Genomic DNA, 54,678 nt, shown 5'->3' on the forward strand with positions numbered 1-54,678 from the left:
CTCCGCGCCGGTACGCCCCCCGGCCCCGGTGGCCCGGGCGCGTCCCCGGCCGGGCCCGGCCCCTGGTTCGGGCCCCGTTCCACCGGTGCCGTCCTGCTCTGCGCGCTCGCGTGCGGCGGGCTCGCCGCGACCACCGGGGCGCGGCCCGAACTGGCCGTGTGGCTGCTGCTGGTGCCGTTCGCGCTCGTCCTCGGCTATGTCGACGTGGCCGTACGCCGGCTGCCGGACGTGCTGACGCTCACCCTGCCCGCCGCGACCACCGCCCTGCTCGGCGTGGCCGCGCTGCTGCCCGGGCCCGGCGGCTCCTGGGGCGGTGCGCTGCTGGGGGGCGCGGCGCTCGGTGCCGCGTATCTGGTGCTGTACCGGATCCACCCGGCCGGCATGGGCTTCGGCGACGTCAAGCTGGCGCTGACCGTGGGGGTCGCTCTCGGGTGGTACGGCTGGGGTGTGCTGTTCACCGGGGCGTTCGCCGGATTCCTGTTCGGGGCGGTCTACGGAGTGGGCCTGGTGGTGCTGCGACGCGCCGGGCGCAAGACAGCTCTTCCCTTCGGCCCGTTTATGATGCTCGGCACATTTCTGGGGCTGCTGCTGGGCGGCCTGGCCCCGTCCTGACCGGCCTGAACACCGATTTCACGGGGGTTCGCGGCTCTTGGCCGGGTAACGGCGCGACTGTCCTCCGATGCGCCGCGCGCCCCTTCGGTGCGCGGATCACCCCGTTCCACGGGCTATGGTGGAAACCCCCCCTCGGGCCGGTCCGTATCCCCCCACGGACCGGCCCGCTTCTCGTTTTCCCGCACGGCGCCCGCCACCGGTTCGTAGACTCTTCCCCGTCGGCGACCGGGGGTGCGGCAAGCGCCGTGGACAAGACGGGGGAAGCGTGTCGAACGGGCAATGGGGGCCGCCGCCCGCGCCCGGGCAGGGCAATCCATACGCCCCGGGGCAGGGCAATCCGTACGGGCCGGGGCAGGGGCATCCCTGGCCGACTCCGCCCGCCGGTGGCCCGATGCCGGGGGCGGGCCCGTACGCTCCGCCGCCGGGCCGTCCGTACGCCCCCGGTCACCCCGGCACCGGCTTCGGCCCCGGTCTGCCGGTGCCCCCGCCGCCCGCACCGCTCCCGCCGCCCAGGGTCCGCTTCCGGCCGCTGGGGGCGCTGCGCACGGGGCGTGCCACGGCGGACGCGCTGTTCAACCGGCCGGGCCCCGGCCGCGTCGAGGACCCGGCCGTGCGCCGGGCCCAGCTGTGGCGCGCCGTGACGGGCGCCCTCTCGACGATCGCCCTGGTCCATGCCTACGGGACCGACGGCGGCTGGAGCGATGTCGTCGACGACGGGGTGTTCCGGCTCGTGATGGCGCCCGTACTGCTCGTGCTGCTCGGGCCGGTGGTGGTCACCCTGTTCATCCGGCAGGCCCCGCCGCGGTACCGGCCGACGCTGCGGTCCCGGCTGTGGCTGCCGGTGAAGACCGTCGGGTGGTTCTTCGGCTCGTACCTGGTCTGTGTCCCCACTCTCGCCGGCCTCTTCTGGCTGATGGAGCGGGCGCCGTCGCCCTGGAACCTCCTCGTCGGCCTGGCGGGGCTCGCGGCGCTCTTCTGGATGCTGCCGTTCCTGCTCTTCTCGCTGCTCAACACGGCCCGCTACGCCTTCAACGCCGCGACCGTGCATGCCTACCTGCCGGCGGTCCTGACGGTGTCCCTGGTGTGGGCGTTCGCGGGTGTCGGCTTCCTCGCCGACGGCATGCCGCACAACGGGCCGCCCGAGGCCCAGCTCGCCGCGCTGCTGGGCGGTCCGCTCACCGTGAGCCTCATCGCGGTGTGGGAGCTGCACCGGCTGCGCACCCGCTTCGGGGTGCGTCTGCGCACCTGAGACCGCGGCGGGGCCGGCCCCCGCGGCCGGAGGCGGTACCGGGCGGCGGAGCGGCGGCAGGACGGCGCGGAGCCTGTGCGGGGAGCTCCGGCACGAAGCCCCGTACGCGGCCGGAGCGGTCAGCTCCGGAGCGCCCAGATGTTGACCCCCGGCGTGGTCACCGCGAAGGTGTCGATCTCCGCCAGCTCCTCCCCGGTCAGCCGCGGCCCGCGCAGCGCCGCCACATTGGCCTCCAGCTGCCGCACGCTCGACGCCCCGGTCAGCGCGGACGTCATCCGCTCGTCCCGCAGCACCCAGGCCAGGGCGAGCTGGGCCAGCGACTGCCCGCGCCGCCGCGCGATGGCGTCGAGCCCGCGCAGCCGCCGCAGGACGTCGTCCGTGAGCAGGCCCGGGTCGAGGGACGTGCCCCGGGCGGCGCGCGAACCCTCGGGGATGCCGTTCAGGTACTTGTCGGTGAGCAGGCCCTGCGCGAGCGGCGCGAAGGAGATGCAGCCCATGCCCTCCGCCTCCAGGGTGTCCAGCAGTGCGTCGTCCTCGATCCAGCGGTTGATCATGGAGTAGGACGGCTGGTGGATCAGCGCCGGGACGCCCATGGAGCGCAGGATCCGGGCGGCCTCCCGCGTCTGCTCCGCGGTGTACGAGGAGATGCCGGCGTACAGCGCCTTGCCCTGCCGCACGGCGGTGGCGAGGGCGCCCATCGTCTCCTCCAGCGGGGTGGCGGCGTCGAAGCGGTGCGAGTAGAAGATGTCGACGTAGTCGACGCCCATCCGGCGCAGCGAGGCGTCCAGCGAGGAGAGCAGGTACTTCCGCGAGCCCCACTCTCCGTACGGGCCGGGGTGCATGCGGTAGCCGGCCTTGGTGGAGAGCACCAGTTCGTCGCGGTACGGGCGGAAGTCGCGGGCGAGAATCCTGCCGAAGTTGACTTCGGCCGAGCCGGGCGGCGGACCGTAGTTGTTGGCCAGGTCGAAGTGGGTGATGCCCAGGTCGAAGGCGCGGCGCAGGATCGCCCGCTGGGAGTCGAGGCTCCGGTCGTCGCCGAAGTTGTGCCACAGGCCCAGGGAGATCTCGGGGAGCTTGAGACCGCTGCGGCCGGTGCGGCGGTACGTCATGGAGTCGTAGCGGTCGGTGGCGGCGCGGTGGGGGGAACCGGGGAGGGATGGCGTCACGTCCTCCTCCCTATCACGGCCGTCGCGGGACACGGTTGGCCCGCTCGGCGGTGAGCACAGTAATGTGCTGGCTTCGGTGCTGACACTGCTCGGAGAGGCTGAAGAAGGCGATGCTGCGTAATGCCGGGGGGCAGAGCGAAACCGAGCGGCGGCGCCGCGGACCCTACGCGGCAGTGCGTGAACTGGTGTACGGGCTCTACGCGCGCCGTGTCGAACGGCGGCTCGACACCACCCAGAGCCCCAAGCACATCGGCGTGATCCTCGACGGCAATCGCCGCTGGGCCCGCGCCTCGGGTGGCACCGCCGAGCAGGGCCACCGTGCCGGCGCCGGGAAGATCCGGGAACTGCTGGGCTGGTGCACCGAGACGGATGTCGAGGTGGTCACGCTCTGGCTGCTGTCCACGGACAACTTCGACCGTCCGGAGAAGGAGCTCGTCCCGCTGCTCGGCATCATCGAGGACGCGGTGCGCGACCTCGCCGCCGACGGCCGCTGGCGGGTGCACCACGTGGGCACGATGGACCTGCTGCCGGACCGGACGCAGACGGTGATCAAGGAGGCCGAGGAGGCCACCGCCCACATCGAGGGCATACTCGTCAACGTCGCCGTCGGCTACGGCGGCCGCCAGGAGATCACCGACGCCGTCCGCTCCCTGCTCACCGCGGAGGCCGAGCGCGGCACCTCGCTCCCGGAGCTGGCGGAGAAGCTCGACATCGAGCACATCTCCCAGCACCTCTACACCCGCGGCCAGCCCGACCCCGATCTGGTGATCCGCACCAGCGGCGAGCAGCGGCTCTCCGGCTTCATGCTCTGGCAGAGCGCCCACTCGGAGTACTACTTCTGCGAGGTCTTCTGGCCCGCGTTCCGCAAGGTGGACTTCCTGCGCGCGCTGCGCGACTACGCGGCACGCCACCGGCGGTACGGCGGCTGACCCGCCCCGCCGCCTCCCGGCCGGGCGGCGAAGGGGCGGCACCGGCGCCCGCGCACCGGTGCCGCCCCTTCGCGCTGCCGGGGCGGGCGTCCCGTCAGAACACCCGCTGCCGCACCTGCCGCACCCGCCGTGCCGCCGTCTCCGTGTGCTCCCCCTCCTCCGTCTCCACCGGCTCGCCCAGCCGGTTGCCCAGCCGGGCCAGCAGGAAGCCGGCCGGGATGCTGAGGATCCCCGGGGTCCGCAGCGGGAACAACTGCCAGTCCGCGTGCGGGAAGAGCGCGTCGGGAGCGCCCGACACGGCCGGGGAGAAGAGGAGCAGCAGCACGGTCACGGCCGTCCCGCCGTAGACCGCCCAGCGCAGCCCCGCGACGGTGCACCGCTTCCAGAGCAGGCCGACGCAGAGCGCGGGGAGGACCGCGGAGGCGGCCACCGTGTAGCTGAGGACGAGCCAGAACTGCGGATTGGCCTCCCGCCCCAGGACGGCCAGCGCGATGCTCACCGACCCGGCGCCGAACAGCGCCAGCCGCGCCCGGACCCCGCCCGGCAGCCGGCTCGGCCGCCACGTGCCGTCCGGCCGGGTGCGTCCCGTGTCGTGGACGAGGGCGGCGGAGCTGGTGAGCAGCAGCACCGACGCGGACGCCATCACGGTGAGGAAGGCGGACGAGGAGATGAAGGTGAGCAGGGCACCGGGTCCGGCGGTCCCGCCGCCGTCCAGGGCGTCCGCGAGCAGCAGCAGGTTGTTCCCGCCGCGCGGGCCGGCGGCGTTGAGGCCGTCCGCGCCGATCAGTGCCTGGATGCCGTAGCCGAGGAAGACGGCGGAGACGCACAGCAGGGCGACGGTGCCGGCCGTCCAGCGGGCGGCCTGCCGCGCCTCGGCGGGCCCGGGGCTGGAGGCCAGCCGGGTCACGGCGTGCGGGATGAAGGCCGCGCCCAGCGCGATGGTGAGGACCAGGCTCACCGTGTCGAGCCCGCCCGTGGCGCCACCGCCGTAGAGGTGCCCGAAGGAGAAGTACGCGTCGCCGGCCTGGCTGCCCTTCGAGGCGGCCTCGGTCAGCTTCCCGAAGCCCCAGTCGAAGTGGGCCATGACGAGGGCGGCCAGCAGCGGCGCCAGCACGACGAAGGCCACGGCCTTGCCGATCTGCAGCACGGTGGCACCGCGCGCGCCGCCGATGGCGGCACAGGTGAGCATGAGCAGCCCGAGCAGCACGGTGCAGGCCGTCTCGCCGAGCTCGCCGGGCAGGCCCAGCAGGGCGGCGGTGATCTCGCCGACCGGCCCCAACTGCGCGACGAGCAGCGGTACGGAGGCCACGAGCGCGGCGAAGGCGGCGGCGCGGCGCGCGGGTACGGACGGGAGTCGGTGGGCGAAGACGTCGCCGAGGGACCGGCCGCCGGCGGCGGGGAGCCGCGCGGCGAGCAGCCGCCCGAAGAGCAGCGGGGACAGGGCGGTGGCCAGGATGACGGCGATCCCGTCGAATCCGGCGACCGCCACCGTGCCGGTGATGTAGAGGACACCGGCGGCCGAGATGAAGTCGCCGGTGAGGGCGAGACTCTGCCGCTTCGGGTCGTGGACGGTGCCGTTGGTGTGGAACTCGTCGGCGCCCTCGCCGAGATCCTGGCTGGTCCACATGGACAGCAGCAGGCAGCCGAGGACGAAGAGCAGGAAGAAGAGGACCGTGGCGAAGCGGTCCTGGGCCAGGTTCCCGATCATGCGGCGGACCGCCCCTCACGGCCGCGCCGGGTCGCCGGCCGCGCGGGGCGCCCCGCGGGCGGCGGATGCGCGGGGGAGAGGAAGGCGGTGGGGGGAGGGAACACGGGTACTCCAGTGCGAGGGAGGCGCGGACGGTGACGCCGGGGGCCCGGTGCCGCCATCCGGGGCGCAGGCGTCACCCGAGGGGCGAAGGCCGGGAGTTACCGGCGGTACGGGGAGTGTAGGAGTGCGACCGGCAAGCGGACGGAAACCCCGCACACCCCCGCCGGGGCCGACCGGTATCTCCACGTCCGCGCCACCGGCTCCACAGGACCGGCACCAACTCTCCCGCGATGCGGGGGAAGTGTTCGTCCCGGTGACGCGCGCATCGGGGCATGGCGTCGCTCCTTCGAGGGAATATCACCTCCAGATCGACGCCCGGGCCACGGGTGTCGAACGCAGCGGGCGGCTCGGAGGCCGTCCGCCCGGGAGGCCCTTTGCACACGGACGACCGCGCGGAACGACCGGCTCCGGCCGGGCCTTTCGCGGACGGGAGCCGCGGAGGGCCGGTCTCCGGCCCGTGCAGCGCGGCCGGCACCGGCCCAGTCCCCCGCGACGCCGTCGCACCCCGACCTCATCCGAGGGGGTTCGTCCACCCGTGGTGACCAGCACGAAGCGCCGCCTGAACGACCGGCGCACCTATGTCATCGACACCAGCGTCCTGCTGGCCGACCCGTCCGCCATGACCCGTTTCGAGGAGCACGAAGTCGTGCTCCCGGTGGTCGTGGTGACGGAACTCGAAGCCAAGCGGCACCACCCGGAACTCGGTTACTTCGCCCGGCAGGCCCTGCGCCTGCTGGACGAGTACCGGGTCCGCCACGGCCGTCTGGACGCGCCCATTCCGATCGGAGAGCTGGGCGGGACCCTGCGGGTCGAGCTGAACCACTCCGACCCCTCCGTACTGCCGCCGTCCTTCCTCACCCCGGGCGGCGGACTCGGGTCCAACGACACCCGCATCCTGGCGGTGGCCAGGAACCTCCAGGCCGAGGGGTACGACGTCACGGTCGTCTCCAAGGACCTGCCGCTGCGGATCAAGGCGTCCTCGGTCGGTCTGCTGGCCGAGGAGTACCGCGCCGAACTCGCCATCACCGACTCCGGCTGGACCGGTATGGCGGAGCTGGCCGTCGCTCCGGAGGAGGTGGACGAGCTCTTCGCCGCCGAGAGCGCGTATGTGGCCGAAGCGGAGAAACTACCCGTCCATACCGGCCTGGTGCTCCAGTCCGAGCGCGGCAAGGCGCTCGGCCGGGTCACCGCGGACGGACGGGTCCGGCTGGTCCGCGGCGACCGGGAGGCCTTCGGCATCCACGGCCGCAGCGCCGAACAGCGCATCGCGCTCGACATCCTGCTGGACCCGGAGGTCGGCATCGTCTCGATGGGCGGCCGGGCCGGTACGGGCAAGTCGGCGCTGGCGCTCTGCGCGGGCCTGGAGGCCGTACTGGAGCGCCGGCAGCACCGCAAGGTGATGGTCTTCCGGCCGCTGTACGCGGTGGGCGGGCAGGAGTTGGGCTATCTGCCCGGCACCGAGGCCGAGAAGATGGGGCCCTGGGCGCAGGCCGTCTTCGACACCCTGTCCGCGGTGGCCTCGGCCGACGTGATCGAGGAGGTGGTCGGGCGCGGGATGCTGGAGGTCCTGCCGCTCACGCACATCCGCGGCCGCTCGCTGCACGACGCCTTCGTGATCGTCGACGAGGCGCAGTCGCTGGAGCGCAATGTCCTGCTGACCGTGCTGTCCCGGGTGGGCGCCAACTCCCGGGTGGTGCTGACCCATGACGTGGCCCAGCGCGACAATCTGCGGGTCGGCCGGTACGACGGTGTGGTCGCCGTCGTCGAGAAGCTGAAGGGGCACCCGCTCTTCGCCCATATCACCCTGAACCGGTCGGAACGCTCGCCGATTGCTGCCCTGGTGACCGAAATGCTCGAAGAAAGCCACATCTGACGGCAGTTCAGGGTGCTTGCACCCTCTGCGCCACGGCGCCGCGCGCGAAGCCAAGGAGCTTAGCGCCGCGGCGTCGTGGCGCACCTCCTTTTCCGATAAAAAGAGAGCGCAAACACGATGTGAGCTTTCCCACGCAACGGGGAATTGCCTCAACGCGTCGGCTTCCGGCAGGGTGTGGGTTCTGTCAGGCCCCGCGTACGGCACCACGAGCACCATCCCCCGGGAACGCCTTCGGGCCGGGACCGGGAAGCGGAGCACACCGGACCCGGTGCGCGCCGCCAGAATTGAAGAGCGCCGCCGTACGCCGCCCGAGCACCACGCGGAACTCCCCCAGGGGAGGACGCACCGGGTCCGCGCCCCCCGTGACCAGCCGGCCCCCCGCACTTCGGGGGAGCCGGATGATGGGGGCCAGTGCCAGGGGCACGATTGCGTCCGCGAGGTCACCTAAGCGGGCGATGCTGGAAGGAAACCGTGTGAGCCGGATTTCGGTCCGGGGATTCGCCGTGGCGTCCGCCACCGCGGTCACCACCGTCGGCGCTGTCGTCGGTGTGGCCTCGGGCGGCACTCAGACTTCGACCGAACCGGTCGAGGCCACCGCTGCCGACGCGACGCTCCTCGCAGACATACCCGCCGGGAATCACGCCCAGGCGCAGACCGCTTCCCTGACGCAGCAGGCGGACGCCCAGTCCCTCGCTGCTGAGACGGAGGCGCAGAAGTCCGCTGAGGAAGCCGCACGCAAGCAGGCGGCGAAGGACGCGGCGGCCAAGAAGGCCGAGGCCGAGAAGGCTGCCGCGGAGAAGCGCGCCAAGGAGCGCGACGAGGCGGAGGCCAAGGCCGCCCGCTCCGAGGAGCGCGCCGACGCCTCCTCCTTCGGGGTCCAGAGCTCGTACACCGTCGCCGAGGTCCAGGCCATGGCGCGGCAGATGGTTCCCGCGGACCAGTTCCAGTGCTTCAGCAACATCGTGGACCACGAGAGCAGCTGGAACTACAAGGCGACGAACCCCTCCTCGGGCGCCTACGGTCTCGTCCAGGCGCTGCCGGCCGGCAAGATGGCCTCCGCCGGTGCCGACTGGCAGACCAATCCGGCCACCCAGATCAAGTGGGGCCTCGGCTACATGAACGACCGCTACGGCAGCCCGTGCGGCGCCTGGGAGTTCTGGCAGGCCAACAACTGGTACTAGCCCTCACGGGCGCGTACCCGCCCAACTCACCACGTGTGGCCTCCGGTCCCCGTTCCCGCGGGCCGGGGGCCACACGCGTGTAACGTCATTCCGACTGCCTCGGGGGAACCGGGGGAAGTGGGAGTGATATGTCGAGACTGCCTGACTGGCTCGGGGACGCGGGTTCCGGGCTGACGAAGATCGCCGCCCGGATGAAGGAACGCCGGGCCCGCGCGGAGGAGCGCGCCGCCGAGGCTGGGGAGGCCGAGGCCGCCGCGCACGCCGACGGCGGTGATCCCGTCGGTACTCCCGCGCCGGTGCCGGCCGGAGCCGGGCGGGCCGCGGGGGGCGAGGACGCCGCGGGGCAGGGCGTTCTGGTGCCACCCCCGCCCCCGTACGCGCCCGCCGTCGCCGCACACCGCGATCCGGCGGCCGCCGTGCCCTGGAGCATGCGGGTGGCGGCCGAGGTCGGCTGGCGGCTGCTGGTGCTGGCCGGCACGCTCTGGGTGCTGATGCGGGTCATCAGCACCGTGCGGCTGGTGGTGCTCGCCTTCGTCGTCGCCCTGCTGATCACCGCGCTGCTCCAGCCGACGGTGGCCCGGCTCCGCAAACGCGGCCTGCCGCGCGGCCTCGCCACGGCCGTCACCTTCATCACCGGCTTCGTCGTCATGGGCCTGGTGGGCTGGTTCGTGGTCTGGCAGGTCATGGAGAACATCGACAATCTCTCCGGACAACTCCAGGACGGCATCCAGGAGTTGAAGAAGTGGCTGCTCAACAGCCCCTTCCATGTGACCGAGGCGCAGATCAACGACATCGCCCAGAACCTCAGTGACGCGGTCGGCACCAACACCGAGGCCATCACCTCCGCCGGCCTGGAGGGCGTCACCGTCGTCATCGAGGTGGTCTCCGGGCTGCTGCTCGCCATGTTCTCCACCCTCTTCCTGCTCTACGACGGCCGCAGGATCTGGGAGTGGCTGCTGAAGCTGGTACCGGCTCCGGCGCGCGACGGAGTGGCGGGCGCCGGGCCGCGCGCCTGGCTCACCCTCACCGCCTACGTGCGCGGCACCGTGCTGGTGGCCCTGATCGACGCCGTGTTCATCGGCATCGGGATCTACTTCCTCGATGTGCCGATGGCGGTGCCGCTGGCCGTCATCATCTTCCTCAGCGCGTTCGTGCCCCTGGTGGGCGCGGTGGTCTCCGGGGCGCTCGCGGTGGTCATCGCCATCGTCACCAACGGGGTGTTCACCGCTTTCATGGTGCTGCTGGTGGTCCTGGCGGTGCAGCAGCTCGAGGGTCATGTGCTGCAGCCGTTCATCCTGGGCCGCGCCGTCCGGGTGCATCCGCTGGCCGTGGTCCTGGCGGTCACGGCGGGCAGTCTGATCGCGGGCATCGGCGGCGCGGTGGTGGCGGTGCCGCTGGTGGCCGTCACGAATACGGTCGTCGGCTACCTCTACCGGCACGCGGAACGACGGGCCGTCGCGCAGGCGGCACTGGGACGCAGCGTCACCGCGGTCCCGGCGGGGACGGCGGTGGCGCGGGCTGCGCGGGCGGGGGAGACGCCCTCGGGCGAGGGGGCCGGAAGGCCGCCGTCCGAGGAGGGGACACCGCCGCCGTCCGACCCGCCGCGTCCGCCGGACCGGCCCGCCGGCTGACCGGCTGTCCCGGACACGACGGAGGGCGCCCCCACCGGGATGGTGGGGGCGCCCTCCGTCGTGTCCGCCTGCCGCGCTCCGCGGGGCCGGCGCCCGGGTCCCGCCCGCGGCCGGTACCGCCGCGGCGCGGTGGCCGGATCAGAGCTCGGCCAGGACCTCTTCGGCGTCCAGCGTCGCGGCGACGGCCTGGATCACCGAGGCGATCTTGAAGGCCTCCTGGACCGTCTCCCGGTCCACGCCGCCCTTGCGCACGACCTGCTCGTGCGAGTCGAGGCAGGCGCCGCAGCCGTTGATCGCGGAGACGGCGAGCGACCAGAGCTCGAAGTCGGTCTTCTCGACGCCCGGGTTGCCGATGACGTTCATCCGCAGGCCCGCGCGCATCGTGCCGTACTCCGGGTCCGACAGCAGGTGCCGGGTGCGGTAGTAGACGTTGTTCATCGCCATGATGGCGGCGGCCGCCTTGGCGGCGGTGTACGCCTCGGGCTTGAGGTACGGCCGGGCCTCCGGCTCCAGCTCGCGCAGCACGCGCGGGGAGCGCGAGGCGATCGCGCAGGCCAGCACGGTGCCCCAGAGCTGCTGCTGCGGGAGGTCGGAGTTACCGATGACCGAGCCGAGGTTCAGCTTCAGGTCCTTGGCGTAGTCCGGGAGAGCGGACTTCAGCGTGTCCAGTGCCATGCCGGATCACTCACCCGAGAGGAGCTTGACCGGGTCCAGGGTCTCTTCGCCCTGCTTCCAGTTGCACGGGCAGAGCTCGTCGGTCTGCAGGGCGTCGAGCACCCGCAGGACCTCCTTGGGGTTACGGCCGACGGAGCCGGCGGTCACCATGGTGAACTGGATCTCGTTGTTCGGGTCCACGATGAACACGGCGCGCTGCGCGTAGCCGTCCTCGCCCTCGACGCCGCAGTCGCGCATCAGCTCGTGCTTGGGGTCGGCGAGCATCGGGAAGGGCAGGTCGCGCAGGTCGGCGTGGTCCTTGCGCCAGGCGTGGTGCACGAACTCGGAGTCACCGGAGACACCCAGGATCTGCGCGTCGCGGTCGGCGAACTCGTCGTTCAGCTTGCCGAAGGCGGCGATCTCGGTGGGACAGACGAAGGTGAAGTCCTTCGGCCAGAAGAAGACGACGCGCCACTTGCCCTCGTAGGTCTTGTGGTTGATCTGCGCGAAGGCCTTGTCCGCGTCGAGGTCGACACAGGCGGTCAGGTCGTAGGTGGGGAACTGGTCACCGACGGTGAGCACGAGATCTCCTTGCGAAGGTGGAAAGCACCTTTTGGGTACTTTCCTGTGGGTTGGACGTGCCTCACCTTTTCATAGCCGCTATTGATCAAAGAAATCGACACACGGCGGCATATTGATAGGCTCCACCTATTGACAGGAGGAGGGTGAACGGTGTCCGCGGTACGAGGACTCGGGCGCAACGGCGCACGTCAGCCAACTCTCGCGCAACTGCGGGCCTTTGCCGCCGTGGCCGAGCAACTGCACTTCCGCGACGCGGCCGCTGACATCGGCATGAGCCAACCCGCGCTCTCCGGCGCCGTGTCCGCGCTGGAGGAGGTGCTCGGGGTGCGGCTCCTGGAGCGTACGACACGCAAGGTGCTGCTGACACCCGCCGGGGCCCGGCTGGCCGGGCGGGCCCGTACGGTCCTGGAGTCCGTCGGCGCGTTCCTGGAGGAGGCCGAGGCGGCGCGGGCACCGTTCACCGGCACGCTGCGCTTCGGTGTGATCCCGACCGTGGCGCCGTACCTGCTGCCCGCGGTGCTGCGGCTGGTCCGCGACCGCTACCCGCAGCTGGAGCTGGAGGTGCACGAGGAACAGACCGCCTCCCTGCTGCACGGGCTCGGCCGGGGCCGGCTGGACCTGCTGCTGCTCGCGGTGCCCCTCGGCGCCACCGGGGTGACCGAACTCCCGCTCTTCGAGGAGGACTTCGTACTCGTCACCCCGCGTGAACACCGGCTCGCCGGCCGCTCCGGCATCCCCCGGAAGGCGCTGCGCGACGTCGACCTCCTGCTGCTGGACGAAGGCCACTGCCTGCGCGACCAGGCGTTGGACGTCTGCCGGGAGGCGGGCCGCGAGGACGGCGCGCGGGCCGCCACCAGCGCGGCCGGGCTCTCCACCCTCGTCCAGCTCGTCGCCGGCGGCCTCGGCGTCACGCTGCTGCCGCGCACCGCGCTGGGGGTCGAGACCGGCCGCTCCACGCGGCTGGCGACCGGCTGCTTCGCGGACCCGGCGCCGTCCCGCCGGATAGCGCTGGCCATGCGGTCCGGCGCGGCCCGGCAGGAGGAGTTCGAGGCCTTCGCGGAGGCACTGCGCGAGGCGCTCACGGAACTCCCGGTCCGCATCCTGCCGGCGCCGGCGGGGGCGTAACCGCCCGCGCCCCCGCCGGCGGCCGGGGTGGCCCCGCGACGGCTCCCGTCCGGGCCCGCCCCGCCCCGGGCCGGGGAGAGCGCGGCGGAACGCGGCACCGCCCGGTACGCCGTCCCCCCTGTGGACGGCGTACCGGGCGGTGCCGGTCTCCGCGGGCGCCCGGGCGCGGGTCCGGGCGCGGGCCCAGGGCCGTGCCGGATGCCCCTCGCGGGCCCGGCGCTGTGCCCGGGCCGCCGCCCTCCGGCGCCGGTACGGGCGTTCCGGACCTCCCGGACCGCGCCCCGGGCCGGCGCTACTCCGTGCGGAGCCCGTCCGGGCGCATCATGCGCCACAGCGGCGGCAGGCTCAGCAGGGTGACCAGCAGCACCAGGCCCGCGCCGACGCCCGTCATCAGGCCCAGGCTCGCCCAGTCCACGGACACCGGCGTGTCGACCATCTTCAGCAGCACGGCCCCCAGCCCGACGCCGCCGACGGCGGCGAGCGCCAGCCCGAGCGCCACCGGCACCGCCGTCTGCCACAGCACCGACCAGGCGAGGGTCCGGCGCCGGGTGCCGAAGGCCACGAGCACGGACAGCAGCCGGCGCCGTTCCCGGAGCTGCTCCAGGGTGGAGACGACCATGCTCGCGCCGATGAGCAGCAGCGTGGCGGTCGCTCCGGCGAACAGCGCGCGGCTGATGGCGGTGAAGCGTTCGCCCTGCTGAGTGCTGTGGAGGGCGTACGCGTCGGCCAGCGGGGCCAGTTCGGCGGCGGTGTTGCGGACGTGCTCGGCCGCGTCCGGCTCGCGCGGGTCCAGCCGCAGCTCGGCCACGACCTCCGGGTCCTGGAGCTTGCCCGCGTCGAGGGCCGCCGGGGTGGCGAAGACGCCGAACTGCTGCACTCCCATCGCGTCCTCGCGGAGCTGGACCGTCCTCGCGGTCTCGGGCACCGTCCACAGCACCGGGTCGTCGGTCGGCTCGCCGTCCTCGTCCGAGCGGAGGTCGATCGTCGTGCCGGGCCCGGCGAACTGCTGGTACTCGCCGCCGACCGGGGTGACGAAGGTGTCGCCGTCCTCGCAGCGCCCACTGATCGCGATCAGCTCGCGCAGCGCGGCACAGTCGGCGACGGTGAGTCTCGTGTACCCCGGCTCCTCGCCCTTCCCGACGTCGGCCTTGGGCTCGGTGACGTACTCCTGGACGTAGCCGGCCACCCCGGTGACGCCCTCGGTGGCGCCGAACCGCTCGGTGAACTCCCGTGCCAGGCCGCCGTCCCGCGCGCTGACGGAGACGTGCATCTGGGCCCGGCCGGGGTCCTGCCCCGTCTCCGTCGTGTTCTGCGCCTCGGCGCTGGCGAACAGCATCTGGATCGCGACGGCACCGGCCACGGCCACCGTGATCCCGCTGACCGCGCGGGCCGCGGTACCGCTGCTGAGCTGGAGCCTGCGGACCGCGAGCTGCCAGGGGACGGGACCGCCCGACAGCCGGTTCACCACCGACTCGACCAGCCACGGCAGCAGCCCGGCGACCCCGGTGAGCACGAGCACCGTGCCCAGGGCGACCTGGTACGTCTCCCCGTCGCCGCTGCCGGGGCCGTCCCCGGTCCAGCCGCCGACCATCGGCAGCAGCAGGGCGAGGCCCAGACCGGGCAGCAGCAGCCGCCACCACAGCCGGCGGCGGCGCGGGACGGCGCTGCGCACCACCCCGAGCGGTTCGATGACGACCCCGCGCAGCACCAGCAGGGTGACCACCACCGCGGACGCCGGCACGGCCAGCACGATGAGGGTGGCCAGCAGCGGCGACGGCCGGAGGTCGGACGAGAAGGTGCTGATGTCGAACAGCTCCACCGACTCGATCGACGCCCGCACCAGCAGGAACAGCAGGCCCCCCACCGCGAGCCCCAGCAGGGCGCCGGCCATGGCCTCTCCGGCGGCGATCCGCCGGACCATCCGGCCGTCCGCGCCGACGAGCCGCAGGGCGGCCAGCCGCCGGTCGCGCCGCTCGCCGCCGAAGCGCACCGCCGTCCCGATGAAGATCATCACGGGGAGCAGCAGCACCACGCAGATGATGATCACGAGCAGCAGCAGTTCGGCGGGAAGCGGCTCGCTCTCGATCGGGCTGTTGCCGAACCGGTCCAGGTGGTAGGTGTGCCCGGAGGCGAAGTCCTCCTCGGTGGCGCCCGCGTAGTAGATCAGCTCGCTCGGACCGACCAGCCCCGCCTGGCCGATCGTCTCGGTGATCCGGTGGTCCAGGCGTTCGCGCAGCAGCTTGCCGTCCGGGGAGGCCAGCAGCTCGCGGAGGGCGGGGGAGACCGCCATCTCCCCGGGACCGGGGAGTTCGGAGAGGCCGGGCGGCACCGGCGGCTCGTCCCCGTCGGCCCGCACCAGTATGCCGTTGATGCCGTCACCGCGGTATTCGGTGTCGGCCTGGCCGATCTCGACGGTGCCGGGGCCGGGCGTCACCTCCTGGCCGAAGTTGGAGGCGGAGCGTTCGGCGCCCCGGTCGTCACGGTTGGCCATGATCTCCGGCACGGAGGCCGCCGCGAGCAGCAGGGCGGCACCGAGGCCGACGCCGACGGCGGTGAGCACCGCGCGGATCCAGCCCTCGCGTCCGCCCGTGAAGGCGAACCGGACGCCCATGAGCAGATCGGCCGCCCAGCGGGCCGGCGCGGAGCGGGAGTCGGTGGCGGGCGGGGGAGGGGCGGCGGTGTCCCGCTCCGCGCGTATGCCGGTGTCGGGTTCGGTGTCGGTGCTGGTCATACCGCACCCGCCATGTCCCGCGCGACGCCGTCGCGGACGACGACCTCGCGGTCGGAGTAGGCCGCCACGCGCGCCTCGTGGGTGACGAGGACGACGGCGGCGTTGGTGGAGCGGGCGGCCTCGGTGAGGAGCTGCATGACGCGCTCGCCGTTGAGGGAGTCCAGCGCGCCGGTCGGCTCGTCCGCGAAGAGCACGCGCGGTCCCGTGACCAGCGCGCGGGCGACGGCGACCCGCTGCCCCTGGCCGCCGGAGACCTCGCCGGGCCGCTTGTTCCGGACGTCGCTCACCTCCAGCCGGTCCATCCAGGCCGCGGCGCGGGACTCGGCCTCCTTGCGGCCCGTGCCGGTGAGCCGGAGCGGCAGGGCGACGTTCTCGACACAGGTCAGCTCCGGGACGAGCTGCCCGAACTGGAAGACGAAGCCGAACTCGCCGCGCCGCAGCGCGCTCCGCTCGGCGTCCGTCATGGCCGACGTATTCCGGCCCTGGTAGAGCACCTGGCCGGAGTCCGGGGTGACGATCCCGGCGAGGCAGTGCAGCAGCGTGGACTTACCGGAGCCGGAGGGGCCCATGACGGCGACGATCTCGCCGGGCCGGATGGCGAAGGAGGCCCCGTCGAGGGCGGGGGTGGTGCCGTAGGTCTTGTGCAGGTCCTCGGCGGCCAGCAGGGCGCCGGCCTGCTCGGACGCCGGGTGCGGTGCGGGGGTGGTGGTGCGGGCGGGTTCGGGGTTCACGAACGGACCTCCGAGGCGAGGGCGTCGAGCCGGGCGGCGGTCAGTTCCAGCCAGCGCAGATCGGCTTCGAGATGGAAGAGGGCGTGGTCGCAGATGAGCTGGTCGGCGAGGTCGCCGCTCGTCTTGCGCCGGGTCAGCTCGCGCATCAGCCGCAGATGCTCCGACCGCTGCCGGTCGAGGAGTTCGGTGGCGTCGCGGTGGGTCAGCAGCGCGAGGACGACCTTGGTGTAGAGGGTCGACTGGAGGTAGGGCTCCGGCTTCTCGGGCGAGGCGAGCCACTTCTCGACGTCGGTGATCCCGGCGTCGGTGATGGCGTACCGCTTCCGCTCCGGCCCGCCGCCGGGCTCGATGCCGTCGACCTCCACGAGGCCGTTCTTCAGCAGCCGGGACATGGTCGAGTAGACCTGGCCGTAGTGCAGCGGCCGGTCGTGGCCGAAGCGTTCGTCGAAGGCGCGCTTGAGGTCGTAACCGTGGCGCGGCCCGGACTCCAGCAGCCCGAGCAGAGTGTGACCGATGGACATGCGAAGCACTGTACACCAGGTGTATACACGGGGTGTATACACGGACCGGACGGTGGCGTTCTCGCAGCTCAGCGACTCAATGCCGTTGCTGCTCGGCCGGGTTGGCGCTTACGGAGCCCGAGCGGCCCCGAAGGCGACTGACGCAGGGCCGAGGGCGCTGTCGGCGGAGAGCCGGACGGGCGCGCCGACGGCCGCGGGAAGCACGAACGACTCCCCGGGCCGGTACGTCGCACGCTTCCGGTATCGCTCGCCGCGTGGACCGGTGAGCACGTGCACCCGCTGCTCCGCGCGGTCGGCGATCACGTACACCGGGACGCCGCCGGCCGCGTAGACGGCCGTCTTCCGGCGCTCGTTGCCGTAGTTGTGCGCTGTGACTTCGAGGACCAGCCGGAAGACGGAGGGGGCGTAGCAGTTGTACGCGACCAGGTGGTTGTTGTAGTCCCCGTCGATGACGGACAGATCGGGCACCGCGAAATCGGACGGCCCGCCGGGGAGCCACAGGCCGACCCGCTGCACCACACACGTCCGCCGGTCGTGCAGCTCGATCAGCTCAAGCATGAGATCGGTCAGCGTCTCGGCGTGCGGCGCGTCCGGCAGAGTTGTCACGGTGATCTCGCCGTCAAGGATCTCGACGCGGCACCCGGGCAGCCGCTGGGAGATCCACTCCGCCTCATCCAGCAGAGCGGAATGGAAGCGGCTTCCGGGCCCGCCCACCGGCGCGCGGTCGGACAAGGAAACTCCTGCGGATCCGAAGGGGCCGTGAAGCCACCATTCTGGTTGCCGTGTCTGGCAGTTTGCTCAGGACGGGGCCGCCTCACCCGAAGGTGTGATTGGCCGCAGACATGCTCACCGCTGGCCGAACGCGCTGGGCCGGGGCATGCTGTGCTCCGGTCGGAAGGGGAGGGGCCACCATGGCGAAGGTGACGGTAACGCTCGACGCGGATCTCGTGATCGAGGTGATGCTGCTGTCGGGCACGAAGAACCCGCAGGACGCGGTGGAGCTGATCGTCCGTGACTATCTCGCCCGGGGCCGCCGCACCGAGGCCCGTACAGGCGGTGTGGAGGACCCGAACCGGGTCCGGGAGGCGGAGCCGCCCCGGCAGGAGGGCTGAGCGGAACGGTTGGCGGGTTGACCGGCCGCCGCGTCAGACGAGGCGGCCGGTTTTCACACCGCTGACGAAGTCGGCCCAGGCGCTGGCCGAAAAGGTCAGGGCGGCGCCGTGCGGGTTCTTGCTGTCGCGGACCGGGACGGTGTCCGCGAGGCCGTCGGCGACTTCGAGGCACTCACCGCCGTTGCCGCTGCTGTGGCTGCTCTTGCGCCACGTCAGGCTGGAGAGGTCCCTTGGAACGGTCGTCGTCATGAGCTCAGTTCCTTCATGGCAGCGGTGATCAGCTCTACGGACGCGCTGGGCGACAGGGCGACGGCCCTGAGCAGATCATAGGAGCGCACGGCTGTGTTGACGTCCCCCGGATCGGCCAGAAGTTGACCGCGGGAGAAGCCGTCCTCGTGTACGACATCCGCGCCTTCGGCGAAGGACAGAACGGTGAACGGGCCGAAGCCTGCATGTGCGCCTGCGGCGTATGGAACGACCTGGATGACGTTCCGTGGCCGCTCAGCCGCTTCCAGAAGTTTGCTCAACTGCGCGTGCATTACGGCTGGACTGCCGATTACCCGCCGCAGCACAGTCTCATCGAGGATGAGCCACAACTGAGGTGGTGTGTCGCGGTTGAGAACACGCTGCCGTTCCAGCCGTGCGGTGAGTAGATCCTCGATGCTCTCGGGGCGACCGGCGGCCAGCACCGCCCGTGCGTAGTCCTCCGTCTGGAGGAGCCCGTGCACGAACTGGACCTGAAACGAGCGGATGACCGTGGCGGCACGTTCCAGTTCCACATAGGGCCGGAACCACGACGGATAGGCGTGCTTGATGACCAGCGGCCAGAGCCGTGCAAAGTGGCCGTCCGTGCCAAGCACTTGGTCGAACTGCTCCGCAAGGTCCTGTGACGGCACCCGGCAGGCCGACTCGATCTTGCACAGCAGCGACGGGGTGATGTAAGTGCGCTTGGCCAGTTCCGTCTGGGCGACCCCCGTCTCCAGGCGGACGCGCCGCAGCTCCGAGGCGAAGAAGGCCAGGACGGATGAGGCCGGGTCGAGTTCATCGGCAGCGGACATCGGTGCAGGTCCTCCCCTCTTGACGGCACGGGCCGTCAACCATCGGTCCTGGTCACGCTAGCCGCGCACCGCGACGATGGGAGCACGGAACGTCACGGCTCACTCGAAGGAAGTGCGGCCGGCGAAGCAACGCACAGACGGGCGGCGGAACATGGGAATGACGGGCGCGGACAGCCAGGGGCGACGAGGTGGAAACGGACCGGTCGCGAAGTGGCGTCCGGACCCCTGGGAGGAGGCGGAGGACGCGGCACAGGCCCTCGCCGAAGCCCTCGACGCGGCCGGGCTGACACTGCCGTCGCTCGGGGTGGACCAGTGGCCGGTCATCACCGGCCGCCCACTGGTCGAACTCGGCCGGGCCCGCCCGGACGTGGTGACGGAACTGGCCGAACTGGTCACCAGGGGGACGTGCTCGGCGGTCCCTGGGCGACCGGCCGAGCCGGCGGATCCCATCAGCCATCCCGGCGGCAGCGAATCCGGCGAAGCCGAGCACGGCGGGCCGGTCCTGCTCAGCCCCGACGATCTCCTGACCGTCGACGAGGAAGAAATGGACTCCGACCGTGTGGCGGAGGGCTGATCACGGCACCTGGTCAGCCCGGTTCGGTGTCCCGGGTCTGCGCCGGACCGCCGTCCACCGGGCCGGACTTCGACGGCCGGCCCCGTTTCGGGATGGGGCGGATCGTTTTCGGGAGGCGGTCGGCGTCGGAGAGGGCGCGGCGGAGGAGGAACTCGATCTGGGCGTTGGTGGAGCGGAGTTCGGCCGCCGCCCAGGCGGCGAGGGCGTCGTGCACGGCCGGGTCGAGCCGCAGCAGCACCTGCTTGCGCTGCTGCCGCGGCCGGCGCCCGCCCCGCCCCGGGCCGGTGGTCGGCCCGGGGGAGGCGGTGGGGTCGGTGGGGCCGGGCCCGGGAGGGGGCTGCGGATCGGGTTCGGCCCGGTCGGCGGTCTCGTCCCGGTCCGGGGTCACTGGTACAGGCCGCCGGTGTTGAGGACCGGCTGCGGGGAGCGGTCACCACAGAGGACCACCATCAGATTGCTGACCATGGCCGCCTTGCGCTCCTCGTCCAGTTCGACGATGCCCTGCTCCGTTATCCGGGAGAGCGCCGCCTCGACCATGCCCACCGCGCCGTCCACGATCTGCCGCCGGGCCGCGACGACCGCGCCCGCCTGCTGCCGCTGGAGCATCGCCGAGGCGATCTCGGGGGCGTACGCGAGGTGCGTGAAGCGGGACTCGATGATCCGGACCCCCGCGGCCTGGACCCGGGCGGAGAGCTCAACCGCCAGCTTCTCGGTGATCTCCTCGGCGTTTCCCCGGAGCGAGAGCGCCTCCTCGTCGTAGGCGTCGTACGGGTACTCGATGGCGATGTGCCGGACGGCGGCCTCGGTCTGGGTGGAGACGAACTCCAGGAAGTCGTCCACCTCGAAGACCGCCTGCGCGGTGTCCTCGACCTTCCAGACGACGACCGCGGCCAGTTCGACCGGGTTGCCGTAGGCGTCGTTGACCTTGAGGACGGCCGTCTCGTGGTTGCGGACCCGGGTGGAGATCTTCTGACGGCTGGTGAGCGGGTTGACCCAGCGCAGGCCGTCGGTGCGGATGGTGCCGGTGTAGCGGCCGAAGAGCTGGACGACGCGGGCCTCGCCGGGCGCGACCATGTTCAGCCCCGCCATGGCGAAGATCGAGCCGAAGAAGACCAGCACTCCGAGGATGATCAGGCCGACCGCGGCCCCGGTCGAGCCGCCCTTCCCGGCGACGGCGCCGAGGACGACCAGGCCCGCGCCGGCGAGCAGCCCGATCAGGCCGAGCAGCAGGGCCAGGCCGCCGCCGATGCTCTTGGCGGCGAACTCCCTGACCCGCGGCTTCGGCATCTCCGGCAGGTCGCCGCCGTCGGCGGGCCCGTTCGCGGCCGCCGCCGCGGCCGCGTGGTCGGGCGCGGTGGTGGGTGGAGTCTTCGGCATGGCGGGTCCCCGTCTCTTTCGGTCGTTCCGATGTTCGATGTTCTAGCTAAGTGATAGCACTTTTTCTGACGCGGCGCGAGGCTCCCCGGTTCCCCTCCCGGCGGGTGCCGATTCTCACGGCACCGGAGCCGAGAACTCCGGGGCCTCTCCTGCGTATAGGGTGTTAGCTTTTGTCGTTTCCCGGGGGCATTGAGGACTGGAGCTCGGATCATGGGACGCGCGGACTACCGACGGGCCCAGCGGCAGTGGGCCCGTGAAGAACGGGGCGGGTTCATCCGCCGGCTCTTCACGCTGAAGCGGGTGCTGGGCACGTTCGTGCTGCTCGGAGCGCTCGCGATGGGCTCCTTCTTCGTGCTCTACCTGCTCGTCGACATACCCGACGGCGGCAACCCGGAGGCGACGGCCCAGAGCAACGCCTTCACCTTCAGCGACGGCGCCCTCATCGCCCGCGAGGGCGACTTCAACCGCGAGCTGGTGCCGATCAGCCGGATCCCCAAGGGCACCCAGTACGCGTTCGTGGCCGCCGAGAACAAGAGCTTCTACCAGGACCCCGGCGTCGACGTGAAGGGCCTCACCCGGGCGCTGGTCTCCACCGCGATGGGGCGGAAGCAGGGCGGATCGACCATCACCCAGCAGTATGTGAAGAACTACTTCCTCAGCCAGGAGCAGACGGTCACCCGCAAGGCCAAGGAACTGATCATCGCGCTCAAGGTCGACCAGAAGCAGTCCAAGGACGAGATACTGGCCGGCTACATGAACACCAGCTACTTCGGGCGCGGCGCGTACGGCGTCCAGGCCGCGGCCAAGGCGTACTACGACACCGACGTCGAGGACCTCACCGTCGAGCAGAGCGCCTACCTCGCCGCGCTGCTCCAGGCGCCCAGCCAGTACGACCTGGCCGTCGCCGGTCCGAAGGCGCGGCAGCTCGTCACCGACCGCTGGCACTTCGTCCTCGACAACATGGTCGAGATGAAGTGGCTCAGCCCCGCCGAGCGGCGGGACATGACCTTCCCCGAGCCCGGGCAGCCCGAGCCCAACCCCGGGCTGGGCGGCCAGGCCGGCTACTTCGTCGAGGCGGCGAAGGCCGAGCTGATCGCCGCGGGCGTCGACGAGCAGGAGCTCGCCGCCCGCGGCTGGACCATCGAGCTCAACATCGACAAGAAGAAGCAGCGGGACCTGGAGAAGGCCGTCAAGGCGACCCTGCTGGACGATCTCGACCCGGAGCGGCGGGAGGTCGACGCGCGGGCCCAGCCCGGTGCCGTCTCGGTGGACCCGGAGACGGGGGCGGTGGTCGCGATGTACGGCGGCCGGAACTACGTCGAGCACTTCATCAACAACGCCACCCGCCGCGACTACCAGCCCGCCTCCACCTTCAAGCCCGTCGTCCTCGCCACCGCGTTCGAGACGGCCGCCACCACCCAGGACGGGCAGCCGATCACGCCGAACACCGTGTACGACGGCACCAGCGAGCGCCCCGTCGAGGGCGGCGACACCCCCTTCGCCCCGCCGAACCAGGGCGATGTCGACTACGGTCCGATCACCGTCCAGCAGGCCATGAACAACTCGGTCAACTCCGTCTTCGCGCAGATGGCCGTGGACGCCGGGCTGGAACGGACCAAACAGATGGGTATCCAGCTCGGCATGAAGGGCGACGCGAGCGGTTTCGACGTCAAGCCCGCCATGTCGCTGGGCGTCATGGGCGCCAGCCCGCTGGACATGGCCGCCGTCTACGCCACCCTCGCCAACCACGGCGAGCAGGTGAAACCCCGGCTGGTGAAGTCCGCCAAGCGCGGTGACCAAGTGGTGGAGCTGCCGGACGCGATCGGCGAGCAGATGATCGAACGGCAGACCGCCGACACCGTCACCTCCGTGCTGCGGGGCGTCGTCAACGACGGCACGGCCAAGGGCATCCGCTCCAACACGCTCAACTTCGCGGGCAAGACCGGCACCTCCGACGACAACAAGTCGGCCTGGTTCGCCGGTTACACCCCCGACCTGGTCACCACCGTCGGCCTCTTCGGCGAGGGCGAGGGCGGCAAGCAGGTCTCGCTGCGGGGAACGGGAGGCGGAGGGCGCGTCAACGGCGGCGGCTACCCGGCCCAGGTCTGGGCCGAGTACAACCGGCTCGCGCTGAGCGGCAAGCCCGCCGCCCAGTTCGACCTGGACGTCATGGAGGCACCCGAGCCGAGCATCTCGCCCAGCCCCTCGGAGAGCGAGAGCGAGGCGCCGGAGTCGCCCGAGCCGCCGGCGACCACCGAGCCCGGCCCGCCGGAGACCGTCACCCCGCCGCCGGCCGGCACGCTTCCGCCGCCCGGCACTCCCACGCCGCCCGGCGACACGGCGCCGCCCTCCGCGTCCACCCTGCCCGTCCCACCGGGCGACGGAACGGGCGACGGCGGCGCCCGCGTCGGCGCCGGGACGGAGACCGGCGCGGGGGACGGCACCTAGCGCCGCAACTGGCGGGCGTTCGCCCCGTCGCGACGCCCGGCCGCCGAGAGCACGCACCGGACGCCGCTCCTTGACGGGCAAACGCTGCCTGCTGCGGCACTGGAACACCCGCGAGCAGCCCGGTCGGTGAACTGTCCTGAGGAACACCGCGGTTGGGGGAGCGCCCCCTGCCCATCCTCTGTACCGTGTGGTGGATGAGGCCCGTCATCGTGTCGGTCGACGTCCCGCACCCGCCCGAGCAGGTCTACGACTTCCTCGACGTCATGGCTCACCACGAGCGCTTCACGGACCACTATCTGACCGGCTGGCGCTACAGCGGCCCCGAGCGCGGCACGGGATCGCGCGCCACGGTCACCGCCGCGCTGGGCGGCACCAAGACCGACGTCACCATCGAGGTCGTCGAGGCCGAACCGCCGCGGCGCATCGTCGAACGGAACGTCAGCGCCGCCGGCCGGCGCCTGGCCCACGGCACCTACGCCATCGAACCGCTGCCGGCCGGCGGGAGCCGCGTCTCCTTCACCTACGGCTGGGCGAAGGCCCCGCTCGCCGACCGTCTGCTGGCGCCCCTCGTCCGGGCCGCGATGCGGCGCGCCAACCGCACGGCCATGCGCCGCCTGGCAGCCGAGCTGGCCCGCGACGGGTCGGCCGGCGGCCCCTGACGCCTCCGCGCACGCCGGGAGACGCCGGCTCCTCCGCCGGTGCGCGCGCCCCCGGGCCCGGGGGTGCGGCGAGGCCGCGGCCCCTCACCCGTACCCGCCAACGATGTCAGCGGACGGTACGGGGCCGCGCCTCCGCTAGCCCCCGTTCGTGAAGGGCAGCTCGAACCAGACGACCTTGCCCGTGCTCAGCCGGGTCGCCCCCCACCGCCGCGCCACCCTGTTGACGAGATACAGGCCGCGCCCGCCCTCGTCCGACGGCCGGGCCTGCCGCAGCCTCGGCAGCTGCGGTACGTCGTCGCCCACCTCGCAGCGGAGGACGTCGGTCCGCAACAGCCGCAGCGTGATGGGGCGTTCGGCGTACCGGACGGCATTCGTGACGACCTCGCTGACGAGGAGCTCCACGGAGTCCGTGAGGTCCTCCAGTCCCCAGCGCGCCAGCGCCCGCCGGGCCAGCCGGCGCGCCTTGCTGGGCGCGCGCTCCTGCGGATCGAGGAACCAGTACGCGACGTCGCTCGGCGGTATGCCGTCGAACCGGGCCGCGAGCAGGGCGATGTCGTCGTCCCGGTCGCCCGGGCCGAGCATGTCCAGCACCTCGTCGCAGAGAGGCTCCAGCGGCGGCGGGTGGTCCGGGCCGGTCAGCCGCGCCGTCGCCACCAGCTTCTCGCGGAGCTGCTCGATACCCGTCCACACGTCGCGCAGCCGGGACTCGACCAGGCCGTCGGTGTAGAGCAGCAGCGTCGCCCCGGCGGGCGCGTCCAGCTCCACCGCCTCGAAGTCCACCCCGCCCACGCCGATCGGCGCGCCCGGCGGGACGCGCAGCACCTCCGCCCGGCCGCCCAGATGCAGCAGCACCGGCGGCGGATGGCCCGCGTTGGCGACGACGATCCGGTGCGCGACCGGGTCGTACACCGCGTAGATGCAGGTCGCCATCCGGTCGCTGCCCAGCCGCTGCGCCTGCTCGTCGAGGTGGTGCAGCACCTCCTGCGGCGGCAGGTCGAGCTGGGCCAGCGTCTGCGCCGTCGTGCGGAGCTGTCCCATGATCGCGGCCGAGGTCATGGAGTGGCCCATGACGTCGCCGACGACCAGGGCGACCCGGCTGCCGGGCAGCGGGATCGCGTCGTACCAGTCGCCGCCGACGCGGGCCGTCTCCGCGGCCGGCAGATAGCGGCTGGCGAGCCGCACGCCGGTGGGCTGCGGGAGCGAGTCGGGGAGCATGGAGCGCTGCAGGGCGTCGGCGATGTACGCCTCGCGCCCGTACAGCACGGCCTTGTCCACGCCGAGCGCCGTATGCGTCGCCAGTTGGGCGGCGACCAGCAGATCGTCGGCCTCGAACGCGGGCCGGTCGGTGAGCCGCAGGAACACCGCCGCGCCGATCACCCGGCGGCGCCCGCGCAGCGGCGCGAGGACGGCCCGCCGGCCGGCCGGGACCGGGAAGTCCGGGCCGAGCAGTTCCGGCAGGGCGTCCAGGGCTCCCTCGGAGTCGCCGAACACCGGGCGTACGCCGCGCAGCACCTCGGCCAGCGGCCCGCCCGGCGCCACCTCGGCGAGCTTGGCGGCGGGCGGCAGTCCGGGGTCCGGCGCGGGCCCGGACGGACGCGCGGGGTCCTGCCCCGCCGTGTCCCGCTGATGCCCCTCGCGTTTCTCGCGTTCCGTCTGATCGGTGCGCTCCGTGCGCGCGGTGTGCTCGCCGGAGCCCGCCGTTCCCCGCTCCGTACCGGAGGCCGTCATGCCGCCGGTGCCGCCGCCGCGCCCGGGCGGCAGCCGGTCCGTACGGCGCAGCCGCAGGGTGAACGGTTCCACCGGCCGCTCGTCGCCGACCGGCAGCGGGTCGCGCAGATAGACGAGGATGACGTCGGCGAAGGTCGGCACGGTGGCCCGGCAGAGGCCGAGCACGATCTCGTCGAGGTCGATACCGCGCGCGATGCGGCGGGTTGCGGCGCCGATGAACCGCAGCCGGTCGCCGTCCCGCTGGTGCCGGGCGGCCATCTCGGCCGCGGTCGGCACCACGCCGCCGTCTCCGGCCGGACCGCCCGCCGCGTCCGCGCGCTCATGGGTGTCCGTCCGCTGGGCCGGCGGCTGCGGCTGTGCCTGCGGTTGTCCCTGCGGCTGCGGCGCGGTCTCGGGACCCGCGCCGGCCGGGCGGCGCCCCCGGCCGCGGGACCGGTTGCGCCGGGCCGCGGCCGCGGCGGCCGCCGCCGCTGCCTCGCGGTCGGCGGCGGTGGAGTCCTGTGGCAGATCGCCCTTGCGGGTCGCGGCCATGCCGACGGCCACGGCGGCCCCGCGCGGGCGCCCGGTGCGAGACGGGTTCGCCGAGGCGTCCCGGCCCTCCTCGCGGCCCGCGCGGGAGGCCGCGGTGCCGCGCGCCCGGCCGCCCTGCCGGGCCATCGCCGTGCGCGGGTCCTCCGGCTTGCCGCCGGTCCGCCGCGGCGCGGGGCGGGCGCCGCGGACACCCTCGTCCTCGGGGTCTTCCCCGGCCGGGGGCGGCTCCGGATCGCCGTCCGCGACGCCGTCGCCGCGCGGGCGGGGACGGGAACGCCGCCCGGCGGCGGAGGCGCCGTCGCGGTCGCCCGTGCGGCCGGCCGGCGGGCGGGGCCGGCCCGCGGGTTCCTGGCCCGGGGCAGCGGCGTTCGCCGGGGCGTGCCCGGGCTGGGTGGCGGCCGGTCGGCCGTCGTTGGAGGTCGGGTACTCCGTCACGCGTGGGGTTCCATCCGTCCGGGGCCGGCGTCGGGCGCCAGTGGTCAGGCGCTCCGTCGGCAGTGCAGGAAGAGCTGGATCTCGGGGGGTACTTCGGTGCTGGCCGGCGCGTACGCGTACGAGTCCTCCCCGGCGATCTCGAAACCCGCCGCGCGGACGACCTGCCGCAACTCGTCCCGTAGATAACCGGATACCCGGATCGGACTGCCCAGGAACGGAATCACCGCGTCATCCACGTCGGCCTCGACCATCGACAGCACCAGCGGGCCGCCGGGCCGCAGCAGGCCGTGCAGCATGCGCAGGGCGTGCGGGATCTCGGCGCGCGGCAGCATCAGCAGGGAGAAGAAGGCGGCGGCGCCGTCGAAGAGGCCGAGATGGCCCGGGCGGCCGGCGCCGAGATCGGCCAGATCGAGCTGGTGGAACTCGGCCGCGGGAACGTTCTCCCGGCAGAGCGCCACCATGGTGGCCGACAGGTCCACGCCCACCACCTCGTGCCCGGCGTCCGCGAGCTGGGCGGCCGTCGGCACGCCGGTGCCGCAGCCGACGTCCAGCACCCGGGAGCCCGGGGGCAGTTCCCCGGCCAGCCAGGCGCCGGCGGCGATCTGGCCCTCCCGGTGCGGGAACGCCTCGGTGTAGCGGGTGGCGATGGCGTCGAACGCCTCCGCCTGTCCGGAGCGGTCGATGGCGGACCGGTCGTAGCCCTCGTAGCCGTCGGCAGCCGCCGGCGCGTCCTGCCGGCCGTCTCCGCTCATGTGTCGTTCCCCTCCGGTGGCTTGGGTGACTGCCGGTCACATCCCCTCCGAGCGGGCGGAGTTGTGGCCGTGAATCGCCAGGAGGCGATCCTACGTTTCCTGCATGGGGGGTGCTACAAGAGGATCACGCCCATCACACCAGCGCCCGGCCCGGCAGTCCACCGTTCGCCCCGACATCCCGCGCGGTACGCCGCCGGGGGCGGCTCCGGCGGGCGCGTCCGGCGGGCGGATTCCGGGCCGGCGCGGGTCACGGCCGCGTCATCCGCAGCACGTCGAGCGCCTCGTCCAATTGTTCCACCGTCAGCAGCCCGCGCTCCACATATCCGGAGTCCAGCACCACCTCGCGGATGGTGCGCCGCTCGGCCAGGGAGCGCTTGGCGACCTTGGCGGCCTCCTCGTAACCGAGGTAGCGGTTCAGCGGGGTGACGACGGAGGGGGAGGACTCGGCGTACTCGCGGGCCCGTTCGGCGTTGGCGGTGATCCCCGTCACGGTGCGGTCCGCGAGCAGCCGGGCGGCGGACGAGAGCAGCCGCACGGACTCCAGCAGATTCTTGCCGATCACCGGAAGCATGACGTTCAGCTCGAAGTTGCCGGAGGCGCCCGCCACGGCGACCGTGGTGTCGTTCCCGGTGACCTGCGCGGCCACCATCAGCACCGCCTCCGGGACCACGGGGTTGACCTTCCCCGGCATGATCGACGAACCGGGCTGCAGATCCGGCAGGTTGATCTCGGCCAGCCCGGTGCGCGGCCCGGAGGCCATCCAGCGCAGATCGTTGCAGATCTTGGTGAGGCCGACGGCGATGGTGCGGAGCTGCCCCGAGGTCTCCACCAGGGCGTCCCGGGCGCCCTGCGCCTCGAAGTGGTCCCGGGCCTCGGTCAGCGGCAGGCCCGTGGTGCGGGCCAGCTCGGCGATCACCGCGGCGGAGAAGCCGGGCGGGGTGTTGATGCCGGTGCCCACCGCCGTGCCGCCCAGCGGCAGTTCGGCCAGCCGGGGCAGGGCGGACTCCAGCCGCTCGACGCCGTAGCGGACCTGGGCCGCGTAGCCGCCGAACTCCTGGCCGAGGGTGACCGGCGTCGCGTCCATCAGATGCGTCCGGCCGGACTTCACCACCTCGGCGAACTCCGCCGACTTCTCCTCCAGCGCCGCCGCGAGATGCCCGAGCGCCGGGATGAGGTCGGCGGTGACGGCCGCCGTCGCGGCGATGTGGATCGAGGACGGGAAGACGTCGTTGGAGGACTGCCCGGCGTTGACGTGGTCGTTGGGGTGGACGGGGGCGCCCCCCAGCCGCTCGCTCGCCAGGGTGGCCAGCACCTCGTTGACGTTCATGTTCGAGGAGGTGCCCGAGCCGGTCTGGAAGACGTCCACCGGGAAGTGCTCGTCCCAGCGGCCCTCGGCCACCTCCGCGGCCGCCTCCGCGATCGCGGCGGCGGTCTTCGGATCGAGCACGCCCAGCTCGGCGTTGACCTTGGCGGCGGCCCCCTTGATCCGCGCCAGGGCCGCGATGTGCGCCCGCTCCAGCCGCTGCCCGGAGACGGGGAAGTTCTCCACCGCCCGCTGGGTCTGGGCCCGCCACTTGGCGTGCGCGGGGACCCGGACCTCGCCCATCGAGTCGCGCTCGGTGCGGTGGCCGACCTCGCCGGAGCGGAGCCCGCCGGCCGGTCCGCCGCGCCCTCCGCCGTCCGCTCCGCCGCGCGCCGCGTCCTGTGCCTCCGCCATGCCGCGTGCCTCCCTCGGTCGTCCTCGTGTACTCAGCGCCTGCCCGGCCCCCGGCGTCACCAACGGGCCGCACCCCGTCAGTTAATCCGCGAGCGGGCGCGGAGAGAGGGAACGGGCGGCGCTCCGCGCGCCGGGGAGGTCCTGCGGCGGGCGGAGCTGCGCCATGCGCGGCGGGGAGGCTGTCGCGCCAGAGGGTGCGGGCCCCCGGTCCGCCGGAGCCCGCACCCTCCTTCCGCCCTGCCGGGGCGTCAGGCCCCGCGGACGGGGATGCTCGTCACGAACGGCTGCTCCGGCGCGGGGTCGGCGAAGAAGTCGTTGCCCTTGTCGTCCACGACGATGAACGCGGGGAAGTCCTCCACCTCGATCTTCCAGACCGCCTCCATGCCGAGCTCCTCGTACTCCAGGACCTCGACCTTCTTGATGCAGTCCTGCGCGAGCCGGGCCGCCGGACCGCCGATGGAGCCGAGGTAGAAGCCGCCGTGCGCGGCACAGGCGTCGGTGACCTGCTGCGAGCGGTTGCCCTTGGCGAGCATCACCTTGGAGCCGCCCGCGGCCTGGAACTGCTCGACGTAGGCGTCCATCCGCCCGGCGGTGGTCGGGCCGAAGGAGCCGGAGGCGTAGCCCTCGGGGGTCTTGGCCGGGCCGGCGTAGTAGACCGGGTGGTCCTTGAGGTACTGCGGCATCTCCTCGCCCGCGTCCAGCCGCTCCTTGATCTTGGCGTGCGCGATGTCGCGGGCGACGACGAGCGTGCCGGTGAGCGAGAGCCGGGTCTTGACCGGGTGCTTGGTCAGCTCGGCCAGGATCTCGTCCATCGGGCGGCGGAGATCGATCCGCACGGCCTCCAGGTCCGGTCCCGCGCCCTCGGTGAGCTGCTCGTCGGTGGTGTCGGGCAGGAAGCGCGCCGGGTCCGTCTCCAGCTGCTCCAGGAAGACGCCCTCGGCCGTGATCTTGGCGACGGCCTGGCGGTCGGCGGAGCAGGAGACGGCGATCGCGACCGGGCAGGAGGCGCCGTGCCGCGGGAGGCGCACCACGCGCACGTCGTGGCAGAAGTACTTGCCGCCGAACTGGGCGCCGATGCCGATCTTCTGCGTCAGTTCGAAGACCTTCTCCTCCAGCTCCTTGTCGCGGAAGCCGTGCCCGGTGGGGGAGCCCTCGCCCGGCAGCTCGTCGAGGTAGTGCGCGGAGGCGTACTTGGCGGTCTTCAGCGCGTACTCGGCGGAGGTGCCGCCGACGACGATCGCCAGGTGGTACGGCGGGCAGGCCGCGGTGCCCAGCGAACGGATCTTCTCCTCCAGAAACCTCATCATGCTCTTCTCGTTGAGCACGGCCTTCGTCTCCTGGTAGAGGAAGGACTTGTTGGCGGAGCCGCCGCCCTTGGCCATGAAGAGGAACTTGTAGGCGCCGCCGTCGGTCGCGTAGAGCTCGATCTGGGCGGGGAGGTTGGAGCCGGTGTTCTTCTCCTCCCACATGGTCAGCGGGGCCATCTGGGAGTAGCGCAGATTGAGCTGGGTGTACGCGTCGTAGATGCCGCGCGAGAGCGCCTCCTCGTCCCGGCCGGAGGTGAGGACGTTCTGCCCGCGCTTGCCCATGACGATGGCGGTGCCGGTGTCCTGGCACATCGGCAGCACGCCGGCCGCGGCGATGTTGGCGTTCTTCAGCAGGTCCAGCGCGACGAAGCGGTCGTTCGGGGACGCCTCGGGGTCGTCCAGGATGCGGCGCAGCTGGGCGAGGTGGGCGGGGCGGAGGTAGTGCGAGATGTCGTGCATGGCCTCGGCGGCCAGCTTGCGCAGCGCCTCGGGCTCGACCTTGAGGAACGTACGGCCGTCCGCCTCGACGGTGCTCACGCCCTCGGAGGTCACCAGACGGTACGGCGTGGTGTCCTCGCCGAGGGGGAGGAGGTCGGTGTACGCGAACTCGGGCATGGTCGGGGTTTCCTCGTCTCGGCGTGCGGCTGGGGGCCCGTCCAGCGTAGAACGCCGCGCGGACGGCGGGCCTGTGAGGTAGGGCTCACCTCGGGCGTGCGGCGGCGGGGCCGCGGACGCCCTCCGGCAGAGCGGGTTCGGGTTCCACTCCGGGGGCGGCGCCCCGGCGGGCGGCGTCCGTCGCGGCGTCCGGCCGGTGGTTCGCCCGTGGCTCCCCCCGCTCGACGGGCCCCGGCGGGGCGCACCGGACGCCGCTCCCCGGGCGGGCGGACGCTGCCCGCCGGGGCACTAGTCGCGATCTATCGCGTTTGGATAGGCTGGCGGACGTGGATGCCGCATCAGCACGGGGGCCCGCCCCCGACGTTCCCGACGCCCCCGAACCGCCCGTGGGTCCGGCGGCGCCGGAGCCGCCCGTGGCGCCCGGACCGCCGCAGGCTCCGGCACTTCCCGAGCCGCCCGCCGCACCGGAAGCCCCGGAGCCCCCGCGGGCACCCGGCGGGGAGACGGTCCGGCGCGCGACCGGGTCCGGCGGCCCGCAGCCCGGGTGGCGGGAGGCGCGCGAGCCGCATCCCGCCCCGTTGGACCTGCGGAAGCCGCCCGGGCCGGTCCCGCAGGCGCCCCACGCCGCGTCTCCGGCCGCCGCGTCGTCCCCCGCCGGGATGCGCGCCTCCGACCGGGACCGCGACCGGATCGCGGACATCCTGCGGGAGGCGCTGGCCGAGGGGCGGCTGACCGCCGAGGAGCACTCCGAGCGGATCGACCTGGTCTACCGGGCCAAGACGGTCGGCGAACTGGAGCCGCTGGTGGGCGACTTGCCGGTGCCGGGCGACGAGAGCCGGAGCACGTACCGCCCCGCGCCCCTCCCCGGCGGAGCGCCGCACTCGGCGACGAGCGCGGCCTCGGAGAACCTCATCGCCGTCTTCGGCGGTGCCACCCGCAAGGGCCGCTGGCGGGTCGGCCCGCGCACCACGGCCTTCGCCCTGTTCGGCGGGGTCGAGATCGATCTGACGGAGGCGGTCTTCCAGCAGCAGGAGATCGTCATCAACGCCACGGCGATCTTCGGAGGGGTGGAGATCCGGGTGCCGGAGAACGTGACGCTGCGCGGTACGGGCACCGGCATCTTCGGCGGCTTCGACGTGCGCACCCGCGAGGGCGACGACCCCGCCGCGCCGATCGTGGTCGTCACCGGCTTCGCCGTCTTCGGCGGGGTGGAGGCCCGCCCGAAGCGCGGCAAGCTGCTGAGGGATCTTCGCGATCGCATGCGGCGGGAACTGGGCGGCTGAGCCCGCGCGGATCGGTCCGCCACGGTGTGAATAGGCGCGCGTACAGCGGGTAGGGAGAGTCGAGTCGTCTCTCGTGCGGCATGGGGGTGCAAACGGTCGTGCGAAGGGAGACGGGCAAGGGTGACCCTTTCGCGTAGCTGTCGTCAGGAGTAGACCGTGCTGCAAACGCCGCATCAGCCCCCGCAGGCCGCCGTCGTGCCGTCCCAGCGTGTGACCGCGCGGGACCAGGACGGCCCCTGGCATTCGGAGGCGGTGTGCCGCCGGGACGAGGCAGGGCTGTTCTTCGCGCCGTCCAAGGAGCCGACGGCCGCGAGGCTGTCGCGCGAGGAGGCCGCGAAGAGAGTCTGTGCGCGCTGCCCGGTGCTGGTCGCATGCCGGGAGCACGCTCTGCTGCAGCCGGAGCCCTACGGCGTGTGGGGCGGGCTCACCGCCGCCGAGCGCCGGGTCGTGCTCGCCCGCCGCCGGCGGCGCGACGCCGAGCTGCAGAAGACGGCGCGACCGGCGATATCGCACATCGCCGCCGCCGGCTGAGAACGGGGCCGGCACGGCCCCGGCAGAAGGACGGTGCAGAGGAGGGACGCCCCCCGCACGGGGCGTTCCTCCTCTCCTGCCTGTCCTCCGCGGGCGGCTCGGTCAGCGGGCCCGGTCGAAGTCCACCGCGCTGTAGGCGCGCAGCTTCTTCAGCCGGTGCGTGGAGTCGATCTGCCGGATGGTCCCCGACTTCGAACGCATCACCAGGGACTGGGTGGTGGCCGTCTCCGCGCGGTACCGCACACCGCGCAGCAGCTCGCCGTCCGTGATGCCGGTCGCGACGAAGAACACGTTCTCGCCGCTGACCAGGTCGGAGGTGTGGAGCACCCGGTCGAGGTCGTGGCCCGCGTCGAGGGCGCGCTGCCGCTCCTCGTCGTCCTTCGGCCACAGCTTGCCCTGGATGGTGCCGCCGAGGCACTTGATGGCGCAGGCCGCGATGATGCCCTCCGGGGTGCCGCCGATGCCCATCAGCAGATCGACGCCGGTGCCCTCCCGCACGGCCATGATCGCGCCGGCCACGTCGCCGTCCGAGATGAACTTGATGCGGGCGCCGGTCTCCCGGATCTCCTTGACGATCCCGTCGTGCCGGGGCCGGTCGAGCACCACGACGGTGACGTCCTCGGGCTCGCTCCGCTTGGCCTTGGCGACCCGGCGGATGTTCACCGCGGGCGGGGCGGTGATGTCCACGTAGTCGGCGGCCTCGGGGCCGGTGACCAGCTTGTCCATGTAGAAGACCGCGGACGGGTCGAACATGGTGCCGCGGTCGGCCACGGCCAGGACGGACACGGCGTTGCTCATGCCCTTGGCGGTGAGCGTCGTGCCGTCGACGGGGTCCACGGCGACGTCGCACTCCGCGCCGGTCCCGTCGCCGACGCGCTCGCCGTTGAACAGCATCGGCGCCTCGTCCTTCTCGCCTTCGCCGATCACCACCACGCCGTTCATGGAGACCGTGTGCACCAGGGTGCGCATGGCCTTGACGGCGGCACCGTCCGCGCCGTTCTTGTCACCGCGGCCGACCCACCGCCCCGCGGCCATCGCGGCGGCCTCGGTGACCCGGACCAGCTCCAGGGCGAGGTTGCGGTCGGGGTGCTCGGGCTGAACATCGAGGGCGGGCGGCAGATGGTTGTTTTCGGTCATCGGAGCGCACCTTTCTGTACGGCGACGGCCGGATGCTGAGGGTAATGAGACTTTATCCGTTCATTGGCAATCTGAGCAGAGCGCCCCACGTTTGAGCGTCCGCACCGGCGCCGTCCCCGCTCCGCGCGGGGGCGGGGACGGACCACCGCACCCCATGAGGGACGATGGACGGGTGGCAAGTGGACGTGGCAGGCAGACGGTGCGGGACATGGTGCTGTCGATGACGGTGATCGTGCTCTTCGCTGCCGTCATCTACGTATTCATTCCGCACGACGACTCACAGGACCCGCTCCAGCGGGTGGACTATTCGGTGGAGCTGCAGTCGGCCCGCCGCGCGGCGCCGTATCCGCTCGCGGCCCCCCAGGGGCTGCCGGAGGCGTGGAAGGCCACCTCGGTGACCTACCGGGGGGACGGCCGGCTCGGCGCCGCCTGGCATCTGGGCTTCCTCGACCCCGACCGGCAGTACGTGGCGGTGGAGCAGAGCGACGGCGAGGCGGAGAAGTTCGTGGCGAGCGTGAGCCGCGGCGCGGAGCGCACCGACCGGACCCGGCGGATCAACGGCGAGGTGTGGGTCCGCTACGAGGGCGAGAAGTACGACGCCCTGGTGCGCGAGGAGGACGACCACACGACCGTCGTCCTGGGCACCGCCTCGGAGGACCGCCTCGCGACGATGGCCGCCGCGCTCGAGACCTCCTGAGCCGGGGGCTCGGGAGGTCCGGAGCGGGCGGCCGGTGGCCGTGGCCGGGCGCCGGGCCACGGCCCGGTGAGCCGTGGTGACGCCGGACGTGCCGGGTCAGACGGTGCTGACGACCTCGTCGTAGGACAGGCGCGGCAGGCGCTCGGGGAACCAGGCGCCCTCGGCGGGACGGCCGATGTTGACGACGGTCAGCACCGCGTGGTCGCCCTCGGGGAAGAACTCCTTGTTGATGCCGGCGGCGTCGTAGCCCGTCATCGGGCCGGCGGCCAGGCCGGCGGCGCGGACGCCGAGGATGAAGTAGCCCGCCTGGAGCGTGGCGTTGAAGGAACCGATCTGCTCGCGCACCGGGCGCTCCGCGAAGAACGTGTCCTTGAGGTCCGGCGCGAACGGCATCAGCCGGGGCAGCTCCTCGTGGAACTCGTGGTCCACGGCGAGGATCGCGGTCAGCGGGGCGGCGGCGGTCTTCGCCTGGTTGCCCTCCATCAGGTGCCCCACCAGACGCTGCCGCGCCTCGGGGGAGCGGACCAGCACCACGCGCAGGGGCTGCTGGTTGAAGGCGGTCGGCGCGTACTTGACCAGGTCGTAGATGGCCTGGACCTGCTCGTCGGTCACCTGCTCGTCGGTAAAGGCGTTGGCGGTACGGGCCTCGCGGAACAACAGGTCCTGGGCGGCGGCATCGAGGGCGAGAGTCATAGGGAACACCTTGTCCGTGGGGTTGTGCGGAGAGGATCCGCACACTGACAAGATGCATTAACGTTCAACTAAATCGTCCTTATGCCCCGCTGGAAAGTGACTCCCGTCACAACCGGCTATCCGGAGTTCTCCCCCGGGGAGTCGGCCAGGGCCGCGTCCAGGCGTGCCCGGGCGCCGTCCAGCCAGCGCCGGCAGATCTTCGAGAGCTCCTCGCCGCGCTCCCACAGGGCGAGGGACTCCTCCAGCGTCGTGCCGCCCGCCTCCAACCGGCGTACGACATCGATCAGTTCGTCCCGCGCCTGCTCGTAGCCCAGCGCGTCACTCGGCGCGGCCGCTCCGGTCCCGGTCTCCGTCATGCGGTCAGCCTACGGTCCGCCACCGACAGCGGGGCCCGCGGAGCCGGCCGCGCGCCCGGCCCGGTGTCCGCCGCCCCTTGCCGTCCGGGGCCGCGCCGCCCCACCGTCACGCCGGGCCGTCCTCGTCGGCCGACCGTCCCGCGTCCGGCCCGGCGCCCGCCGCCGCGGCGCCGTCCGCGGGCGCACCGCTTCCGCCGGCCGCCACGACCGTCAGTTCCCCCTCGGCCACCCGGGCCCGCAGCCGCTCGCCCTCCGGCACCTCGCGCGCCGCCCGCACCACCGAGCCGTCCGGCCGCTGGAGCACCGCGTAGCCGCGCTCCAGCGTGGCCGCGGGCGAGAGCGCGACGACTCGCGCCAGGGTGTGCGCCAGCTCGGAGTCGGCCCGGTCCAGCAGATGCCCGAGGGTGCGGCGGCCGCGATCGCGCAGCGCCGTGATCTGCTCCTCGCGCTCCTCGACCATTCGGTGGGGCCGCTCCATGCAGGGCCGGGCACGGGCCGCCGCCAGGCCGCGCTCCTCCCGGTCGAGCAGGCCGCTCACCGCGCGCAGCGCCCGCTCGCGCAACTGCTGGATGCGGTGGAGCTCCTCGCCGACGTCCGGCACCACCTTCTTGGCGGCGTCGGTGGGGGTGGACGCGCGCAGATCGGCGACCAGGTCCAGCAGCGGGGTGTCAGGCTCGTGCCCGATCGCCGAGACGACGGGGGTGCGGCACGCGGCCACGGCCCGTACCAACTGCTCGTCCGAGAAGGGCAGCAGGTCCTCGACGCTGCCGCCGCCGCGGGCCACGACGATCACGTCCACCCCGGGATGGGCGTCCAGCTCCCGCACCGCCTCCACCACCTGCGAGACGGCGTGCACTCCCTGCACGGCGACATTGCGCACCTCGAAGCGGACGGCGGGCCAGCGCAGCCGGGCGTTCTCCAGGACGTCCCGCTCGGCCGCTGAGGCCCGCCCGCACACCAGCCCTATGAGCTGCGGCAGGAACGGCAGGGGACGCTTGCGCTCGGCCGCGAACAGCCCCTCGGCGGCCAGCGACTTCTTGAGCTGCTCCAGCCGGGCCAGCAGCTCACCGACCCCGACGGGCCTGATCTCGGCCGCGCGCAGGGAGAGCTGGCCGCGCGGCGCGTACCACTCGGGCTTGGCCTGCACCACGACCCGGGCGCCCTCGGACACCACGTCCGCGACCCGGTCGAAGACGGAGCGGAAGCAGGTGACGCTCAGCGAGATGTCGTACGACGGATCGCGCAGGGTGAGGAAGACCACGCCGGCCCCGGGGCGCCGCGACAGCTGGGTGATCTGCCCCTCCACCCAGACGGCGCCGAGCCGGTCGATCCAGCCGCCGATGAGCCGCGACACCTCGCCGACGGGGATCGGCGTCTCGGCCGAGGTGTTGAGTGCCATGGGAGGAGGCTAGCCGGGACCGCCGACAACACGGGCCCCGGCCGGGACGCCGCCCCGCCTCCCCTCCGGGCGCGGCACGGCCCGGCACCGCCCCGCCTCCGGAGGGGAGGGGGAACGGTGCCGGGCCGCGTACTCCGTAACGCTCCGAACCGCCGAGTCGCCGGGCGGCCCGGTGGGTCAGGCGCGCGGCTGGGAGTGGTCGCGCAGCACGCGCCGGATGGAGCCCGTCACCTCGTCGATCCCGGTCGACTGGAGGCGTGCCGCGCGAGCGGAGTCCTTCTCGTCGGAGATGCCGACCGTCACGCCCATGGACTGGCCGTTGGAGACGCTGACCTCCAGCCGGCGCCGCAGCACCCGGGCGAACCGGACCTCCTGTTCCTCCCCCTCCTCCCGGCGGGTGTTGAGCCGCTCCAGGGAGATCTCCTCGGGGACGGGGGTGGTGCGGGTGGAGACCGCCACCACGTGGTTGTACTGGTACTCCTCGGTGTCCTCCATCGACAGCCCGCCGGTGAGGAAGTCGAGCGAGCAGTGGTAGAGGGCGAGGTGGTGCACGGTCGGGCAGATGACCATCACCTCGTACTCCTTGAAGCGCCACACGTCGTCGTCACCGATCGCGAAGCCGCTCATCTTGGGGCCGTAGAGCACCAGCGGCCGGCGCTCGCCGCGTTCCACCGGCCCTCCGGCGAGCAGCGCGGCGACGGGGTCCCAGACCTGGGTGCCGACCTCCAGGTGGTCCGGGGTGATGCCGAGGCGCTGCATCGCGCGTTCCTCGATCTGCCGCAGATCCTCCGCCAGGATGCGGTCCATCTCCTTGCCCGTGGGCTTGGGCTCGGCCTTCTTGTACGCGGCGTCGTACCGGCTCTTCCGCTGGAAGCCCCGGACCAGGGCGTAGACCCCGGCGGCCCAGCACACAACGGCCCAGAACTGCTGCCCGTTCAGGAGGATCAGGCCCAGCACCAGGCCCGCCGCGCCGGCGGCGAGCAGCGCGGTGGCCGTGAGGCGGAGGCTCTCCTTCGGCGTGGGGTGGAAGTACTTCTCCAGCTTCTTCCTGCGCTCGGTGGCCTCCGCGTCGGACGGGTTCGTCACCATGGTTCGCCTCCTGCGGCGTGGTCGTGCAGTGCGCGCCAGGTGCGGCACTCGGGTGCGGGGACGTGCCGGCAGATCAGCCGGGCGTGCTCCCGGTCCACCTGCCGGACGAGCAGGCGGAGGCCCTCGGGCACGCCGGAGCTGCCCCGCCAGGCGTGGGTGCGGTCCTCGCTCACGAGCGCGGCGAGGAAGCGGGCGGACAGGTGGTACGGCTGGAGCGGCGTCAGGATCTCCAGCACGGAGGTGGTCTCACGGCCGCTGCACAGGCTCGGGCGCCGTCCGTCCAGCGTGGCGAGCGCGAGCAGGAAGCGGGCGTCGGCGGTCTGGGCCGGGTCGAGGGCGCAGAGGGAGAGGCACTGGCCCAGGGACTCCCGGGCGCGGGCGTGCAGGCCCTCCCGCAGGAAGGTCTCGCCGGACCGCAGCAGTCTCGCCGCCTGCTCCCCGGGCGACGGTTCCGGGGCGGTCCGGTGCTGGTGGACGGTGCCGGTGTAGACGGTGCCGTTGTAGATCTTCTCGGCCCGCTGCTTCCGGATCCGGTGGACGGGGCGGCCGGTCTCCGGGGGCGGGGTGCGGCGGCTCTCGGCGTCGTTCACGGGACTCACCCCGTCAGGGCGCCCGCGACCGACGCGATGGCCGCGGCGATGGAGGCCGCCCGCAGGCCGAGCGCGATCCGGTGGGCCCGGCTCAGGGATTCGGTGGCCTCGCCGCGCGCCGGGAGCGCCTGCCCGGCCTGCCGTACCTCGGTGCGGAGCGCGGACCACTCGGCGGACTCCGCGGAGGCCGGCGGTGCGTCGGGCCGCTCGCGGTCGATGCGGGCGAGGAGCGCCTCGATCCGCCGGGAGGCGCGGGCGGCGTCCTCCTGCCCGATGTACAGCGTCTCCCCCTGGTAGATGTTCTCGGCCCGCTGCTTCTTGATCTCGAAATCGGCCATGCCGACCCCCCCATGCTGGGTGAACTCCGTCAACAGATGATGTGTTGACTATGTGAAGTCTGCCGCGTTTTGGGGTGGAAGCGGAGAGCGCGGAGGGTGATTACCTTTTTTGGTGTTCTTATGGCTCTTTTTCTTTCAACTGGCGGCTGCATCGCGGCGTTTGCTGTCCATCGAAGTCCGCACAATGTCGTTGTGCCGGTTCGTGACACCGTCGTCACGGGGCGTGCGCCCGGGGTTCCCGCACCGTTTCCCCGCCCTTTCCCCCGCCTCCGCGCCCCGGCGGCGCCCCGCCCGCCCGGTCGCCGGCCCGGCCTTACGATGGCCCCATGACTGCTACGCCCAGCCCGTCGCCCGAGGCCGCCCCGAGCGCAGACGCCCCCCAGGGCGGACGCAAGCGCGTCCTGCTCGCCGCACCCCGCGGATACTGCGCGGGCGTGGACCGCGCCGTGATCGCCGTCGAGAAGGCGCTGGAGCAGTACGGCGCACCGGTCTACGTGCGCAAGGAGATCGTCCACAACAAGTTCGTCGTGCGGACGCTGGAGAAGAAGGGCGCCATCTTCGTCGAGGAGACGGAGGACGTCCCCGAGGGCTCCATCGTGATCTTCTCGGCGCACGGCGTCGCCCCGGTCGTCCACGAGGAGGCCGCGGCCCGCAAGCTGGCGACCATCGACGCCACCTGTCCGCTGGTCACCAAGGTCCACAAGGAAGCCGTCCGGTTCGCCAAGGACGACTACGACATCCTCCTCATCGGCCACGAGGGCCACGAGGAGGTCATCGGCACCAGCGGCGAGGCGCCCGACCACATCACCCTGGTGGACGGGCCGGACGACGTGAAGAACGTCGAGGTCCGCGACCCGTCGAAGGTCGTCTGGCTCTCCCAGACCACCCTCTCCGTCGACGAGACCATGGAGACGGTCGACGCCCTGAAGGAACGCTTCCCCCGGCTCATCAGCCCGCCCAGCGACGACATCTGCTACGCCACGCAGAACCGCCAGACCGCGGTCAAGCAGGTGGCGGCCGATTCCGACCTGGTGCTGGTGGTCGGCTCCAAGAACTCCTCCAACTCGGTGCGCCTGGTCGAGGTCGCCCTCGGCGCGGGCGCCCGGGACGGGCATCTGGTGGACAACGCCGGGGAGATCGACGAGGCCTGGCTGAAGGGTGTGGACACCGTCGGCATCAGCTCCGGGGCCTCGGTGCCGGACGTGCTGGTCGAGGAGGTCCTCGACTGGCTCGCCGAGCGCGGCTACGGTGACGTCGAGATCGTCCAGCCCATGCAGGAGAGCATCACCTTCTCCCTGCCGAAGGAACTGCGCCGGGATCTGCGCGCGGAGGCCGCGGCGCTGTCCGGCGGGCCCGCCTCCGGCGCCCCGGACGCCCGCGCCTGAGACCCGTCCCGGTCCTGCCGCCTCTGCGCGGCGGGGCGGGACGGGACGGTCCGCGCGGGTCCCGCCGACCCGCGCCGACCCGTTCCCGCGTTCCCGTGCGGAGTGGCGGGCGAGCACGCCGCGGCAGGGCCTAAGTTGGTGACCATGGTGGCTACTTCCGGGGCACAGGCCCCCCAGACATCCGCAGGACAGGCCGGCCGCGTCCTCGGGGTGGACATCGGCGGCTCCGGGATCAAGGGCGCCCCGGTCGACCTGGAGCGCGGTGACCTCGCGGAGGAGCGGCACAAGGTGCTGACCCCGCAGCCGGCGACGCCCGAGGCGGTCGTCGACTGCGTGGCGGAGGTCGTCGGGCACTTCGGCTGGACCGGACCGGTCGGCGTGACGTTCCCGGGCGTCGTCACCGGCGGCATCACGCGCACGGCCGCGAACGTCGACCCCGGCTGGATCGGCCGCGACACCCGCGGCCTGCTCGCGGACCGGCTGGGGCTTCCGGTGACCGTGCTCAACGACGCGGACGCGGCCGGAGTCGCCGAGATGGCCTTCGGCGCGGGCCGCGGCCGGAACGGCACGGTGATCATGCTGACCCTTGGCACCGGAATCGGCAGCGCCCTGTTCACCGGCGGGCGGCTCGTCCCCAACACCGAGCTGGGCCACCTGGAGCTGGACGGCCACGACGCGGAGACCCGAGCCTCCAGCCGCGCCAAGGAGGACGAGGACCTGAGCTGGGCCGACTGGGCGCGGCGGCTGGAGCGCTATCTCACCCATGTCGAGATGCTGTTCTCGCCGGACCTGTTCATCATCGGCGGCGGGGTGAGCCGCAAGGCCGAGAAGTACCTGCCCCTGATCGAGGGGGTACGGGCCGCGATGCTGCCGGCGGAACTGCGGAACAACGCGGGCATCGTCGGCGCGGCGATGACCGCGGCCCGCGGCCGGACGGAACAGGACTGAGCGGAGACCGGCTCCGGCAGGGCCGGGCCGGGCGGTGGCCGGCGGCCCGCGCGGGCCCGGCCCGGTGCGGTGAGACCCGGTGCCCGGGTGTGCCCGTGCGCCTCAGGCCCCGTCGCCACGCGCCGGGCCGGTGCGGCCGGTTGCGGTGCTCGGCGGTGCCCCGGGCCCCGTACCCTCACGCCCCGTACCCGCTCGCCGGGCCGGTGCGGCCGGTTCGAGCCCCGGTTCACCGCGGAACGGGGTCCGGGCAGGCCGTGGCTTCGCTACGGGACAGCCGGTTCCGTAGCCGGGCACCCGTCCACCACGTTCGACGCGAGAGATCCGCCGGAGGACGGTGCCCGCCGCCGTTACGGATGCGCCGCCGGACCGGGCCGGCCGCTGCCGGGCGCCGCGGCCGCGGGGGCGGCGGGGGCCTCGGGGGTGGCGGACGCCGGGGCGGCGGGCCGGTGTGAGTCCGCTGCCGCGCCGCCTTCGTCGGAGGCGCGCCGCGCGGCCCGCGAGGCCAGCAGCACCACCTTCCGTGCCGACACGGTCAGTACGGCCAGCAGCGTTCCCGCGTACAGCCAGAGGGCGTCGAGGGCCAGGGCGGTGACCAGGTCCACCAGGCGGTCGGCCGGTGTTCCGCCGTCGCCGACCGGCACCAGGCCGATGAAGAACGCGATCGGCATGGCGACCGGCGCGGCGGTCAGCTCGGTGGGACGCACCCACAGGGCGCAGCCGGCGGAGGCCACGAGGAAGGCGATCCCGTACGCGGAGGGGGAGTGGCCGCCCGGCAGCAGCCGGTCCAGGGTGCCGGCGAGGAGCATCAGCAGCACCGCCAGCAGCCCGCAGCCCAGGCCGGTGAGCCGGGGCCCGGGCATCCGCCGCAGCCAGCGGAGCTTCCGGAGGGCGGCGAGCACCGGCGGGACGGAGCGGGGACGGCGGGTCCGGTACACGGCCGCGGACTCGCCGTCGGCGGGGGCGGGGGCGGTGGCTGGCGCGGGGGCGCCCGGGGGAGTCCCGGGCCGCGCGGGGGCGCGACCGCTCCGGCCGGCTCGGCCGCCGGGGCCGCCATGACCGCCGGAACCGCCGGGTGCGTCCGGGGAGTTGGCCGGTGCGTCCCGCGGGTCCACGGGCGGGGCTCCGCGCGTGGGGCGGGGCAGCGGTGCGGGCCGGTGCGGTGTGCGCTCGTTACTGCGCGTACGGGGTTGCTCCACGCGACCAACGTAGGTCGGCGGAGGGGCGGAACAGGGCGTGGGACACGCGGCCACCACCGTCTCGGTCGTATTTTCAGCCGATCATCCGCCCGGACGGAGCCGGGTGGGCCGCCCCGTAGACTTGGAGACCCGGTCCCGCTCCGGGACCCCCAGTCCGCATCCTCGCTCCGGGAAGTCGCCACGTGTCGCTCACGATCGGAATCGTCGGCCTGCCGAATGTCGGCAAGTCGACCCTGTTCAACGCCCTGACCAAGAACGACGTCCTGGCGGCCAACTACCCGTTCGCCACCATCGAGCCGAACGTCGGCGTCGTGGGCGTCCCCGACCCGCGGCTGGACAAGCTGGCCGAGATCTTCGGCTCCCAGCGGAAGCTCCCGGCCACGGTCGACTTCGTCGACATCGCGGGCATCGTGCGCGGCGCCTCCGAGGGCGAGGGCCTGGGCAACAAGTTCCTGGCGAACATCCGCGAGTCGGATGCGATCTGCCAGGTCATCCGCGCCTTCCAGGACGAGAACGTCGTCCACGTCGACGGCAAGGTCTCCCCGAAGAGCGACATCGAGACGATCAACACCGAGCTGATCCTCGCGGACCTGCAGTCGATCGAGAAGGCCCTCCCGCGGCTGGTCAAGGAGTCCCGCCTCCAGAAGGAGAAGGCCCAGGTCGCCGCCGCCGCGGAGGCCGCGCAGAAGATCCTGGAGGAGGGGACGACCCTCTTCGCCGCCGGGATCACCAAGGACTCCGAGCAGGGCCGGCTCCTCCACGAGCTGCACCTGCTCACCGTCAAGCCGTTCCTCTACGTCTTCAACGTCGACGAGGACGAGCTGGTCGACGAGGCCTTCAAAGCGGAGCAGCAGGCACTGGTCGCCCCGGCCGAGGCGATCTTCCTCAACGCGAAGATCGAGTCCGAGCTGATCGAACTGGAGGACGACGAGGCGCTGGAGCTCCTCCAGTCCATGGGCCAGGACGAGCCGGGCCTCGCCACCCTCGCCCGCGTCGGCTTCGACACCCTGGGCCTGCAGACCTACCTCACGGCCGGCCCGAAGGAGGCCCGCGCCTGGACCATCCGGAAGGGCGCCACGGCCCCCGAGGCGGCCGGTGTCATCCACACCGACTTCCAGAAGGGCTTCATCAAGGCCGAGGTCATCTCCTATGAGGACCTGCTGGAGTGCGGCTCCGTCCAAGAGGCCCGCGCCAAGGGCAAGGCCCGCATGGAGGGCAAGGACTACGTCATGCAGGACGGCGACGTGGTGGAGTTCCGCTTCAACGTGTAGGCCCCGCCATACCGTGGATCGGGTGATCTAGCAAACTCGCAGGTCAAACGGGGTCGGCCCACATGGGGGCCGACCCCGTTCGCGTACCCGTGGCTGGATCCCGGCTGGATGGGCTGACGGCTCGTCACCTGTCGTCATCCGTGGTTCTCGGTACGCCGGCTGGATTACGGCTGGATCGCGCTGAGCGGCGAGTCGGTACGAGGGGGAGCGACGCGTGGGCCGACCCGGGGTCCGTGGCCGGCGTCGTGCTTCACAGGATGTTCCAGCGGAGGCCGGTGTTCTCTTCGATCAGGCCTTCGATGCGGCGTATGACCTCGGCGCGGCTTTCCGGCGCGTGTGAGATCTTCCGGGCGTTTGTGGTGATCATGCGGAGCTCGCGCAGGTCGCGGAGCGTCGGGTATCCCTCCCACGTCGTGACGTCGTACCCGTACGCCTTGGCGAAGTCGTGGTAGTGCTCGGTCCCGTAGCCGAAGCGTCTGCAATGGATCTCGATGGTGACGAGGTCCCATTCCCGGTGTCCCCAGGCGACCGTGTCCCAGTCGCACAGGACGGCGCCGTCGCCGTGGTGCAGGGCGTTGCGGTGCTGCGGGTCCCCTTGGATGGCGGTCTTGGGATGCAGGAACTGCACGCCGGGCAGCTCTGCCGCGAGCTTGTCCACTCGTGTCGACAGTGCGTCGATGAGCGGGGTGGGCACGTCGGTGATGCGGGCGATCGAGGATCTGATGGCGGTGACGTTGTCCCGCTCGGGGAGCTCGACCGGCTGGGTGCCGAGGTTGTGCAGGGCGTACAGCGGAGCTGCGAGCTGTTCCGCCTGGACAGGGTGCGGCGGCTGGGGCAGGTGGGTCCAGAAGGTGACGGCGTGGCCGTCCACGACCACGGGTTGCTCGGCCGCGATCGGATGGAGGGGGGCCGTGGGGAAGTCCTGTGCCATCAGCCATTGCACGAAACGCACCGTCCGGAGGACTTCGGTCTGTGGGCTGCCGCGGCGGGCGATCTTCACCACAACCGGTTCTCTGTCGAGGAGAACCACCGCGTTGGTGTGTCCACGCAGCACACGGGCGTTGGTGGCGTCGAGACCGGCGACGGCGCAGGCGCGCCGCAGGACTTCATCCATGTGCGCCGGTTGGAAGCCGCCGATGGTATTGACCGATGTCATGAGATCAGGCTGAGGGACGACAGGTTGTTCTGTCACATGTGACTACTGGGAAGTTGGAGGAGTTCGCCCAGTTCTCTCGCCGCTGTGACCCGCCGGTTGGCGCCTGGAAGCTGGTCGATCACATGTTGTGCGCGTGCGCTGAGAATGGGGGTGCGGTGTTCCTCGGGTACCTGGAGATATGCCGCAGTCGCGAGTTGGCACGCTTCGGTGGCGCTGCGGTCGCGCGCCAGGCAGATCGCGGCCTCCAGGCGCAGCAGGGCCGGGTCGATGCCGGCGCGAGTGGGGTAGAGGGACAGGGCTTCTTCCTGGACCCGACGGGCTTCCGAGACGTGTCCTAACGCGGTGAACGTGCCGCTGAGGTAGAGCAGGAACCGTCGCAGCGGAAAGGCGAAGGCGTCATCGTCGCTCTGTGGGGCGAGCTGGTCGAAGATGCCACGGGCGTCCCTGACTCTGGCGGCGGCGTCGCTCCGGTTGCCCTGTAGCGCGAGCGCGCGTGCCTCTGCGGCGACCGCGAAGGCGGCGGTCGGGGAGGGCTTGCCGCGCGTCATGATGCGGGCCTCCCGTGCCAGGGTGACGGCCGATTGCACCGGTCCGTAGTAGTAGCCGAGCATGGCCGCCTGAGCGCGTACACGGGCCCGCAGCTCGGCGTTGCCGCTTTCGTCGGAGGCGTGCCGGGCTGTGGCGTACCAGATGCGTGCGTCGTCGATTTCGCCGAGCTTCATCAGGGCGTCCGCGATCAGCGTGGACACCACGGCGGTGATCTCCGTGAGCCGCACCGTCACCGAGGCCGGCTGCCGGTCTTCCAGCAGCTCCTTGACCTCCCGGAGGATGCGGAGCAGCTTGTTCATCATCTGGGCGGGTGGCGTGAAGACGTACTCGTACCGGACCAGCAGAAGCTGCTCCTCCAGCAGGTCCATCTGGCCAGGGGCGACGGTGCCCGCGGCCAGGGCACGGTCGACCGAGCGCCGAGTGGCGTCGATGTCATGGAAGAGGGGGTCGCGTTTCGTGGCGGTCCCGGAGCTGGATGAACGCGTCTGAGTCGTTCGCCGCACGAGGGATTCGTCTTCACCCGCCGAGTCGTCGGCGTGCCCGAGCCCGAGCTCGTAGGGCGTGGCGCCGTAGTAGCGGCAGAGCAGCGCGACGGCTTCTGCCCGGGGAGCGCGTGCGCCGGTTTCCCACAGCCGCAGTTGGTCCTCGTCCGCCTTCGGGCCCTCCGGGCTCATCTGGAGGGCCAGGTCTCGGAGTTCTCCGCCGGCCTGGTTCAACGTGAGCCCCCGGGCGAGGCGGTTCGCACGGAGCTTGGACAGACCGCAGTGGTCACGGATGGCTTGCGCGGTCTCAACGACCGTCCACCCTTCCTCAGCCGCCCGCTCCCGTATGGCCCGTGCGCACGCGACACCATGTCGGCCCGTCATCCGACCCATTGTCCGCCTCCCTCCGCAGTGGCTGTTCAGGTCAGTAAGCACCATCGTTCCCGGAGGATCCGACGCTTTCCGGCGGTTTTTCGGCCGGATGAGGGAACTCCCGTCTCCTGAGCGTCGGTTCCGACGCCCGCGTCGGTTGAGCCACGCCCCGCCGTTGCCGAAGCTACGTGCCACGTTGAGCCGCACATCCCAGTACGCGGCCACCGACGATCGGACACTTCGATGGCACCGCTGATCGATCGCACCGCAGTACTCACTGTGCCGCCACCGGCGGGCACGGTCGCCGGCCAGTGCTTTCGGGTTTCTGAAGTGTGCCGATCCCAGGCACGGGAGTACTGAAGATGACCTCCTTTCCGTGTACCCGCCGCTTCGCCATCACGATCCCGGCCGAGCTGCACCATGTCTCAGCAGCCCGGCGCCTGATGGAGACGCACCTGAGCCGATGGGTCTGCCCGCTCCTCGACGACGCGGCCTTGGTGGCGCAGGAGCTGATCGCCAACGCGGTGCGGCACGGCTGCTCCGGCCCGGATGAGACCGTGGTGCTGAGCGTCGAGCAGACGAACAGCCGACTGCTGATCGCAGTGGACGACCCGTCGCCGAAGCTTCCGTATGTGCGCCGCGCTGCCGATGACGACAGCAGCGGGCGGGGACTGCTCATGGTCCGGGCACTTGCCAGCCGCTGGGGCTACCGGGCAGCTGAGGACGGCCGGGGCAAACGGGTGTGGTGCATCCTGGCGCCGCCCGGTAGTCCGTCGTCTCTCACCTCTTCCCAGAGGGGGACCTTCCTGTGCAGGACCTCCGGCAGGCCAGGGGCTGACTTACCGATACAGCCACCGGGCACGGTGCCCGTCCGAGGCGACTCGGCCACTTCCCCGGCTACGGCAACAACGCCATCACCGCGCTTGTCACCGCCACGGCTCGTACACGGCACTACTCGTCCAAAGCTCCTCCGAGTTTCAGCGATTCCCTTGCCCGCGGGCCTCTGGGCCTCCAGGGAGAGCATCCGGCCAACGGGCGAGCGGAGAAGACCCAACCCCGACATCATCACCGTCCCCCGATCGGCACCACACGGCACAAGGAGTACGAGTCCATGAGCGAACTGCGCGACGAAAACCGGGCGGAAGAACTGCGGAACAAGACCGTGGACCAGCTCGTCGCGGATGGCACGATCACGTCCGCGAGGGTGGAGGCCGCTCTGCGGAAGGTCCCCCGGCACATCGCCGTCCCCGAGGTCCCGGTCGAGAAGGCGTACAGCGTCTATGAGCCCGTGGTCACCAAGCAGGACGAGCACGGCGTCTACACGAGTTCGGTATCCGCTCCGCAGATCCAGGCCATGCAGCTGGAACAGGCTGACATTCAGCCAGGTGACCGCGTGCTGGAGATCGGAACGAACGGTCCGAACGCCGCCTACATCGCGGAACTGGCCGGGCCCACGGGGCAGGTCACCACCGTCGACATCGACCCAGCTCCCGCCGACCGGGCCCAGCGGTTCCTGGATGCCACCGGCTACACCGGCGTGCGGGTCCTTGTCGGTGACGCCGAGTACGGAGTCCCCGATCGCGCCCCCTTCGACGCCATCCTGGTGACGGCCGGGGCATGGGACATTCCCCCTGCCTGGATCGCTCAGCTCAACGAAGGCGGCCGGCTTGTCGTCTTTGTTGAACAGTCTGGAAGCGCGTGGAAGGGCGGCAGCGGAGCCGCTGCGCGCGCGATTCGAAGCACTCGGCGCAGCCGATGCTGGCGACTGGGCCAAGTCGGAGATCTGCGAGGACCTTCCGCACCTCGCGCGGTTCATGCTGCTGCGAAGTCTGTGGCGCGGTCCGATCGGCGGTTGGGCCGATCCGGATGCCTTCGATCAGCTTCCAGTTGCTCAGCGGCTCCTTGCTGCTGGGGCGAACAAGGAGGATCTCGTTCGCCTGGCACGAGCGGTCGCCTACGAGGCAGTGTTCGCAACGCTCGATGAGCTCGACTCCGGGAGTGACGTGAACGTATCGGGCATCGACGTCGGCTGGCTTGTCGTGGAGTCAGCTGAAGACGGCGCCGCGACTGGGCGAGCTCTCTCGGGTCTGCACGAAGATCTCTTGGCCATGGACCCGAGCGGGCGTGATGGAGTGGATTTCTGGCAGTAGCCCCGGTGCAGGGCCCGCAGACCCTGATGCCCTCGCTGCTCGTGGCAGCGAGGGCATCAGTCGTCAGGCGGCGCGGGCTGTGCGTAACTGCGCGACCCACCTCGTGACCTCGGTCAGGTGCTCGGGCTGTAGACCGAGATGCGGGTCGGGCTGAATGAGGAGGGTCGCTGTTCCCTTCGCAGTGCGTTCCACCGCCCATTCATGGTCGAGGCCGGTGAAGTCGTCGTCGATCCACACAGCAGGGGCGTCGCCGAGCCAGGCGTCGACGTGGTCGCGCTTCCCCAAGTAACCGTTGGGGTGGCTGGTGGTGATCTGCGGACGCGGCAGGTCGACGCACGGCAGCATCGGGAGGCCCAGGAGGGGCCCGATGAGGGTGGTGGCGTCCTGGCGCCAGCTGGTGCACCAGACGGGGGTGACCAGGCCGGTGCGGATGACGTCCATGAGCAGGCGGCCGTGGTCGGGGTTGCACCAGACGGTGACCGGGTTGTCGGCGCTGCGGCCGGTGGGGACGACGTCGTGGCGGGTGTGGGTGGCCGGGGTCGAGCCGTGCTCGTCGGGGAAGGGTATGAGGACGCCGTCGATGTCGAGGAGCAGGTAGGGCGGGCGCATCGGTCCTCCATAGGCAGGATGAACGCGGCTGTCAGAGCTTGCGGGCGCGGATCAGCAGGGTGGTGGGCCAGTGGCTCATGCGGGGGTGGTGGAACTCCTGGGCCGAGGTGAGCCAGAAGCCAGCCTGGCTGAGGGGCCTCTCCCAACGGTCGGTATCGAACTCCCAGCGGGAGATGGGGAGCCGTGTGCGGTCGGGCAGGGTGACGAAGTCGCGGCGGGGCCGGTCGTCGTCGGAGGGGCTTCGACCGCCGCGCTGCGGGTGGGGGACAGAGAAGGCGAGCACTCGCCCGGGCATGAGGCGCTGGGCAATGGCCGGGAGCAGGAGCTCGGGCGCGACGAGCCCGACGGCGCCGAAGACGGAGTAGATCGCCCCGAACTGTTCGTCGGAGGCGTGGAGGCAGTGCAAGGCATGCCCAGCGACGAAGGTGAGGTTGTTCAGCCGTCCGTAGTGGGAGCGGGCGCGGCGGATCTGCAGGCCGACCAGGTCGACACCGGTGACGTGAGCCCCGTGGCGGGTGGCGAGGTGGGCGGCGTTGTGGCCGGGGCCGCAGCCGAGTTCCAGGACTCGCTTGCCGCGCAGGTCAGGGCCGAGGACGTCAGCTCCGGGCCCTTGGCCGGGTCTCGAGGTCCATTCCATCCGTGCGGGTACGGACAGGGGCTCGACGCGTCCGGCGGCGGTGCGCTGGAGCGCGTGGGCGTGCCAGGGGGATGCCTGGGCGAGCACGTCAGATCTCCAGGAGGTGGAGGACGTCGGTGAGGTCGCGGCGGACAGCCTTGATGTAGGCGGGGTCGGTGGCCGGGTCGTCGATCCAGCGGACGGACTGCTCCATGAACCACTCGACGGCCCACATGCGGTGCCAGCCCAGGGCCCAGTTCTCGGCGGTGAGCCCGCCGCGCGGGGCCAGGGCGTCGGGGGTGCCGCCGGCGGTGACGTACTGCTCCAGGAAGACGCGGAGGCGGACAGGGTGCGGGGGATCGATGGTTCCGTGCCAGCTGGCGAGGTCGAGCAGGCCGGGGCCGGTGAAGGCGCGGGCGAAGTCGAGCAGCCGCCAGCCACGCTCGCCGATGTGGAGGCTGGTGGGGTGGAACTCGGAGTGCGCCCAACCGAACGGTTCCAGCGTCGCTCCGGCCGAGCGGGCCTCGGCAGCCTGGGCGATCCGGTCGAACGCGTCCTCGACGTCGTCGGCCTCCTTCCACCGGTCGGCCTTGCGCAGCCGTTCGAGGTGTTCCAGCGCCCGGGCCGGAAGTGCGCGCAGGCGCTCCTGGCCGAGGACGGGCAAGGACGGGGCCGTACGGGTGCCGTGCAGGATTACGGCCGCGGCGACGCCGTCGAGGTCGTCGGCCTCGCGGGCGGAGGGTCCGAGGTCCTCCATGAGCATGCCGAGCCAGGTATACGCGGTTTACAGCTCCAGGGCGGAGGCGATCGTGGCGGCGCAGAGAGAACCCAATTCCCGTCTCCGTGACGTCATCGCGGTCGCCGACTGCACCTATGAGGCCCTCGCCCGAGACGTGCGGCGCATCGCCGCCGAGAACGGCGAGATTCTCCAGACCAACAAGTCGGCCATCTCGCACTGGGTGAACGGCACCCGTGCCCCGTCGGGTCGGGTAGGTCAATACCTGGCCGAGGCGCTGTCCCGCCGAGCGGGGCGCGCCGTCACCCAGACCGAGATCGGTCTCCAGGCCGGTAATGACGAAGAGCTGGCGGTCATCGAAGGCCTTCCGTCGAACCGCTGACTGAGTGAGCTTGACCGGACGGGTGCGAGTTTGTACAGGCCGCCCAGGCGGAGCTGCGAGCTGTTCCGCCTGGGCGGTCCGGGACCTCACCCCCATGCGGGCCCGCACCCTGCCGCCGGCGTGTCGCGCGGGGCGGCTCCATGACCGTCCTCGGCGACCTCGCCCAGGCCACAGGCCCGCACACCCACACTGACTGGGACCCACTCGGCGCCCTGCTGTCCGATCACGGCGACTGGCGTCTGGCGGAACTGACGACCAGCTGCCGCGTGCCCGCAGAGATCATGGCGTTCGTCGCGCCGCTGGCCCCGCACGGTCGCGCCGTCACTGCCCTACCCGCCGGCCGTGCGCGAGGCCGGCGCGGAGGCCGTACGGACCATCGCGACCGAGCTGGTGTTCCGGCTGCTGGATCCTGGCTGGATCGCGATCAGGATTCCAGGGTTTCCGCAGGTCGTCGCGGTGCGGTCGATGTTCCGCTTCAACGTGTAGTTGCTCCCGGGATCGCCCCCTGATCTGCATATGCGCAGGTCAGGGGGCGGTTCGCTGCTCGGATTCGTTCGTTGCGGCGGAACGTTGAGGGTCTGGGACCGGAAGCTGCCGTGCGATGTTTTTGCAGGTCAGGGAACTGCTGGGTGGTAGTTGAACCCGGGCGGGGTTTCCGGTGGCTGAATCTTGGCTGGATCTTGGCAAGGTCCATCCGGCTCGCGAAGCCCTTCGCCGGGATCCGGCTCCGATCGCGGGAGCGCCTGCCGACCCGGACAGCGGCCTCCGGGCCGGGGCCGGCAGTGCTCCGGTCCTGGTGGATGCCAGGCCCGTTCCGTCGCGGCGGTGAGTTGCGTGGATGTCCGGCGTGGGCAACCCATGTGGCTTTACGTGAGCGCATGGATTCCCGTTGTTACTTTCGCTTGGCGCTCGATATGCTGCGTCCAATGAAAGTCTCGCCGAGTCTGCTCCCCATCCTCCGCTCCCGTACGCAAGGCGAGCTCCTTGCGCTCGTGCTTCTGCATCCGGAGCGCGAGTACAGCATTACCGAACTGGCCGCTGACGTCGGAGTGACGCCCACGGCTGTACTGCGTGAGGTCGAACGGCTGACCCGTGGTGGCATCCTGACGGATCGGAGAGTGGGGCGCAGCCGCCTCGTCAAGGCTCGTACGGACACTCCCCTGTACCGTCCGTTGAGCGATCTCATGTCCGTCTCTTTTGGTCCGGTGCCCTTGCTCTCAGAGGCGTTGGCGCAACTCGAAGGGGTGCAACGGGCCTATATCTACGGCTCTTGGGCCGCCCGGTACGGCGGCGAACCGGGGCCGCCCCCCGCGGATGTCGATGTCCTCGTTGTGGGTGATCCCGATGCCGACGCGCTCTTCGATCTTGCCGAGGAGGTATCCCGCCGGCTTCGCCGTGAGGTCAACGTCCATCGGGTCTCCGTCGAGGCGTGGGAGGCCCGTACGGATGATCCGTTCCTCACCGGCGTTCGCGAACGTCCGCTGGTCCCCTTGCATCTTGACCGGGAGGCGTAGTGACGCGCTGGAATCAAGGGCGGTCGACAGTCGACTCACTCATCGGCACGGGCGAGCTTGAGCGCGTACCCGCTTCCCGGCGGGCCGCCGAAGCCGAGCTGGTCCGGGCCCGTACGCATGTCGGCTCCGCACGGCAGCTGTTGGCCACCGACCCGGAGGGCGCCTACACGCTCGCCTATGACGCAGCGCGCCGAGCGCTGGCCGCGGTTCTGCAGAATCAAGGGCTGCGCGCCACCAGTCGTGGTGGCCATACCGTCATCTACGAGGCCGTGCGAGCACAGCTCGACCCGCCGCTCGGTTCCATACTGCGCCCCTTCAATCGCATGCGAGTCCGGCGCAATGAAGTCGAGTACCGGTCTTCGGAGGCTCCGGCCGTGACGCCGGAGGAGGTCGAGGCCGACGTGACGAAGGTGGACGCGCTGATCGAGCTCGCGGAGAAGGCCATTCCGAACATGCCGCGCTATTGAGGCCACCCCGATCGGCGGCATGTTTTCGGCCCAACACGGTCTGCGGGCTCGCAGGGCGAACGCGGGCGGACTTGCGGACGTGCAGCTCAATCCGCGCCGGAACTCGGCCTGACGGTGGGAGGAAGCGGGGGCAAGGAGAGGGGCGGGCGGGTGGGGCGCAGCGAACGAGACGTGCTGGGCTGGCGAGAGGCGGCACTGCCGGTGGTCGGCGACCACGGACGCGGTCGACGTGTCGGACACCGAGCCGGCCCACCGGATCGTGGAGGAGGAACAGGCACGCCCGGCCATGACGGATGAAAGGCCCATGGGGCCCGAGTGGAGCGGTGCCGAGTGAAACGGCCGGCACGGCGGGCGCGGCGAGGGGCCCGACTGCGCCGTCGGTCCTCAGGCCGGCCAGGGCCATGGTTTCCCGCTCGCGGATGGCCGGGGTTGCCGCGTCCAGTAACCGAAGAGTGCGGGGCCGCAGCGGGAACCCACTTCCCCGTAAGTCTCGATGGCGGCCGCCGGCCAGCCGTATCCACCCGGGTCGGGCAGCCATCGGTAAGGCGGGCATGGCGGCGGAGCCGATCCGGGACCAGGCGTTGTTCCTGCTGCTGGATCCTGGCTGGATCGCGATCAGGATTCCGGGGTTTCCGCAGGTCGTCGCGGTGTGGTTGATGTTCCGCTTCAACGTGTAGTTGTGTCCGGGATCGCCTCCTGATCTGCATATACGCAGGTCAAGGGGCGGTTCTTTGCTCGGATCCGTTGGTTGCGGCAGAACGTTGAGGATCTGGGACCGGAAGCTGCGGTGCGATGTCTTTGCAGGTCAGGGAACTGCTGGGTGGTAGTTGAATCTGGGCGGGGTTTTCGGCCGCTGGATTCTGGCCGGATCACGATCGCGACTCGTGGACCGTGGAGCGGTGGCCGACCTGAATCACCCATGCAACGAGTTCGCCGTTGTCGATGGTGTAGATGATGCGGTAGTCGCCGACCCGGAGGCGGCGGCGGTCGGGTTGGGACACGAGCGCCGTGGTGCTGAACCCGAGCGGGTCACTCTCCAGTTCCGTCAGCTTGGCCAGGATGCGCAGCGCCATGTCGCGCGGGACTTTCCGAAGCTCGGCCTGCCTCGGCCTGCCTCGGCCTGCCTCGGCCTGCCTCGGCCGCGTCGGGGGGGCCTGAGTTCATCACGTGACAGCCCGCCGGCCCCGCGACGACCTTCTGGCAACGGTTGAGACCGGCTCGGTGAACCGCCGGATGCGGACCTCATGTGCGGTGGTGTGAGAGGAGGGCCGGGCGACCCGCCCTCCCACTCGATCCGGTGCTGACGTGGTACCGATCCCTAGTGCTTCCGCGGTGGGGTGAGCCCGTCGAGGTCCAGGCTGATCTCGAAAGGCACAGGGCGCTTGAGAATGCCCCGGAAGATGCCGGCGGGCGCATAGGCGCCAGTCGGTTCATCGAGCTCGTAGACGTGGACGACAGGGGTGCCGTCTTCTTCCTCGACGCACCAATAATGCGGGATCTTGGCCTCGGCGTACTTGTGCAGCTTCACCGTGCGGTCGCGGTGCGCGGACTCCGGGGAGACGACCTCGACGACGAGCCGGACCTCCTCCGGCGCATACCACGTGCGGTCCGGGTCGTAGGGGGC

General features: G+C 72.0%; 51 protein-coding genes and 4 pseudogenes (2 of these 55 only partly in view). 24 read left to right on the plus strand and 31 right to left on the minus strand.

What is annotated here, in order from left to right; translation table 11 throughout:
- Both IF83_RS0116135 and IF83_RS30290 read left to right on the plus strand, forming a co-directional pair.
- Positions 1 to 612: the 3' portion of a prepilin peptidase gene (locus IF83_RS0116135; RefSeq protein WP_030544891.1), read on the plus strand. 396 nt of this gene lie to the left of the window's left edge; only the last 612 of its 1,008 coding nucleotides appear in the window; its start codon lies off the left edge, out of view; its stop codon occupies positions 610 to 612.
- A gap of 478 nt (positions 613 to 1,090) precedes the next feature.
- Positions 1,091 to 1,861, plus strand: coding sequence for a hypothetical protein (locus IF83_RS30290; RefSeq protein ID WP_244177095.1), 771 nt, complete (start codon positions 1,091 to 1,093; stop codon positions 1,859 to 1,861).
- Positions 1,862 to 1,980: 119 nt separating this feature from the next.
- Here IF83_RS30290 and mgrA read toward each other — a convergent pair whose 3' ends face one another.
- Positions 1,981 to 3,027, minus strand: a complete 1,047-nt coding sequence (gene mgrA, locus IF83_RS0116145; protein ID WP_030544893.1) for an L-glyceraldehyde 3-phosphate reductase — start codon at positions 3,025 to 3,027, stop codon at positions 1,981 to 1,983.
- Between the two features lie 173 nt (positions 3,028 to 3,200).
- Here mgrA and IF83_RS0116150 point away from each other — a divergent pair, with 173 nt between their 5' ends.
- Positions 3,201 to 3,956, plus strand: a complete 756-nt coding sequence (locus IF83_RS0116150; protein WP_030544894.1) for an isoprenyl transferase — start codon at positions 3,201 to 3,203, stop codon at positions 3,954 to 3,956.
- Between the two features lie 94 nt (positions 3,957 to 4,050).
- On the opposite strand, the gene IF83_RS0116155 is transcribed toward IF83_RS0116150, so the two are convergent.
- Positions 4,051 to 5,664, minus strand: coding sequence for a sodium:solute symporter family transporter (locus IF83_RS0116155; RefSeq protein WP_051722822.1), 1,614 nt, complete (start codon positions 5,662 to 5,664; stop codon positions 4,051 to 4,053).
- Between the two features lie 637 nt (positions 5,665 to 6,301).
- Here IF83_RS0116155 and IF83_RS0116160 point away from each other — a divergent pair.
- The 3 genes from IF83_RS0116160 to IF83_RS0116170 all read left to right on the plus strand — a co-directional run bounded on the left by IF83_RS0116160 (position 6,302) and on the right by IF83_RS0116170 (position 10,451).
- Complete coding sequence (locus IF83_RS0116160) at positions 6,302 to 7,639, plus strand: PhoH family protein (RefSeq protein ID WP_030544896.1); 1,338 nt, start codon at positions 6,302 to 6,304, stop codon at positions 7,637 to 7,639.
- A gap of 473 nt (positions 7,640 to 8,112) precedes the next feature.
- Complete coding sequence (locus tag IF83_RS0116165) at positions 8,113 to 8,820, plus strand: aggregation-promoting factor C-terminal-like domain-containing protein (protein WP_030544897.1); 708 nt, start codon at positions 8,113 to 8,115, stop codon at positions 8,818 to 8,820.
- Between the two features lie 128 nt (positions 8,821 to 8,948).
- Positions 8,949 to 10,451, plus strand: a complete 1,503-nt coding sequence (locus IF83_RS0116170) for an AI-2E family transporter (protein ID WP_037680195.1) — start codon at positions 8,949 to 8,951, stop codon at positions 10,449 to 10,451.
- A 138-nt stretch (positions 10,452 to 10,589) separates the two neighbouring features.
- Here the strand turns inward: IF83_RS0116170 and IF83_RS0116175 are convergent, their stop codons facing one another.
- Together IF83_RS0116175 and IF83_RS0116180 are read right to left on the minus strand one after the other, a co-directional pair.
- Positions 10,590 to 11,126: an alkyl hydroperoxide reductase gene (locus IF83_RS0116175; protein ID WP_030544899.1), complete on the minus strand. Its 537-nt coding sequence runs from the start codon at positions 11,124 to 11,126 to the stop codon at positions 10,590 to 10,592.
- A 6-nt stretch (positions 11,127 to 11,132) separates the two neighbouring features.
- A complete protein-coding gene (locus IF83_RS0116180) occupies positions 11,133 to 11,687 on the minus strand; it encodes a peroxiredoxin (RefSeq protein WP_030544900.1) in 555 nt (184 codons plus the stop codon).
- 150 nt (positions 11,688 to 11,837) lie between these two features.
- On the opposite strand from IF83_RS0116180, the gene IF83_RS0116185 reads away from it, so the two are divergent.
- Complete coding sequence (locus IF83_RS0116185; protein WP_078843526.1) at positions 11,838 to 12,812, plus strand: LysR substrate-binding domain-containing protein; 975 nt, start codon at positions 11,838 to 11,840, stop codon at positions 12,810 to 12,812.
- 292 nt (positions 12,813 to 13,104) lie between these two features.
- On the opposite strand, the gene IF83_RS0116190 is transcribed toward IF83_RS0116185, so the two are convergent.
- The 4 genes from IF83_RS0116190 to IF83_RS0116205 all read right to left on the minus strand — a co-directional run bounded on the left by IF83_RS0116190 (position 13,105) and on the right by IF83_RS0116205 (position 17,527).
- Entirely contained in the window at positions 13,105 to 15,543 is a 2,439-nt protein-coding gene (locus IF83_RS0116190) for an ABC transporter permease (RefSeq protein ID WP_030544902.1), read from the minus strand.
- Positions 15,540 to 16,274 carry an ABC transporter ATP-binding protein gene (locus tag IF83_RS0116195; protein ID WP_051722823.1) on the minus strand — a complete coding sequence of 245 codons (735 nt, stop codon included), beginning with the start codon at positions 16,272 to 16,274 and terminating at the stop codon, positions 15,540 to 15,542. Before IF83_RS0116195 ends, IF83_RS0116190 begins: the two co-directional genes overlap by 4 nt.
- Entirely contained in the window at positions 16,271 to 16,795 is a 525-nt protein-coding gene (locus IF83_RS0116200; protein WP_030544904.1) for a PadR family transcriptional regulator, read from the minus strand. The genes IF83_RS0116195 and IF83_RS0116200 overlap by 4 nt, the downstream gene beginning before the upstream one ends.
- Before the next feature lie 108 nt (positions 16,796 to 16,903).
- A complete protein-coding gene (locus tag IF83_RS0116205) occupies positions 16,904 to 17,527 on the minus strand; it encodes a Uma2 family endonuclease (protein WP_244177096.1) in 624 nt (207 codons plus the stop codon).
- Between the two features lie 179 nt (positions 17,528 to 17,706).
- Here IF83_RS0116205 and IF83_RS0116210 point away from each other — a divergent pair, with 179 nt between their 5' ends.
- The gene (locus IF83_RS0116210; RefSeq protein WP_030544906.1) at positions 17,707 to 17,907 is read left to right on the plus strand and encodes a hypothetical protein; all 201 of its coding nucleotides are present in this window, start codon (positions 17,707 to 17,709) and stop codon (positions 17,905 to 17,907) included.
- Between the two features lie 33 nt (positions 17,908 to 17,940).
- On the opposite strand, the gene IF83_RS0116215 is transcribed toward IF83_RS0116210, so the two are convergent.
- Both IF83_RS0116215 and IF83_RS0116220 read right to left on the minus strand, forming a co-directional pair.
- Positions 17,941 to 18,156 carry a DUF397 domain-containing protein gene (locus IF83_RS0116215; RefSeq protein ID WP_030544907.1) on the minus strand — a complete coding sequence of 72 codons (216 nt, stop codon included), beginning with the start codon at positions 18,154 to 18,156 and terminating at the stop codon, positions 17,941 to 17,943.
- Entirely contained in the window at positions 18,153 to 18,965 is an 813-nt protein-coding gene (locus IF83_RS0116220; RefSeq protein WP_030544908.1) for a helix-turn-helix domain-containing protein, read from the minus strand. Before IF83_RS0116220 ends, IF83_RS0116215 begins: the two co-directional genes overlap by 4 nt.
- A 157-nt stretch (positions 18,966 to 19,122) precedes the next feature.
- On the opposite strand from IF83_RS0116220, the gene IF83_RS33170 reads away from it, so the two are divergent.
- A complete protein-coding gene (locus tag IF83_RS33170; RefSeq protein ID WP_037680199.1) occupies positions 19,123 to 19,539 on the plus strand; it encodes a hypothetical protein in 417 nt (138 codons plus the stop codon).
- Positions 19,540 to 19,552: 13 nt separating this feature from the next.
- On the opposite strand, the gene IF83_RS0116230 is transcribed toward IF83_RS33170, so the two are convergent.
- Together IF83_RS0116230 and IF83_RS0116235 are read right to left on the minus strand one after the other, a co-directional pair.
- Positions 19,553 to 19,777, minus strand: coding sequence for a hypothetical protein (locus IF83_RS0116230; protein ID WP_051722855.1), 225 nt, complete (start codon positions 19,775 to 19,777; stop codon positions 19,553 to 19,555).
- A gap of 146 nt (positions 19,778 to 19,923) precedes the next feature.
- Positions 19,924 to 20,826, minus strand: a complete 903-nt coding sequence (locus tag IF83_RS0116235; RefSeq protein WP_051722856.1) for an SPFH domain-containing protein — start codon at positions 20,824 to 20,826, stop codon at positions 19,924 to 19,926.
- 300 nt (positions 20,827 to 21,126) lie between these two features.
- Here IF83_RS0116235 and IF83_RS0116240 point away from each other — a divergent pair, with 300 nt between their 5' ends.
- Complete coding sequence (locus IF83_RS0116240) at positions 21,127 to 23,364, plus strand: transglycosylase domain-containing protein (RefSeq protein ID WP_051722824.1); 2,238 nt, start codon at positions 21,127 to 21,129, stop codon at positions 23,362 to 23,364.
- Between the two features lie 194 nt (positions 23,365 to 23,558).
- A complete protein-coding gene (locus IF83_RS0116245) occupies positions 23,559 to 24,023 on the plus strand; it encodes an SRPBCC family protein (RefSeq protein WP_030544912.1) in 465 nt (154 codons plus the stop codon).
- A 135-nt stretch (positions 24,024 to 24,158) separates the two neighbouring features.
- Here the strand turns inward: IF83_RS0116245 and IF83_RS0116250 are convergent, their stop codons facing one another.
- The 4 genes from IF83_RS0116250 to IF83_RS0116265 all read right to left on the minus strand — a co-directional run bounded on the left by IF83_RS0116250 (position 24,159) and on the right by IF83_RS0116265 (position 31,108).
- Positions 24,159 to 26,717: an ATP-binding SpoIIE family protein phosphatase gene (locus IF83_RS0116250; RefSeq protein ID WP_051722825.1), complete on the minus strand. Its 2,559-nt coding sequence runs from the start codon at positions 26,715 to 26,717 to the stop codon at positions 24,159 to 24,161.
- Positions 26,718 to 26,761: 44 nt separating this feature from the next.
- Positions 26,762 to 27,469 carry a class I SAM-dependent methyltransferase gene (locus IF83_RS0116255; RefSeq protein ID WP_030544914.1) on the minus strand — a complete coding sequence of 236 codons (708 nt, stop codon included), beginning with the start codon at positions 27,467 to 27,469 and terminating at the stop codon, positions 26,762 to 26,764.
- 247 nt (positions 27,470 to 27,716) lie between these two features.
- Positions 27,717 to 29,075 carry a class II fumarate hydratase gene (locus tag IF83_RS0116260; protein ID WP_030544915.1) on the minus strand — a complete coding sequence of 453 codons (1,359 nt, stop codon included), beginning with the start codon at positions 29,073 to 29,075 and terminating at the stop codon, positions 27,717 to 27,719.
- A 359-nt stretch (positions 29,076 to 29,434) separates the two neighbouring features.
- Positions 29,435 to 31,108: a fumarate hydratase gene (locus tag IF83_RS0116265; RefSeq protein WP_030544916.1), complete on the minus strand. Its 1,674-nt coding sequence runs from the start codon at positions 31,106 to 31,108 to the stop codon at positions 29,435 to 29,437.
- 578 nt (positions 31,109 to 31,686) lie between these two features.
- Between IF83_RS0116265 and IF83_RS0116270 the strand changes: the two genes are divergently transcribed.
- Together IF83_RS0116270 and IF83_RS0116275 are read left to right on the plus strand one after the other, a co-directional pair.
- Positions 31,687 to 32,391: a DUF1707 SHOCT-like domain-containing protein gene (locus IF83_RS0116270; RefSeq protein ID WP_030544917.1), complete on the plus strand. Its 705-nt coding sequence runs from the start codon at positions 31,687 to 31,689 to the stop codon at positions 32,389 to 32,391.
- A gap of 156 nt (positions 32,392 to 32,547) precedes the next feature.
- Positions 32,548 to 32,922 carry a WhiB family transcriptional regulator gene (locus tag IF83_RS0116275; RefSeq protein WP_030544918.1) on the plus strand — a complete coding sequence of 125 codons (375 nt, stop codon included), beginning with the start codon at positions 32,548 to 32,550 and terminating at the stop codon, positions 32,920 to 32,922.
- Between the two features lie 102 nt (positions 32,923 to 33,024).
- Here IF83_RS0116275 and glpX read toward each other — a convergent pair whose 3' ends face one another.
- The gene (gene glpX / locus IF83_RS0116280; RefSeq protein WP_030544919.1) at positions 33,025 to 34,059 is read right to left on the minus strand and encodes a class II fructose-bisphosphatase; all 1,035 of its coding nucleotides are present in this window, start codon (positions 34,057 to 34,059) and stop codon (positions 33,025 to 33,027) included.
- Positions 34,060 to 34,231: 172 nt separating this feature from the next.
- On the opposite strand from glpX, the gene IF83_RS0116285 reads away from it, so the two are divergent.
- Positions 34,232 to 34,756, plus strand: a complete 525-nt coding sequence (locus tag IF83_RS0116285; protein ID WP_037680202.1) for a DUF4245 domain-containing protein — start codon at positions 34,232 to 34,234, stop codon at positions 34,754 to 34,756.
- A 96-nt stretch (positions 34,757 to 34,852) separates the two neighbouring features.
- Here IF83_RS0116285 and IF83_RS0116290 read toward each other — a convergent pair whose 3' ends face one another.
- The 6 genes from IF83_RS0116290 to IF83_RS0116315 form a co-directional block, all read right to left on the minus strand.
- The gene (locus IF83_RS0116290; protein ID WP_030544921.1) at positions 34,853 to 35,449 is read right to left on the minus strand and encodes a malonic semialdehyde reductase; all 597 of its coding nucleotides are present in this window, start codon (positions 35,447 to 35,449) and stop codon (positions 34,853 to 34,855) included.
- Between the two features lie 116 nt (positions 35,450 to 35,565).
- Entirely contained in the window at positions 35,566 to 35,805 is a 240-nt protein-coding gene (locus IF83_RS0116295) for an exodeoxyribonuclease VII small subunit (protein WP_030544922.1), read from the minus strand.
- 106 nt (positions 35,806 to 35,911) lie between these two features.
- Entirely contained in the window at positions 35,912 to 37,204 is a 1,293-nt protein-coding gene (gene xseA, locus IF83_RS0116300; protein ID WP_051722826.1) for an exodeoxyribonuclease VII large subunit, read from the minus strand.
- A gap of 177 nt (positions 37,205 to 37,381) precedes the next feature.
- Positions 37,382 to 38,293: a hypothetical protein gene (locus IF83_RS0116305; protein WP_030544924.1), complete on the minus strand. Its 912-nt coding sequence runs from the start codon at positions 38,291 to 38,293 to the stop codon at positions 37,382 to 37,384.
- Positions 38,287 to 38,883, minus strand: coding sequence for a hypothetical protein (locus IF83_RS0116310; protein ID WP_030544925.1), 597 nt, complete (start codon positions 38,881 to 38,883; stop codon positions 38,287 to 38,289). The genes IF83_RS0116305 and IF83_RS0116310 overlap by 7 nt, the downstream gene beginning before the upstream one ends.
- Positions 38,884 to 38,888: 5 nt before the next feature.
- Entirely contained in the window at positions 38,889 to 39,221 is a 333-nt protein-coding gene (locus IF83_RS0116315; RefSeq protein WP_030544926.1) for a hypothetical protein, read from the minus strand.
- A gap of 326 nt (positions 39,222 to 39,547) precedes the next feature.
- On the opposite strand from IF83_RS0116315, the gene IF83_RS0116320 reads away from it, so the two are divergent.
- Together IF83_RS0116320 and ppgK are read left to right on the plus strand one after the other, a co-directional pair.
- Positions 39,548 to 40,606 (plus strand): 4-hydroxy-3-methylbut-2-enyl diphosphate reductase, encoded by a 1,059-nt coding sequence (locus IF83_RS0116320; protein WP_051722827.1) that lies wholly within the window; start codon positions 39,548 to 39,550, stop codon positions 40,604 to 40,606.
- A gap of 144 nt (positions 40,607 to 40,750) precedes the next feature.
- Positions 40,751 to 41,554: a polyphosphate--glucose phosphotransferase gene (gene ppgK / locus IF83_RS0116325; RefSeq protein WP_051722857.1), complete on the plus strand. Its 804-nt coding sequence runs from the start codon at positions 40,751 to 40,753 to the stop codon at positions 41,552 to 41,554.
- Positions 41,555 to 41,901: 347 nt separating this feature from the next.
- Here the strand turns inward: ppgK and IF83_RS0116330 are convergent, their stop codons facing one another.
- Positions 41,902 to 42,453, minus strand: coding sequence for a DUF6542 domain-containing protein (locus tag IF83_RS0116330; protein WP_244177097.1), 552 nt, complete (start codon positions 42,451 to 42,453; stop codon positions 41,902 to 41,904).
- 479 nt (positions 42,454 to 42,932) lie between these two features.
- Between IF83_RS0116330 and ychF the strand changes: the two genes are divergently transcribed.
- On the plus strand, positions 42,933 to 44,021 hold the full coding sequence (ychF, locus tag IF83_RS0116335; protein ID WP_030544930.1) for a redox-regulated ATPase YchF: 1,089 nt from the start codon (positions 42,933 to 42,935) through the stop codon (positions 44,019 to 44,021).
- A 250-nt stretch (positions 44,022 to 44,271) separates the two neighbouring features.
- Here the strand turns inward: ychF and IF83_RS0116340 are convergent, their stop codons facing one another.
- Together IF83_RS0116340 and IF83_RS0116345 are read right to left on the minus strand one after the other, a co-directional pair.
- Positions 44,272 to 45,177 (minus strand): aminoglycoside phosphotransferase family protein, encoded by a 906-nt coding sequence (locus tag IF83_RS0116340; protein WP_030544931.1) that lies wholly within the window; start codon positions 45,175 to 45,177, stop codon positions 44,272 to 44,274.
- 32 nt (positions 45,178 to 45,209) lie between these two features.
- Entirely contained in the window at positions 45,210 to 46,592 is a 1,383-nt protein-coding gene (locus tag IF83_RS0116345) for a helix-turn-helix domain-containing protein (protein ID WP_167343593.1), read from the minus strand.
- Positions 46,593 to 46,942: 350 nt separating this feature from the next.
- Here IF83_RS0116345 and IF83_RS35570 point away from each other — a divergent pair, with 350 nt between their 5' ends.
- Both IF83_RS35570 and IF83_RS32135 read left to right on the plus strand, forming a co-directional pair.
- A complete protein-coding gene (locus IF83_RS35570) occupies positions 46,943 to 47,695 on the plus strand; it encodes an ATP-binding protein (protein WP_078843530.1) in 753 nt (250 codons plus the stop codon).
- The gene (locus IF83_RS32135) at positions 47,692 to 48,564 is read left to right on the plus strand and encodes a class I SAM-dependent methyltransferase (protein ID WP_244177098.1); all 873 of its coding nucleotides are present in this window, start codon (positions 47,692 to 47,694) and stop codon (positions 48,562 to 48,564) included. The genes IF83_RS35570 and IF83_RS32135 overlap by 4 nt, the downstream gene beginning before the upstream one ends.
- Positions 48,565 to 48,793: 229 nt before the next feature.
- Here the strand turns inward: IF83_RS32135 and IF83_RS0116355 are convergent, their stop codons facing one another.
- From IF83_RS0116355 to IF83_RS0116365, 3 genes and pseudogenes are all read right to left on the minus strand, one after another.
- A complete protein-coding gene (locus tag IF83_RS0116355; RefSeq protein WP_030544934.1) occupies positions 48,794 to 49,339 on the minus strand; it encodes an HAD domain-containing protein in 546 nt (181 codons plus the stop codon).
- Positions 49,340 to 49,370: 31 nt separating this feature from the next.
- Positions 49,371 to 50,063: a class I SAM-dependent methyltransferase gene (locus tag IF83_RS0116360; protein WP_030544935.1), complete on the minus strand. Its 693-nt coding sequence runs from the start codon at positions 50,061 to 50,063 to the stop codon at positions 49,371 to 49,373.
- A 1-nt stretch (position 50,064) separates the two neighbouring features.
- Positions 50,065 to 50,727, minus strand: a pseudogene (locus IF83_RS0116365) (aminoglycoside phosphotransferase family protein); the annotation flags it as partial.
- Between the two features lie 37 nt (positions 50,728 to 50,764).
- Between IF83_RS0116365 and IF83_RS0116370 the strand changes: the two are divergent.
- From IF83_RS0116370 to IF83_RS35320, 5 genes and pseudogenes are all read left to right on the plus strand, one after another.
- Positions 50,765 to 51,043, plus strand: a pseudogene (locus tag IF83_RS0116370) (tetratricopeptide repeat protein); the annotation flags it as partial.
- 109 nt (positions 51,044 to 51,152) lie between these two features.
- A pseudogene (locus IF83_RS32140) lies at positions 51,153 to 51,481 on the plus strand (ATP-dependent DNA helicase); the annotation flags it as partial.
- 518 nt (positions 51,482 to 51,999) lie between these two features.
- Positions 52,000 to 52,587 carry an ArsR family transcriptional regulator gene (locus IF83_RS0116380; RefSeq protein WP_030544938.1) on the plus strand — a complete coding sequence of 196 codons (588 nt, stop codon included), beginning with the start codon at positions 52,000 to 52,002 and terminating at the stop codon, positions 52,585 to 52,587.
- Positions 52,587 to 53,054 carry a hypothetical protein gene (locus IF83_RS0116385; RefSeq protein ID WP_030544939.1) on the plus strand — a complete coding sequence of 156 codons (468 nt, stop codon included), beginning with the start codon at positions 52,587 to 52,589 and terminating at the stop codon, positions 53,052 to 53,054. The genes IF83_RS0116380 and IF83_RS0116385 overlap by 1 nt, the downstream gene beginning before the upstream one ends.
- Before the next feature lie 551 nt (positions 53,055 to 53,605).
- Positions 53,606 to 53,731 carry a hypothetical protein gene (locus IF83_RS35320; protein WP_279617222.1) on the plus strand — a complete coding sequence of 42 codons (126 nt, stop codon included), beginning with the start codon at positions 53,606 to 53,608 and terminating at the stop codon, positions 53,729 to 53,731.
- 192 nt (positions 53,732 to 53,923) lie between these two features.
- Here IF83_RS35320 and IF83_RS0116400 read toward each other — a convergent pair.
- Together IF83_RS0116400 and IF83_RS0116405 are read right to left on the minus strand one after the other, a co-directional pair.
- Positions 53,924 to 54,157: pseudogene (locus tag IF83_RS0116400) on the minus strand (type II toxin-antitoxin system RelE family toxin); the annotation flags it as partial.
- Between the two features lie 215 nt (positions 54,158 to 54,372).
- Positions 54,373 to 54,678, minus strand: the 3' portion of a protein-coding gene (locus IF83_RS0116405) for a Uma2 family endonuclease (RefSeq protein ID WP_030544941.1). It continues 276 nt past the right edge of the window; the window shows 306 of its 582 coding nt (coding positions 277–582); its start codon lies off the right edge, out of view; its stop codon occupies positions 54,373 to 54,375.

This window comes from Streptomyces albus subsp. albus (assembly GCF_000719865.1).
Taxonomy (GTDB): domain Bacteria; phylum Actinomycetota; class Actinomycetes; order Streptomycetales; family Streptomycetaceae; genus Streptomyces; species Streptomyces albus_E.

Excerpts from the sequence above, each read along its gene's own strand:
- IF83_RS0116210 (WP_030544906.1), top strand. The coding sequence starts at position 17,707 with ATGGCGAAGGTGACGGTAACGCTCGACGCGGATCTCGTGATCGAGGTG.
- IF83_RS0116340 (WP_030544931.1), bottom strand. The coding sequence starts at position 45,177 with ATGACATCGGTCAATACCATCGGCGGCTTCCAACCGGCGCACATGGAT.
- IF83_RS0116215 (WP_030544907.1), bottom strand. The coding sequence starts at position 18,156 with ATGACGACGACCGTTCCAAGGGACCTCTCCAGCCTGACGTGGCGCAAG.
- IF83_RS0116240 (WP_051722824.1), top strand. The coding sequence starts at position 21,127 with ATGGGACGCGCGGACTACCGACGGGCCCAGCGGCAGTGGGCCCGTGAA.
- IF83_RS0116170 (WP_037680195.1), top strand. The coding sequence starts at position 8,949 with ATGTCGAGACTGCCTGACTGGCTCGGGGACGCGGGTTCCGGGCTGACG.
- IF83_RS0116245 (WP_030544912.1), top strand. The coding sequence starts at position 23,559 with ATGAGGCCCGTCATCGTGTCGGTCGACGTCCCGCACCCGCCCGAGCAG.
- IF83_RS0116315 (WP_030544926.1), bottom strand. The coding sequence starts at position 39,221 with ATGGCCGATTTCGAGATCAAGAAGCAGCGGGCCGAGAACATCTACCAG.
- IF83_RS0116255 (WP_030544914.1), bottom strand. The coding sequence starts at position 27,469 with ATGAGCGGAGACGGCCGGCAGGACGCGCCGGCGGCTGCCGACGGCTAC.
- IF83_RS0116190 (WP_030544902.1), bottom strand. The coding sequence starts at position 15,543 with ATGACCAGCACCGACACCGAACCCGACACCGGCATACGCGCGGAGCGG.
- IF83_RS35570 (WP_078843530.1), top strand. The coding sequence starts at position 46,943 with ATGACCTCCTTTCCGTGTACCCGCCGCTTCGCCATCACGATCCCGGCC.
- IF83_RS0116220 (WP_030544908.1), bottom strand. The coding sequence starts at position 18,965 with ATGTCCGCTGCCGATGAACTCGACCCGGCCTCATCCGTCCTGGCCTTC.
- IF83_RS0116295 (WP_030544922.1), bottom strand. The coding sequence starts at position 35,805 with ATGACGGAGACCGGGACCGGAGCGGCCGCGCCGAGTGACGCGCTGGGC.
- IF83_RS32135 (WP_244177098.1), top strand. The coding sequence starts at position 47,692 with ATGAGCGAACTGCGCGACGAAAACCGGGCGGAAGAACTGCGGAACAAG.
- xseA (WP_051722826.1), bottom strand. The coding sequence starts at position 37,204 with ATGGCACTCAACACCTCGGCCGAGACGCCGATCCCCGTCGGCGAGGTG.
- IF83_RS0116355 (WP_030544934.1), bottom strand. The coding sequence starts at position 49,339 with ATGCGCCCGCCCTACCTGCTCCTCGACATCGACGGCGTCCTCATACCC.
- IF83_RS0116265 (WP_030544916.1), bottom strand. The coding sequence starts at position 31,108 with ATGCCCGAGTTCGCGTACACCGACCTCCTCCCCCTCGGCGAGGACACC.
- IF83_RS0116260 (WP_030544915.1), bottom strand. The coding sequence starts at position 29,075 with ATGGGCGAGGTCCGGGTCCCCGCGCACGCCAAGTGGCGGGCCCAGACC.
- glpX (WP_030544919.1), bottom strand. The coding sequence starts at position 34,059 with ATGACCGAAAACAACCATCTGCCGCCCGCCCTCGATGTTCAGCCCGAG.
- IF83_RS0116290 (WP_030544921.1), bottom strand. The coding sequence starts at position 35,449 with ATGACTCTCGCCCTCGATGCCGCCGCCCAGGACCTGTTGTTCCGCGAG.
- IF83_RS0116155 (WP_051722822.1), bottom strand. The coding sequence starts at position 5,664 with ATGATCGGGAACCTGGCCCAGGACCGCTTCGCCACGGTCCTCTTCTTC.
- IF83_RS0116345 (WP_167343593.1), bottom strand. The coding sequence starts at position 46,592 with ATGACGGGCCGACATGGTGTCGCGTGCGCACGGGCCATACGGGAGCGG.
- IF83_RS35320 (WP_279617222.1), top strand. The coding sequence starts at position 53,606 with ATGGCGGCGGAGCCGATCCGGGACCAGGCGTTGTTCCTGCTGCTGGAT.
- IF83_RS0116305 (WP_030544924.1), bottom strand. The coding sequence starts at position 38,293 with ATGGTGACGAACCCGTCCGACGCGGAGGCCACCGAGCGCAGGAAGAAG.
- IF83_RS0116175 (WP_030544899.1), bottom strand. The coding sequence starts at position 11,126 with ATGGCACTGGACACGCTGAAGTCCGCTCTCCCGGACTACGCCAAGGAC.
- IF83_RS0116235 (WP_051722856.1), bottom strand. The coding sequence starts at position 20,826 with ATGCCGAAGCCGCGGGTCAGGGAGTTCGCCGCCAAGAGCATCGGCGGC.
- IF83_RS0116380 (WP_030544938.1), top strand. The coding sequence starts at position 52,000 with ATGAAAGTCTCGCCGAGTCTGCTCCCCATCCTCCGCTCCCGTACGCAA.
- IF83_RS0116200 (WP_030544904.1), bottom strand. The coding sequence starts at position 16,795 with ATGTCCATCGGTCACACTCTGCTCGGGCTGCTGGAGTCCGGGCCGCGC.
- IF83_RS33170 (WP_037680199.1), top strand. The coding sequence starts at position 19,123 with ATGACGGGCGCGGACAGCCAGGGGCGACGAGGTGGAAACGGACCGGTC.
- IF83_RS0116320 (WP_051722827.1), top strand. The coding sequence starts at position 39,548 with ATGACTGCTACGCCCAGCCCGTCGCCCGAGGCCGCCCCGAGCGCAGAC.
- ppgK (WP_051722857.1), top strand. The coding sequence starts at position 40,751 with ATGGTGGCTACTTCCGGGGCACAGGCCCCCCAGACATCCGCAGGACAG.